The organism is Ginsengibacter hankyongi (genome assembly GCF_008710285.1).
Classification (GTDB): Bacteria; Bacteroidota; Bacteroidia; order Chitinophagales; family Chitinophagaceae; genus Ginsengibacter; species Ginsengibacter hankyongi.
In genome coordinates, this window is record NZ_VYQF01000004.1 from 230,686 (window position 1) to 288,356 (window position 57,671).

General features: G+C 38.4%; 49 protein-coding genes (2 of these 49 only partly in view). 32 read left to right on the forward strand and 17 right to left on the reverse strand.

Features of this window, described 5'->3' with window-relative positions:
* The 4 genes in view from nosD to FW778_RS15460 are tightly spaced (at most 59 nt apart) and all read right to left on the reverse strand, a layout consistent with a single transcriptional unit that may run on beyond the window.
* Positions 1-1,044, reverse strand: partial view of a nitrous oxide reductase family maturation protein NosD gene (gene nosD / locus FW778_RS15445; RefSeq protein WP_150415702.1) — the 5' portion only. Its footprint begins 192 nt before the window's first position; the window shows 1,044 of its 1,236 coding nt (coding positions 1-1,044); it begins with the start codon at positions 1,042-1,044; its stop codon lies off the left edge, out of view.
* Positions 1,041-2,069: a nitrous oxide reductase accessory protein NosL gene (locus FW778_RS15450; protein ID WP_150415703.1), complete on the reverse strand. Its 1,029-nt coding sequence runs from the start codon at positions 2,067-2,069 to the stop codon at positions 1,041-1,043. The genes nosD and FW778_RS15450 overlap by 4 nt, the downstream gene beginning before the upstream one ends.
* 59 nt (positions 2,070-2,128) lie before the next feature.
* On the reverse strand, positions 2,129-4,132 hold the full coding sequence (nosZ, locus tag FW778_RS15455; protein WP_150415704.1) for a Sec-dependent nitrous-oxide reductase: 2,004 nt from the start codon (positions 4,130-4,132) through the stop codon (positions 2,129-2,131).
* Between the two features lie 33 nt (positions 4,133-4,165).
* On the reverse strand, positions 4,166-4,645 hold the full coding sequence (locus FW778_RS15460) for a c-type cytochrome (RefSeq protein ID WP_150415705.1): 480 nt from the start codon (positions 4,643-4,645) through the stop codon (positions 4,166-4,168).
* Between the two features lie 253 nt (positions 4,646-4,898).
* On the opposite strand from FW778_RS15460, the gene FW778_RS15465 reads away from it, so the two are divergent.
* The 3 genes from FW778_RS15465 to ric all read left to right on the forward strand — a co-directional run bounded on the left by FW778_RS15465 (position 4,899) and on the right by ric (position 7,510).
* The gene (locus FW778_RS15465) at positions 4,899-5,492 is read left to right on the forward strand and encodes a Crp/Fnr family transcriptional regulator (protein WP_150415706.1); all 594 of its coding nucleotides are present in this window, start codon (positions 4,899-4,901) and stop codon (positions 5,490-5,492) included.
* Positions 5,493-5,556: 64 nt separating this feature from the next.
* Entirely contained in the window at positions 5,557-6,807 is a 1,251-nt protein-coding gene (locus FW778_RS15470) for a hypothetical protein (RefSeq protein ID WP_150415707.1), read from the forward strand.
* Between the two features lie 13 nt (positions 6,808-6,820).
* The gene (ric, locus tag FW778_RS15475) at positions 6,821-7,510 is read left to right on the forward strand and encodes an iron-sulfur cluster repair di-iron protein (protein WP_150415708.1); all 690 of its coding nucleotides are present in this window, start codon (positions 6,821-6,823) and stop codon (positions 7,508-7,510) included.
* 18 nt (positions 7,511-7,528) lie between these two features.
* Here ric and FW778_RS15480 read toward each other — a convergent pair whose 3' ends face one another.
* The gene (locus FW778_RS15480; RefSeq protein ID WP_150415709.1) at positions 7,529-9,427 is read right to left on the reverse strand and encodes a chloride channel protein; all 1,899 of its coding nucleotides are present in this window, start codon (positions 9,425-9,427) and stop codon (positions 7,529-7,531) included.
* Between the two features lie 169 nt (positions 9,428-9,596).
* Here FW778_RS15480 and FW778_RS23185 point away from each other — a divergent pair, with 169 nt between their 5' ends.
* Positions 9,597-9,755: a hypothetical protein gene (locus FW778_RS23185; RefSeq protein ID WP_202552279.1), complete on the forward strand. Its 159-nt coding sequence runs from the start codon at positions 9,597-9,599 to the stop codon at positions 9,753-9,755.
* A 112-nt stretch (positions 9,756-9,867) separates the two neighbouring features.
* Here FW778_RS23185 and FW778_RS15485 read toward each other — a convergent pair whose 3' ends face one another.
* Complete coding sequence (locus FW778_RS15485; RefSeq protein WP_150415710.1) at positions 9,868-11,694, reverse strand: sensor histidine kinase; 1,827 nt, start codon at positions 11,692-11,694, stop codon at positions 9,868-9,870.
* Positions 11,695-11,907: 213 nt separating this feature from the next.
* Between FW778_RS15485 and FW778_RS15490 the strand changes: the two genes are divergently transcribed.
* A complete protein-coding gene (locus tag FW778_RS15490; RefSeq protein WP_150415711.1) occupies positions 11,908-13,908 on the forward strand; it encodes a hypothetical protein in 2,001 nt (666 codons plus the stop codon).
* A 230-nt stretch (positions 13,909-14,138) separates the two neighbouring features.
* Here FW778_RS15490 and FW778_RS15495 read toward each other — a convergent pair whose 3' ends face one another.
* Both FW778_RS15495 and FW778_RS15500 read right to left on the reverse strand, forming a co-directional pair.
* Positions 14,139-14,666 carry a 5' nucleotidase, NT5C type gene (locus FW778_RS15495; RefSeq protein WP_150415712.1) on the reverse strand — a complete coding sequence of 176 codons (528 nt, stop codon included), beginning with the start codon at positions 14,664-14,666 and terminating at the stop codon, positions 14,139-14,141.
* A gap of 145 nt (positions 14,667-14,811) precedes the next feature.
* Complete coding sequence (locus FW778_RS15500) at positions 14,812-15,636, reverse strand: alpha/beta fold hydrolase (protein ID WP_150415713.1); 825 nt, start codon at positions 15,634-15,636, stop codon at positions 14,812-14,814.
* Positions 15,637-15,744: 108 nt separating this feature from the next.
* On the opposite strand from FW778_RS15500, the gene FW778_RS15505 reads away from it, so the two are divergent.
* Positions 15,745-16,095 carry a hypothetical protein gene (locus tag FW778_RS15505; RefSeq protein WP_150415714.1) on the forward strand — a complete coding sequence of 117 codons (351 nt, stop codon included), beginning with the start codon at positions 15,745-15,747 and terminating at the stop codon, positions 16,093-16,095.
* Between the two features lie 83 nt (positions 16,096-16,178).
* Positions 16,179-16,712, forward strand: coding sequence for a TlpA family protein disulfide reductase (locus FW778_RS15510; protein WP_202552281.1), 534 nt, complete (start codon positions 16,179-16,181; stop codon positions 16,710-16,712).
* A gap of 105 nt (positions 16,713-16,817) precedes the next feature.
* Here the strand turns inward: FW778_RS15510 and FW778_RS15515 are convergent, their stop codons facing one another.
* A complete protein-coding gene (locus tag FW778_RS15515; protein ID WP_150415716.1) occupies positions 16,818-17,801 on the reverse strand; it encodes a GlxA family transcriptional regulator in 984 nt (327 codons plus the stop codon).
* 142 nt (positions 17,802-17,943) lie between these two features.
* On the opposite strand from FW778_RS15515, the gene FW778_RS15520 reads away from it, so the two are divergent.
* From FW778_RS15520 to FW778_RS15545, 6 genes are all read left to right on the forward strand, one after another.
* The gene (locus tag FW778_RS15520) at positions 17,944-18,261 is read left to right on the forward strand and encodes a hypothetical protein (protein WP_150415717.1); all 318 of its coding nucleotides are present in this window, start codon (positions 17,944-17,946) and stop codon (positions 18,259-18,261) included.
* Between the two features lie 139 nt (positions 18,262-18,400).
* Complete coding sequence (locus FW778_RS15525; protein WP_150415718.1) at positions 18,401-18,775, forward strand: VOC family protein; 375 nt, start codon at positions 18,401-18,403, stop codon at positions 18,773-18,775.
* Between the two features lie 19 nt (positions 18,776-18,794).
* Positions 18,795-19,319 carry a DinB family protein gene (locus FW778_RS15530; RefSeq protein ID WP_202552282.1) on the forward strand — a complete coding sequence of 175 codons (525 nt, stop codon included), beginning with the start codon at positions 18,795-18,797 and terminating at the stop codon, positions 19,317-19,319.
* A 60-nt stretch (positions 19,320-19,379) separates the two neighbouring features.
* Positions 19,380-19,799: a VOC family protein gene (locus tag FW778_RS15535; protein ID WP_150415720.1), complete on the forward strand. Its 420-nt coding sequence runs from the start codon at positions 19,380-19,382 to the stop codon at positions 19,797-19,799.
* A 6-nt stretch (positions 19,800-19,805) separates the two neighbouring features.
* Positions 19,806-20,195: a DoxX family protein gene (locus tag FW778_RS15540; RefSeq protein ID WP_150415721.1), complete on the forward strand. Its 390-nt coding sequence runs from the start codon at positions 19,806-19,808 to the stop codon at positions 20,193-20,195.
* 181 nt (positions 20,196-20,376) lie between these two features.
* Complete coding sequence (locus FW778_RS15545; RefSeq protein WP_150415722.1) at positions 20,377-20,634, forward strand: hypothetical protein; 258 nt, start codon at positions 20,377-20,379, stop codon at positions 20,632-20,634.
* Between the two features lie 9 nt (positions 20,635-20,643).
* On the opposite strand, the gene FW778_RS15550 is transcribed toward FW778_RS15545, so the two are convergent.
* The 6 genes from FW778_RS15550 to FW778_RS15575 form a co-directional block, all read right to left on the reverse strand.
* Positions 20,644-20,979 (reverse strand): hypothetical protein, encoded by a 336-nt coding sequence (locus FW778_RS15550; protein WP_150415723.1) that lies wholly within the window; start codon positions 20,977-20,979, stop codon positions 20,644-20,646.
* A gap of 265 nt (positions 20,980-21,244) precedes the next feature.
* Positions 21,245-21,805, reverse strand: coding sequence for a gluconate 2-dehydrogenase subunit 3 family protein (locus FW778_RS15555; protein ID WP_150415724.1), 561 nt, complete (start codon positions 21,803-21,805; stop codon positions 21,245-21,247).
* 17 nt (positions 21,806-21,822) lie between these two features.
* Positions 21,823-23,292 (reverse strand): Gfo/Idh/MocA family protein, encoded by a 1,470-nt coding sequence (locus FW778_RS15560; protein ID WP_150415725.1) that lies wholly within the window; start codon positions 23,290-23,292, stop codon positions 21,823-21,825.
* A 36-nt stretch (positions 23,293-23,328) separates the two neighbouring features.
* A complete protein-coding gene (locus tag FW778_RS15565; RefSeq protein ID WP_150415726.1) occupies positions 23,329-25,005 on the reverse strand; it encodes a GMC oxidoreductase in 1,677 nt (558 codons plus the stop codon).
* 93 nt (positions 25,006-25,098) lie between these two features.
* On the reverse strand, positions 25,099-25,986 hold the full coding sequence (locus tag FW778_RS15570; protein WP_150415727.1) for a hydroxypyruvate isomerase family protein: 888 nt from the start codon (positions 25,984-25,986) through the stop codon (positions 25,099-25,101).
* A gap of 3 nt (positions 25,987-25,989) precedes the next feature.
* Entirely contained in the window at positions 25,990-27,252 is a 1,263-nt protein-coding gene (locus FW778_RS15575; RefSeq protein WP_150415728.1) for a nucleoside permease, read from the reverse strand.
* A 153-nt stretch (positions 27,253-27,405) separates the two neighbouring features.
* Between FW778_RS15575 and FW778_RS15580 the strand changes: the two genes are divergently transcribed.
* The 4 genes from FW778_RS15580 (at position 27,406) to FW778_RS15595 (ending at position 31,713) form a co-directional block, all read left to right on the forward strand.
* Positions 27,406-28,569 carry a Gfo/Idh/MocA family protein gene (locus tag FW778_RS15580; RefSeq protein ID WP_235906283.1) on the forward strand — a complete coding sequence of 388 codons (1,164 nt, stop codon included), beginning with the start codon at positions 27,406-27,408 and terminating at the stop codon, positions 28,567-28,569.
* 62 nt (positions 28,570-28,631) lie between these two features.
* Positions 28,632-29,687 (forward strand): sugar phosphate isomerase/epimerase family protein, encoded by a 1,056-nt coding sequence (locus tag FW778_RS15585; RefSeq protein ID WP_150415729.1) that lies wholly within the window; start codon positions 28,632-28,634, stop codon positions 29,685-29,687.
* A gap of 156 nt (positions 29,688-29,843) precedes the next feature.
* Complete coding sequence (locus FW778_RS15590; protein WP_150415730.1) at positions 29,844-30,599, forward strand: 3-keto-disaccharide hydrolase; 756 nt, start codon at positions 29,844-29,846, stop codon at positions 30,597-30,599.
* Positions 30,600-30,774: 175 nt separating this feature from the next.
* Entirely contained in the window at positions 30,775-31,713 is a 939-nt protein-coding gene (locus FW778_RS15595; protein WP_150415731.1) for a serine hydrolase, read from the forward strand.
* Positions 31,714-31,887: 174 nt separating this feature from the next.
* Here FW778_RS15595 and FW778_RS15600 read toward each other — a convergent pair whose 3' ends face one another.
* Entirely contained in the window at positions 31,888-32,529 is a 642-nt protein-coding gene (locus tag FW778_RS15600) for a DUF6266 family protein (RefSeq protein WP_150415732.1), read from the reverse strand.
* A 457-nt stretch (positions 32,530-32,986) separates the two neighbouring features.
* On the opposite strand from FW778_RS15600, the gene FW778_RS15605 reads away from it, so the two are divergent.
* The 5 genes from FW778_RS15605 to FW778_RS15625 all read left to right on the forward strand — a co-directional run bounded on the left by FW778_RS15605 (position 32,987) and on the right by FW778_RS15625 (position 45,463).
* Positions 32,987-33,376 (forward strand): hypothetical protein, encoded by a 390-nt coding sequence (locus FW778_RS15605; protein ID WP_150415733.1) that lies wholly within the window; start codon positions 32,987-32,989, stop codon positions 33,374-33,376.
* A gap of 402 nt (positions 33,377-33,778) precedes the next feature.
* A complete protein-coding gene (locus FW778_RS15610; protein ID WP_150415734.1) occupies positions 33,779-36,748 on the forward strand; it encodes a SusC/RagA family TonB-linked outer membrane protein in 2,970 nt (989 codons plus the stop codon).
* Positions 36,749-36,774: 26 nt separating this feature from the next.
* Positions 36,775-38,472: a RagB/SusD family nutrient uptake outer membrane protein gene (locus tag FW778_RS15615; RefSeq protein WP_202552283.1), complete on the forward strand. Its 1,698-nt coding sequence runs from the start codon at positions 36,775-36,777 to the stop codon at positions 38,470-38,472.
* A gap of 209 nt (positions 38,473-38,681) precedes the next feature.
* On the forward strand, positions 38,682-42,023 hold the full coding sequence (locus tag FW778_RS15620) for a VCBS repeat-containing protein (RefSeq protein WP_235906285.1): 3,342 nt from the start codon (positions 38,682-38,684) through the stop codon (positions 42,021-42,023).
* Between the two features lie 44 nt (positions 42,024-42,067).
* Entirely contained in the window at positions 42,068-45,463 is a 3,396-nt protein-coding gene (locus FW778_RS15625; protein WP_150415735.1) for a VCBS repeat-containing protein, read from the forward strand.
* On the opposite strand, the gene FW778_RS15630 is transcribed toward FW778_RS15625, so the two are convergent.
* Positions 45,438-46,379 carry a hypothetical protein gene (locus tag FW778_RS15630; protein ID WP_150415736.1) on the reverse strand — a complete coding sequence of 314 codons (942 nt, stop codon included), beginning with the start codon at positions 46,377-46,379 and terminating at the stop codon, positions 45,438-45,440. The two genes, FW778_RS15625 and FW778_RS15630, sit on opposite strands and share 26 nt — an antisense overlap.
* Before the next feature lie 168 nt (positions 46,380-46,547).
* Here FW778_RS15630 and FW778_RS15635 point away from each other — a divergent pair, with 168 nt between their 5' ends.
* The 10 genes from FW778_RS15635 to FW778_RS15680 form a co-directional block, all read left to right on the forward strand.
* The gene (locus FW778_RS15635; protein WP_150415737.1) at positions 46,548-48,578 is read left to right on the forward strand and encodes a glycoside hydrolase family 65 protein; all 2,031 of its coding nucleotides are present in this window, start codon (positions 46,548-46,550) and stop codon (positions 48,576-48,578) included.
* The gene (locus FW778_RS15640; protein ID WP_150415738.1) at positions 48,575-49,150 is read left to right on the forward strand and encodes a hypothetical protein; all 576 of its coding nucleotides are present in this window, start codon (positions 48,575-48,577) and stop codon (positions 49,148-49,150) included. The genes FW778_RS15635 and FW778_RS15640 overlap by 4 nt, the downstream gene beginning before the upstream one ends.
* Before the next feature lie 95 nt (positions 49,151-49,245).
* Positions 49,246-50,574 (forward strand): vanadium-dependent haloperoxidase, encoded by a 1,329-nt coding sequence (locus FW778_RS15645; RefSeq protein WP_150415739.1) that lies wholly within the window; start codon positions 49,246-49,248, stop codon positions 50,572-50,574.
* Positions 50,575-50,604: 30 nt separating this feature from the next.
* Positions 50,605-51,471: a hypothetical protein gene (locus tag FW778_RS15650; protein WP_150415740.1), complete on the forward strand. Its 867-nt coding sequence runs from the start codon at positions 50,605-50,607 to the stop codon at positions 51,469-51,471.
* Positions 51,468-51,893: a hypothetical protein gene (locus FW778_RS15655; protein WP_150415741.1), complete on the forward strand. Its 426-nt coding sequence runs from the start codon at positions 51,468-51,470 to the stop codon at positions 51,891-51,893. The genes FW778_RS15650 and FW778_RS15655 overlap by 4 nt, the downstream gene beginning before the upstream one ends.
* A 58-nt stretch (positions 51,894-51,951) precedes the next feature.
* A complete protein-coding gene (locus FW778_RS15660; RefSeq protein WP_235906287.1) occupies positions 51,952-53,304 on the forward strand; it encodes a vanadium-dependent haloperoxidase in 1,353 nt (450 codons plus the stop codon).
* Positions 53,305-53,370: 66 nt separating this feature from the next.
* Complete coding sequence (locus FW778_RS15665; RefSeq protein ID WP_150415742.1) at positions 53,371-54,456, forward strand: hypothetical protein; 1,086 nt, start codon at positions 53,371-53,373, stop codon at positions 54,454-54,456.
* A 55-nt stretch (positions 54,457-54,511) separates the two neighbouring features.
* Entirely contained in the window at positions 54,512-55,453 is a 942-nt protein-coding gene (locus FW778_RS15670) for a transporter (protein WP_202552284.1), read from the forward strand.
* A gap of 18 nt (positions 55,454-55,471) precedes the next feature.
* Positions 55,472-57,019 (forward strand): phosphatase PAP2 family protein, encoded by a 1,548-nt coding sequence (locus FW778_RS15675; protein ID WP_150415743.1) that lies wholly within the window; start codon positions 55,472-55,474, stop codon positions 57,017-57,019.
* 376 nt (positions 57,020-57,395) lie between these two features.
* Positions 57,396-57,671: the beginning of a DoxX family membrane protein gene (locus FW778_RS15680; RefSeq protein WP_150415744.1), read on the forward strand. 279 nt of this gene lie beyond the right edge of the window; the window shows 276 of its 555 coding nt (coding positions 1-276); the start codon lies at positions 57,396-57,398; the stop codon falls past the right edge of the window.

Below are 57,671 nucleotides of genomic sequence, written 5' to 3' on the forward strand. Positions count from 1 at the left end.
TTTATTCAAATCATATCCTTCATATTTATCCCAGTAGTTATAGCTGAAGCTACTTACCAGGGTACCGTTAGTCGCCACATCAAAAGAATTGCCTAAAAAATTATTGATTCTAATAGTATCGTCCAAACAACTGGCGTCAATTTTAACGGCCCAGCCATTTTTACTGAATTCATTTTTTTCAACCAAAACCCTCGTGGCGCCTTCCATAAAAATACCGGTGGTGTTGCGCAGAAATTTATTGCCTGAAATATAACTGTCAGTTATTTCTTTTAAAAAAATACCATAACACCCATCGCCCCAGTTATCTTCAAAAATATTATTAAACATTTTTACACCATGTGAGAACATTACCGATACGCCGGCGTTATTATTTTTAAAAATGTTGCCAATATAAGTGTTTTCATGTGAAAACATAAAGTGCAGGCCGTAACGCATATTGGCATGGGAAACATTTCGCCAGATAGCAGAGTTGGTAACAAATTCAAAATAAATGCCATCGCGGTGGCCGGCTATCGTATTACCAATAATGCGAAGGCTATCGCATTGCCAGCAATGAATTCCATTGCCGCTTTGCTGGTCGGTGGTGGCAACGCCTTTGAGTTTATTATTTTCTATCAGGCAATTAACTGCTTTCTGTAAATAAATTCCAAAGAAGGTGTCATCTAAAATATTATTTTTTATTACCACGTTTTTGCGGGCATAAATTTTTATGCCTGCAATATCAATTAAGCTTGAAATACCGGAGTGTATTAATTTAAAACCTTCAAGAATTACGTTATCTGCTTTGATAGAAATTATTTCATAGGAATGCTGACCGTCTAATACCGGGAAACTTTTACCGATCAGGACCAGTGATTTATTTACCTGGATATTTTTTTCAGCATAAACACCAGGCATCACCATTATTGTATCGCCGTTAGTAGCAATGTTAATAGCCTGTTGTATAGAACTTAGGGCAGAGTTTTTTTGAACGGTATAAATCCGTGCAAAAACTTTCGGCGAAAGAAGTAAAAATGAAATTATAATGACGATAAACTTTTTCATTGCTTATTCAATTCAGACCAGCTAAGTTTGGTTCCCGGATATTTATTGAATGTTTGTTCCATGCTGTCCGGGTTGCTAAAGGCAGCTACATTCCCATTCATAGGGCTTCTTAAAGCTTCGCTTTTTAAAAATGATGACGCTGTTGCCGGAATTAAAGAGTGGTTCCCGGAAAAATCAACAAAATAAATTTTAAATTTTTCTTCTTTTTTAAGCTCCGCTGAATGAAGAAAAGAGAGCACACAATGGGCATCATCGAACTTATAAATTTTACCCGTATTGGTTACTATTTCTGCACCGAAGCGATTATCGCTTACAGGCATTTTACAATAACTGCAAATATCTTTGCCCACAATAATAGGAGCAGGACCGCTATTACAGGATGAAATAAAAAATAACATGGGCAACAGAACAATAAGCGCAGGCTGACGATAGATTGACTTTAATTTCTTTCCAACTTTATATTCAATAATATTCATTACTACCAACAGTAATCCAACACCTACAAACAGAAATCCTCCTATTGCTGGAATTGAATATGCTCCGAAATTTAATAACTGTTTAAACCCAATTAATGGGGGCTGATAAGCCATTCCGGGCACAATGATAGGTGCATCAGGATTAAGGTTATGACCGTAATTATATTCCCAACGCCAAAAATCGATCATGGCCACCACGCCGAACACTACGAATAAAATAAGCACTGTGGTAAGCATCCAGCGCTTTTTAAAAAAAGCGGTAATTAATATTATTATTGCAAAAGCAATGATAATAACCGGGAGTATTTTAAACTCGATAAAATCTTCTGTATGGAGGGGCTTCATTCCAATGTAATGGTTTAATCCATTTACAATGTCGATATTACCTCCGAGGTGGTTGGGATAAATGAATAAGCTCAATCCCTCGGGGTATTGTGGCGCATTTAAATCAATGCGCCACATAGGAACTTTTACAACAATAAATAAAATCACTGCACATAGTAATAGAAGGACCCGGTTTATTTTTTGAATTGAATAATTTTTTTTCATTGCTTTAAAATCTTGTGATGAATCAAAAAAAAACCGGATCCATCTTATTTAAGAAATCATTATTTGCCAAGTAACGGTGGTGCAGTTGTGGTATCTGGTAAATTTGCTCCTGTACTGAAACTAATTGCCACATTACTATTTGCCGGTGAAACCCTCACATATCCCTGCATTTCCTGGTGTAATGCACTGCAAAAATCGGTACAATAAAATGGATACATACCAGGTTTTTCTGGATTCCATTCAAAGGACTGTGTTTCTCCCGGCATAACGAGCAACTCAGCGTTATTAGCGCCTTTTATTGCAAATCCATGAGGTACGTCCCAATCTTGTTCTAAATTGGTTACATGCCAGTATACCTGGTCTCCCATTTTTATTCCCTCAATATTATCCGGTACAAAATGGGAACGTATTTGTGTTATGTACACATCAACTTTTTTACCATTACGTATTACTTTGGCTTCCTTTTCTCCTTTAGTAACATAAGGATTTTGGTTTTGATTGATATCAAAAAACTTCACAGATTTGTCTTTGATCAAAGATGCTGCTACAGCCTGCCCATAATGTGGTTCACCTACTGTTGGGAAATCGAGCAACAATTTCATCTTATCTCCGCTAATATCAAAAAGCTGCGCTGCCTGTGCTAGTTCAGGGCCTGTAGGAAGGTACCTGTCTTTAGTTATTTTATTATAAACGATAACATATTTGCCATTTGGTTTCCGTGTATCCCCGCCCGGTATACATAAATGCCCGGGAGAATAATAAGTAGGTTCCCGGTCAATTACTTTTAAATCTTTAATATTCCATTTTACTATTTCTGACGAAACAAACATAGTAGTAACAGCATTGCCTCTGCCATCAAACTCTGTATGCAAGGGCCCTAAGCCAGGTTTTTTAACTTCACCATATAAAGCCGCTTCATACTCTATAACAGGTATGCCATCATAATTACCAATAAATTTTTTATCAGCAATAGCCTTTTGAATTTTATCAAAACTAAACACAGGAATTAAAGCTGCTAACTTACCGCTGCCTACAATGTATTCACCGGTAGGGTCTACATCACATCCGTGAGGGGATTTAGGACAGGGAATGAAATAACAGACATCTTTCAAATCTTTTGCATCTAAAACTGTTACTTCTTTTTCAATGGTAGAAGTAGCGGAATGTGTTTTTTCATCATACACGTTATGTGCATATTGTACCGCTTCTTTTTTCCCGTTTCCATGGTTGGCATATTCCTCTAATTTTTTCCAGTTAACGGCAAGTATAAAATCTTTATCCCGTTGTGAAGCGTTTACTTCTAATAAAGTACTGGCCTGTTCTGTATTGTAGCACGAAAAGAAAAACCAATCGTGCGATTTTCCTTTACCCGAATGGCTCAAATCAAAATCTACCGGTGGTACCCTTAATTGAAAAGCCACTTTCATGTTGCCGGAGTTTTTATCAACACTGATAAAGCTAATGGAGGCCTTAAAATTCTTGCGATAAGTATTGATGGGAACATCTCCATTATCATTATCCATCGGTACGGCAAAGCGGGTTCCGGCCACTACATATTCTGTATTTTCTGTAATGAAAGGAGAGGAGTGATTACCGGCGCTATTAGGTAATTCTAATATCTCGGCCGTTTTAAAAGTAGTTAAATCAACTCTTGCAACACGAGGTGTATTATTTGCGTTGGCAAAAATCCAGCGGCCATCTATTTCGCCGTTAGTCTGGGATAATTCAAGGTGATGTTGATCATCCCATGGAACAAAACCGTGTGAGGTATTGAGCATGGGCTTGGTTTCTTCACTATAACCATAACCGTTTTCAGGAAAAACAGAAAATATGGGAATAATTTTGAGAAGCCTTCCTGACGGTAACCCATAGACGCTCATCTGTCCGTTAAATCCACCGGAAACAAAGTTGTAAAATTCATCGTATTTGCCCGGGGCAACATACACTTTTTGAGCAGCATCGCCGCTAATGGCGTCCGATGTGTTTTTTGGCTTGCAGGAATAAAATCCTGTTAACAGAAAGGCGGCTCCTAATGCATAAAGCCAATTTGTATTCTTTTTCATTTTGATTAATTATTATTTTAAAAGAGTTAGTTTTTATTTTACGCCATCATTTTTACGCATGAACTCATACACATTACGTGCATCATCATCACTTATATTTTGATTAGGCATACGCACCAAACAAATTTCAAGCATAGCCTGGGCTTTAGGATCCTTATTAATCATATCATCGGTGTTGGTAGCAAAGTTCATAATCCACTCTGCAGTGTGGCGATGAGTAACTCCTTTCCATCCGGGGCCAACCAATTTTTCATCTGTTAACTTATGGCAGGCGCCACATTTCACATTATAGATTTTGCTGCCCGCCTCGGCTTTGGCAGCATCAAGGGTTGAACTAACATCTACTTTAGTAAATTTTCCTTCGCCGCGATTGGGATCATAAGAAGGATTTCCATTATCAGCAGCTACCGTACTACTTGTATCAGTCGTAGCTTCGGATTTATTATTGCCGCCACTGCAGGCATACAAAATAGTTACTACCGAAATGGACATAAAAACGATTATTTTTTTCATATTGATTGTTTTAATTACACTGCAATTTTACACCAGGCAAGAACCTTCTTTTATGAGTTCAATCATAAAACAGAAATAAGGAAAAAAGGAAAATATTTGTAAGACTCTTTTTCGCTGATTATCAATAGAAATAGATAGATTAGTTAGCTCATTATATCTCTCAATATGATTTATGTCATATCAAAATATGCTAAAGATCATAACGACATTATGATCATGCTTTTAGTTTTGGCGGTATAAAAATCTAGTTATAATGATCAATACTGATTTACTAATTGCCTGGGGTGCGGCATTTAAAAAAGTACAGGCGGGAGAAGTTATTTTCAAGGAAGGCAATGAAGCCCACTTTTATCATCAATTAGAAACCGGTAGTATTAAATGGGTAAATATTAATAATGAGGGTGTAGAATTTATCCATAATATAATTGCACCGGGAGAATCTTTTGGTGAAATTCCTTTATTTGATAATGCACCCTATGCAGCTACTGCAATAGCTGAAAAAGATTCGGTTATTTTACGCCTGCATGAATCTTCTTTTCAACAATTGTTAAAAGAAAATCCTGAAATACTATTCTCGTTTACAAAACTCATGGCTCAAAGATTGCGCTATAAATTTCTTATAACAAAAGAAATGACGTCGCAAAATCCTGAACGCAGGATAACCACATTGATAAATCAATTTAAAAAAGATAATCAACATTTCTGCAACGATTGTAACCAGCTAAAACTCACCAGGCAACAACTTGCAAGTATGACCGGGATGCGGGTAGAAACTGTTATAAGAACCATGCGCTCCATGCATGACAAAGGAAAACTAAAAATTGAAAAGGGAAGAGTTTTCTGCTGATTATGACTGAACGCATAAATAATGCGCAAATTTAATTCTTACTTTGCTGCAAATCTTCTTTATAATGCAGCGGTTTATTCAACAGTGGATAAGAATTAGTTTAATTAGTTTGGCAACAGTCGCTTTACTGGGTTGTATTCTGCGATATAAAATAGCTTTCTCACTTCCCTTTGTAGATCAAAAATATTTACTACATGCTCATTCGCATTTTGCATTTTCCGGGTGGATAACACAAGCGTTGATGACATGCTTAACGGGATATCTTGCAAAATCTCCACAAGCAAAAATTCAAAAGAAATATAATGTTCTTTTGCTGGCTAATTTGATCACCGCATGTGGAATGTTATTTAGTTTTCCCTGGGAAGGCTATGGCATTGTGTCCATAATATTTTCAACATTATCCATTTTTGTTTCCTATTTCTTTGCCGTTATATACTGGCACGACCTGAACAAGTTGCCGCAAAAATGCATAGAACATACCTGGTTTAAGTTTGCAATAGTATTTAACGCTGTTTCTTCCATCGGGGCCTTTAGCCTCGCATTTATGATGGCAACAAAAATTATGCATCCGGAATTGTATACCGCTGCCATTTATTTCTTTCTTCATTTTCAATATAACGGTTGGTTCTTTTTTGCGTGTATGGGTTTGTTTACGGCTTATCTCTCTACTCAAAATATCAATCTTAAATACATGCCTTTCGTATTGCAGTTGTTCGCTGCGGCCATAGTGCCCGTTTATTTTTTATCTATACTTTGGGTCGAACCTTCTTTGTGGATCTACATAATAATTGTGTTATCTGTAACCGCACAGTTTGTTGCCTTTTTATTAATGGTTTTTATGCTGAGGCCTTATTTAAAAAAAATTATTTCTCAATCTCCATCTATTGCGGTTTGGCTCACAGCGTTTGCTACTATTTCTTTATTTATAAAACTTCTATTGCAAATGCTTTCAGTAATACCTTCTTTAAACCAGATGGTGTATGGCTTCAGGCCAATAGTAATTGGCTATTTGCATCTTGTTTTTCTTGGCATTATTACTTTATTCCTACTTGGCTACTGCATTCTTCATAATTATATTATTACAAGTAAAGCAGCAATTAAAGGTATTTACATTTTTACAGCGGGTATTATTATTAATGAAGTACTGCTTATGCTTCAGGGCGTATACGATTTGTTTTATATAAACATTCCTTATATGAGCGAGATGCTGCTTGCGGCAGCAATAATAATGTTTACAGGTGTAACATTTACCGTTATATCTCAATATAAAAGAATTGAATATTTAGATACTTCTTCCGCATTATTCACGTATTAAAAATTATATAATCATGAACAATTATTCAGAACAAACACTTGGCCAAATTGTAACCCAGCAGCATAAGGCAGCATTTATATTTGAAAAATATAATCTTGATTTTTGTTGCAAAGGGAAAAGAAGCCTTGTGGCAGCATGTAGTGAAAAAGGAATTCCGGTAGAAAATATTATAGATGAATTGAATACGCAGGCTGTGGGCAATACAGAAAATATGCCCTTTCAAAAAATGAGCGCAACTGAATTAATAGCTTATATTTTGGAATACCATCATTTTTATGTTAAAGAGTATGGACCAACTATTAAACAACATTTGGATAAAGTGGCTTTTAAACACGGCGAAAGATTTCCGTGGATGACAGAGGTAGCTACTGATTATACAGCATTGCTGAATGAGCTTTTACTACATATGCAGAAAGAAGAGATCATGCTGTTCCCAAGAATAGAAAGAATGGAAAAAAATGAGAAGGGAACTTATCCTCCTAATTTCATTGCAGCACCCATTGGAGTAATGGAGGCAGACCATGAAGTGGCCGGGCAGTACATGGAACATATAAAGGAGTTAACCAACAACTATACATCGCCCGAAACTGCATGTAATACATTCCGGGTAAGCATGCTTGAATTAAAGGAATTTGAGGAAAACCTTCATCAGCATGTTCATCTTGAAAATAATATTTTGTTTCCTAAAGCTCTTGCTTTTTAAATGAGATTAATCTGTGCCTCAATCCTTATGCAGGAATTTTCTTTTCCCGGTGGTTATTAATTTTTGGCCACGGATTAATATTTTTAAACTGTTTCTTTTTATAGATATGCCCGGGTTTTTTTTCTCATTGTCGTCCATTCCGTGTTTATAAGCTGAAATTATTTCCTTGTAGGATAACACACCGGTTACGGTTTTTTTATCCGATACAACTGGTAAAATATCAACATTTTCTCTTGCCATCATTTCCACTGCTGTTCGTAGGGGAGTGTCCATCGTCACGGAAAAATTATTTCTCTTAATCAGTTTTCCAACAGGATTATCCTGGTTTTGATGATTGCTAAACAAGCTGGATGAACTTATAATTCCCATGAACTCATTATCCTTGCTTACAATAATGAAATAATTGCTGATATACTCTTTTTCCTTTTCAAGCCACTGCCTCACATCCCTTATGCTGTTTTCTTCATTTATCACTAATTCATTTTCTTTAATCACTTCCTTCACTAATATTTTTTCCAATATATCCGGTTCATAAGAGTCCGGTGTTTTTACACCACGCCTCGTAATTTTTTCCGTCATTATGGTACTTTCCATCAGGAAAAAAGAAATTAGATAAGAAGCAGTGCATGATGCAAGCAATGGTAATAATGCATTGGACTGGCCGGTAACTTCCAAAGCAAAAATTATAGAAGTAAGCAAAGCCCTCGAGGCTCCCGCAAACATAGCGGACATACCTACTAATGCTGCAAGAGTTATCGTTATACCAGATGCAGGAAAGAAATAAATGATCACACTCCCCAATAACGCGCCGGCGGCTCCGCCAATAGTAAGTAAAGGCGCAAGCGTACCTCCCGATGTTCCGCTTCCCAGAGCAATTGCCCATGAAAGAAATTTAAACAGGCATAACGACAGCACAACATTTAGTGCCATATCGCCGGAAAGTATATTAGTGATATTTTCGTAGCCTACGCCTAACGTATGAGGCGCAAAATATCCTATAATGCCCACTGCGAGGCCACCTATCGCAGGCCACCACATCCAGTGAATGGGCAACTTTTCAAAGCCGTCTTCTATTAAATAAACAATTTTTGTTACAAGCACTGATAATAATCCAATTGAAATTCCAATAATGCTATAAGTTAATAAAGCGGTATTGGACGGCGCTTCAATAAATTTTTTAATGGCAAAAACAGGCCCGGCGCCAAAAAGAAAATGATGGCCTGCCGCACCCGTAATACAAGCTAAAGCAACAGGTATAATAGAACGTGGTGAAAACTCAAATAACAAAAGTTCTATAGCTAGAAAGATCCCTGCAATAGGGCTTCCGAAAATCGCTGCCATCCCCGCCGTAGCACCAGAGGCTAATAAAATTTTTCTTTCGTTGTGAGTGATTTTTAATAGCTGCCCCAGTGTTGAACCCAAAGCGCCTCCGGTTGCAATGATCGGGCCTTCAGCACCAAACGGGCCGCCGGTTCCAATCGCAATGGCAGATGAGATAGGCTTTAGATAAGTAATAGTTGGTTTTATTTTGCTTTGGTTAGTAAGTATTTGCTCCATTGCTTCCGGAATACCATGTCCGCGAATAGCTTTGGAACCATAAAGCGCCATAAGGCCAACAATAATGCCTCCAACAACAGGTACGATAATAACCAACCACCCTAACGAATTATCTGCAGGACTACCATGTGCGAATGAGAAAATGCCATGAAAAGAGATATTGGTGATCAGATTGATGAGGTATATAAGAAACTTAGCGATAAAACTTATGCAAATTGCGATTAGAATCGCTAAGGAGGCAATAGTAACAAGTCGTTTTTTGTTTTGTGAAACCTGCGGTTTTATATTCTCAGCCTCTAATGTGGGGGTTAACGAAATTGATATTGGGATCCCGTTATTTAAAATGTTTTTTCTGTCCATTCAAATATTTATTACTCTTCTATAATACGTGCGCGGCAAATTTAAGACCATATCCTTAAAATTTCAACAATATAAATTGGCAGGTTAATTAAACTATCATTTTTTATAATTGACTTCGGTTGCTGATACTTTTTAATTATTAACTTTAATAACACGAAAAAAGTTTGAAATGAATCGCCATCTTGTGCTAAAAGAAATGGGTGTTATTGCGCTCTACAGCAGTTTCCCATCAGTGCCCGGAGAGTTTTTTTCATCCCGTAAAATGAAAGAAAAGAAATTACGTGCAGGCTTTTTTTCTGATGCATTAACAGCAAGAACTTGTGATTAAGTGGTGACACAATCAAAGAAAGGTGAGATTAAATAATTTAAATGATCCATCAAATTAAAATGATAAAAAGATCTTTAAATGAGTTAAGATGGAATAGAATTCAATTAAATTTTTATAAAGCTTTGTCAAACGGCGACAACATAAATTCAATTTTTATTTTGCATCCATGTCCTTCACCGGTTTTAATGTATGCCTTACCGTTATATGCTTCTGCACGATAAATAATATTGGTAAGACCAATCCCTTTGCTCTTTTCTTCGAGGTTGAATCCCTTTCCATTATCGCTTATGTCCAATGTTAAAGAGTTACCAGATTGGATAAGTGCAATTTTTACTTTCGTAGCTTCAGCATATTTTATAATATTATTAAACTGTTCCTGGATAATTCGGTAAATATTTATCTTAAGTCCTTCTGGCATGGTCTCTTCGTTGATCTTTATATTTAAACTATAAGTTATGCCTGTTTCCTTAAAACTGTGGGTAAAATTTTCAATTGATTCCGCCAGGCTTTGATTGTACAAAGACGGAGGAACCAGTGATGCAGATAATCTCCTGATCTCTTCATTGGCCATAGCGATGATATTTATACCAGTGTCTATAAGTTTCTTATCTCTCTCAGATGCAGCATGTACATTTTTAAGGTAAATGCCCGAAGCTGCGAGGAGCTGGTTGATATTATCATGCAGTTCCATTCCAACCTCCGATCTGCTTTTTTCCTGCGCTTCCACTATTTCTTTTTGCCTGTTTCTTTTTGCAAGGTTTATTTCGTCCTGCAATTTTATTTTTTCAGTTACATCTTTTATAGTGATAAGGTATGCGATTTTGCCCTTGTAATTAATTTCGGAAATAGAAGGCTCAACTTTAAAAATCTCCCCGTTCTTTTTTATATGGGTACTTATGGACTTATCCCGGGCATAATTTTCACCCGATAATTGAGTTTTCAATTTTGAATGTTCCTCTTCTACTCGTATATCGTATGCCGTTAGTTTAAGAAATTCTTCCCTGGAATAGCCGTATAATTCTGTTGCGGTATCATTCACTTCCAAAAGCCTTGACGTTTTCTTTTCAAATATTCCAATGGCGAAAGGACTGTAATTAAAAATATTTTTATAAAGACTTTCTGATTCCCTGATGGAAACCTCTATCTTCTTTCTTTCTGTAATATCCTGCACGGTTCCTATTGCTGCTTCCGCAATCTTTGACTTATTAAACTCAAACCTGGCTTTTTCACTTACCCATTTTTCTCCGCTTGGGGTAATAATTCGGTGTTCAATTTCGTATACGCCATTTTTAAGCGCGCTTCTCCATTCCTTGTCTACTTTATTTCTGTCCGCAGGATGAACTCTCTGAAGAAATAATTCATAATTTATATTAGTACCGACCGGTATTTCAAATATGTGATATGTTTCCGCGGACCATTCCAAAATATTATCCTGTGTGTTAAAGTACCAACTGCCCGTTTTGGCAACTTCCTGCGCATCCTTCAATTGCTGCTCTCTCTTTGTTATCTCATTTTGGATACTAATTAATTTTTCTTCATTTTCTTTTTGAGCAGTAATAAGGTTTCGGACAGAAAGATATTGGAAAATTCTCCCTTTTTGATCCAATAATGGTGTAATTACAGTATCCACCCAATAGTAAGTGCCATCCTTTGCTTTGTTTTTGATTTCGCCCCGCCAATGTTTTCCCTTTTTAATTGTTTGCCACATTTGCCTGAAAAATTTCTCAGAATGATAGCTGCTATTTATAATACGATGCGTGTTTCCAATAAGTTCTTCTGCTGTATATTTTGATACCTCAGTGAACTTTTCATTTACGTATATAATTACTCCCTTTAAATCGGTAATGGATACAATAGCTGCTTCATTAACTGCGGCCTGGTATGCCTGCAGTGTTTGTAAAGTCTCATTATATCGGCTTCGTAACGCGGGAACATACATACTTTGCTCTTTTTGAAGACCTGCAAATTGAAACTTGCTCTTGCTAAAATAGTCTTATTGGAGCGTAATACATATGATTATTGTCAGATAAAAATGTGACTATAATGATTAAATGTTGGTTCGCAACCTAACTTCGCGTACTCGATTTTGCTGCATACTTCGTTTCGTATAATCGATAACTTTATGTAAGGCATTGTCATTTAATATTATAGCATGAAATCTTTTGAAAATAAAACCGGGGTACGTGACTGGGGGGCTACATTTTTCAAACAGTTAAGTTTATGTCTTTTAATCTGTCAATTCCTGGTAATACCCGGCAATGCGGCTTTTTCGCAGGCGCAAGTAGAACCGTGGGGTAATATAATGGGTATGCGTGTAAACGGGCAATTGATCCCTTTTGAATCGAGCCTGGCGGTTGTTGAGGATAAATGGCGCCAAATAAATGCAACTGCACAGGAACATCAACGGCCAAAATACATTCGTGTTGGCAATAAACAAATTGTTACAACAAAAATTGATAGTATCAATTTTGTAGAAACTATTGAAGATAGTAAAGAAGGAACAGCAGATGTAAACGTGGCAGTTTCATCAAACGGTGTTGTAAAAAAAGATGCAGTTTTCTTCGTATTGTCTTTACCGTTAGATGCATATATAAGTGCAGGCGGAAGTTTAAATACGGTAACGCCGCGAAAGTATTTTGATATAAAACTAAAAGCTTTTAACCAGGATTCAACAGTTATAGCCCGAGCTATAAATTTCGTTGCTGCGAAGCAAAAACTCACGTTGCTTTTTAATAAGCCCACTGAAATTATTTTTAAGAAAAGTGATAACAAGACGAATAAAATAATAAGAGTATATTTTTCTTTGATGGATCCTGGTTCCCAAAAAGATTCTGTTGTTCAGAAAACCTTTACCATTAAAGCAAGTGGAACTATTGATAATGCACCTATAACTTTTAAACTGAATACGTCAAAAGAGGGAAGAGCATTCGATGGATTTGGGGGTAATTTTCGTTTGCAAAATCCTAAGGCAGATCCGCAGGTGATAGATTATTGCCTGCAAAATATAAGAGTGGCCTGGGGCAGGGTAGAGTTTCCATGGAGCTTCTGGCAGTCGGAAGAAAACATGGATCCTGTTGCCGCAGCCAAAGAGGGAAAGTTGAATCTCCATGTGCAGCAATCGCTGGAAATGGCCGCCAGGTTGGGTAAAATGAGGATACCCATTATTCTTTCCGGATGGTTTCCGCCGCAATGGGCTGTTGTTGGTAAGCTCAATATGAATCCGGTAAACGGCGTTTGGGGGAACCCGTTAGATTCAACAAAAATGGATGAAATATATAAATCCATAACGGATTATATTTTGTATTTGAAAAATAACTATAACACTGATGTTGCATTATTTTCCTTTAATGAATCTGATCTCGGTATTAATGTAAGAGTGACGCCTTTGCAACATGATGCATTAATTAAAGGATTGGGCGCATATTTCAAATTGCACGGACTTGCAACTAAAATGTTGTTGAGCGATAATTCGGATGCGACAACTTATCAGTTTATTTATCCAGCTTTGCATGATGCAGAAGCCAAACCTTACATAGGTGCGATATCATTTCATTCATGGCGCGGATGTGATAACGAAACATTAAAAAAATGGAAGGCCGCAGCTGATGAACTGAAAGTGCCGCTAATAGTTGGGGAAGGAAGTATTGATGCGGCAGCGTGGAACTATCCTGCAATCTTTGAAGAGCAGATTTACATAATGCAGGAAATTGAATTATATGTTCGGCTGCTGGCAGTTTGCCAGCCATTAACCATATTGCAATGGCAGTTTACTTCAGATTATTCTCCAATGGCTGGCGGAGGCATTTTTGGAAACGATGAGCCGTTGAGGCCCACGCAGCGGCTCTGGAATTTTAAACAATTAGCGTCTACGCCTAAGGGTTTGTTTTCAATGCCCGTTAGTTGTAACAGGCCAGGCATAACGGTTGCAGCAGTTGGTGATAATAAGAAAAAAGTTTACACCATACATATAGTTAATAAGGGAGCTGCAAGAAATGCAACGCTAACGGGCCTTCCTGCGTCCGTAAAAAATATAAACATATATACAACAGATAAAAATAATTCAGTTAAAAAAGGCACCTCATTAAAAGTGATTAACGGTACCGTAAAGTTTTATGTAAATAGTGAAAGTTTTACGACACTAATAAAAGAATAGATATTTAAGAAAGGTATAAATTTGACAGGCAAGCTCTACAGGCCATTCATCCAGGCTTAAGCAACACTTTTTATCTTGAACACTTTAAACAAATAAACAAACCCCGGTATCACCAATACCAATCTTACTAATAATGCAATCAGCGATTGTTCTAAGGCTGCATAAGACGCTTGTGTAGTCTGCTTTATTCTTCAGCTTCTATCTATACATTATAAAACTATAAGGCAAATTTATTTCAGATCAAATAACTTCTCTGCATCAAGCCAGCTATCGAGTCTTTCATATTTTGTATCATTCAGATTATGAGGAGAAGAAAACATAATTGCCCTGCCATCAAAAACAGATAAATTAAAATCATGATCATCAATTAGTATATCACCCTTCAATACACTTTTATCGCCGCAAAAAATCCTTCGCTTCCAGTGAATGAACGGAAAATGTTTATCAAGCCATTTCGTTTTATGCGGCAAAGAATACGGAAATTCCATAGCAGCCGAAGCAATATACACTTCAAACCGGTTATTAAGTTCTTCCACTACTTCAATGCTTTTCTCAATTACCGGCAGGTCTTTGAAGAAATCTTCGCAATGGGGATATTCTTTTACGATCTTACGATGCTCTTCAGGCACAATCATATGCAACTTGGTTCCTCTTAAATCTTCTTTGGTATAACGCACTCCAAAATCCCTTTCATACCATTCCAGGAAACGCTCAACTGCATTTGCAATTACATCATCCATATCAATAAGTATTCTCATAGATTTTTATTTGATTAAAAAATTAAAAGTAAAATAAATCAACCTTATGTTATTTAGAAATGTGCTTCTGTTAAGAATCTTTCACTAAGACACTGTGTTCATTAAGAAAATGTGCTGCGCACCTTGTGCATCTGTAGCAGTATCATCAATAAGTATTTTTTTCCAGGAAATGAATAACGGCATCAGCAAATTCTTTGGTCGCTGATGCATGATTATGGTCGCCGGGAACAGTGGCTATGGTGCTTTTTGGTAAAAGCCCGGCCAGTTCGCCGGAAGATCCATTATCGGAATCTTCGCTGCCGCTTATAACTAATACAGGTTGTGTTACTTTGCTTAGTTCTTCTTTGCTGGTTGATGGCTGCGATCGTTGTAAATAAGCCAAAGCAAGCTGGTCGAGCTTTTTCTGTTGCACATATTCAACCAGGCCCTTCAATTCCGGGACAGAGTCTCCTCTCAATGCATGGTAAAACATAATTCTTCTTGGCCAAACCGGATTGGTGAAATCTGCGCCCATGCCACCTAACACCGCATCCTTTATTCTTTTATCAAGCACTAATAATCTTGCTGTAATAATAGAACCTCTTGAATAGCCAACTACGCTGTAATGTTTTATTTTAAGTGAATTCATTAATAGGATAATGTCTTTTGCTTCTGCATCATTATCGTATGCAGTGGAATCATGCGGTTTGCCCGATTTTCCATTTCCACGCATATCTAACGTAATTACTTTATAATTTTTTTCAAGAAGGGCGCTATATAATGTTGCGTGTTTCCAGGAATTGCCATCAACTATAAAACCATGAACGAGGAAAACAGGTTTACCTTTACCACGAACTTCATAATAAATTTTAGTGCCATCAAAAGAAGAAAAATAATTGGAATGTATTGGAAACTTTGAAGAGAGTGAATCGGTCTGCGCCTTTGAAAAGGTTGTAATAAAAATGCATGCAATTAAAAATAAAATTCGCATCGTATTATTATTTGTATGAAGATATTTTTAATTTTCGTAGTAATTATATTTTGTGATGATTGGTGTAATTGATTAGTTTTAGAATTGAGCGAATAAAACTGTTTAAAAATGCCGGATACTTTAACAGCCCAGCAAAATAATTTGAAACAACATGGAGAGAAAATAACTCTTGAGTTAGATAATTGCGATATAAAAGAAAATAATTATTATGAAGATGTTACAGCCAAAGGGTTGGCGCTAATAGAGGCTGATAATTATAAAGAAAAATACATTGTACAAACGGTGATAGTTTACTATCTCAAAAGGAATAATTTAACTGAAAAATTTGTGAGCCAGACATTTCCACTTGATACAATAACTCTCGAAAGCCATATTTTAAATAACGATATCATTCTTTATGTTGATAGTTTTGACAGAAGTAAATACTTTTTTGATTTCATCCCCGGTATAAAACCATAAAGCCTTTCGTCATTTGAAAAGAAATTGCAGATGCCTTTAAGACCACCATCCTCATGAAACAGGTTTTATTCGTTTATTGTTTTATGTTATCAACTTTATCTTATAGCCAGGTTGATTCAGGAAAATACACGATTACCGCGGATTCATTTTTGGTGATGATGGATAAAAGAAACAGCGAATTTATCAATAAGCCGTTTGCTCAATTTTCAATTAAAACCAATAATAAAAAATGTTCTAACAGAACTTTAAAGGGTAAAGTAGTTTTCATAAATTTTTGGTTTGCAGCATGCGCTCCCTGCATGGCTGAGATGGATCAATTAAACAGATTATTTGAACATTTTAAGCAATATAAAAACTTTGAATTTGTGTCATTTACTTTTGAAAGCCCAAATGAAATTGCATTAATAAAAAAGAAATATAATATTCACTATAATATTTTTTCTATCAGCCGGGATGAATGTTACAGGCTTAATAATAACAATGGATTTCCTACCAGTATAATTCTTAATGCTGCAGGCTACGTGAAATGGATTCATTCCACAGACGCTGTTAATGAAGAAGAAATCAAAAAATATTTTGCAGGTGAAGTTTATCCGCTAATAGTAAAAGAATTGTAATTATTGCATATTAGTGGATTATTTGCATTATTATTTGTACAAAAAGATCATTGCATAAAAGTAAATCAGTTGTATTTTATTTTTTTTTGAAAATAGATTACACTGTTAGGCAATTGCTGATTCCCTGTTATACTTGGTTCTGTATTCAACCGGCGATAAGCCTGTTATTCTTTTAAATACAGTTCTGAATGCCTTTGTATCTGAGTAACCCACTTCATACATCACTTCATTTACATTCTTCCTGCTCTTTTCTAAATTTTTCTTAGCCACTTCAATTTTTACGCGTTGAATATATTCGGTAACAGTATTAGCCGTTGCCTTCTTAAACCGGCGCTCCATATTTCTTCTTCCCAATGCAAACATTGATGCCAACTGATCCACCGTTATTTTTTCTTCAAAATTATTTTCAATGTATTCCTGCGCTTGTTTTATGGGTTCATCATCATGTGTTTTTTGCCCCTGGAAAATTATAAAGGGAGATTGACTGATGCGGTCTATATCAATCATAAACATTTTTGCAATCATCACGGCAACATCACGGCCAGCATATTTTTCAATAATATACACCAGTAAATTGGTAAATGAATAAGCACCGCCGCTTGTATAAATTCCATCTTCCTCGGTCATAATTTTATCATCAACGAGGGTTACTTCAGGAAACGTATTTCTGAAATCATTTGCCGCCGCCCAGTGTGTTGCGCATTGTTTGCCATTTAATAACCCTGTTGCCGCCAGGAAGAATGAAGCAATGCAAAGGCTCGCTACTTCGGCACCCGCATTATATTGTTTTACGATCCATGGAATAAATGCCGCGTTATTTTCCATCATGGTTTTCGGATCGCCATGGATAGCGGGAATAATGATGAGGTCTGTTTTTTTTACATCACCAATTAATACATCGGCATCAATTTTAAACAAGCCATTTCGCTGGCTCGTTTCTTTTGAAATGCCCACCAACTGTACCTTAAATAATGGAGGCCGTTCCATATTTTTTAATATAGAATTTACATCATTAAATATCTGGTGCGTTCCTTCAATATTTACAACGCTGGTATGTCCTTTAGGAATAAGTATTGAAACGTGTTTCATAACCGGTATTTTTTACGCAGACTTTTTTATTAAACAAAAATAGAAAATGTTTTTGTCGCAATCAACCCATTATATTGGCGCATTTGCACCCTGCAATTCCCCGTTAATGAATGTAGGTTTGTGCTGTAGATAAATGGAAGATATGGAAGAATTTAATCTTACTACCGATGTAATTGTTTTTGGATTACAGGTAAAAAATTTCCCTTCTGGTATTGACGAAGCTTTTAATGAGTTAATTAAAAAGACCGGGAATCGTGCCGGTGAACGTGCCTATTATGGCATCAGCGAATATAAGGATGGTAACATGATTTACTATGCCACTGCTGAAGAAAAGACCATCGACGAAGCTGGAAAATATAATTACATCAGACTAAAAATTGATAAAGGATCATATTTAACGTGTAATATTTTTGATTGGCGCAAAAAAACAGAATGTATTAAAGACGCTTTTATGAAATAATACAGGATCCGCGTGTGAATAAAGCAGCGCCCGCAATTGAATGGTACAAGAGCGATAATGAAATGATGTGCCTCGTTAAAATGAATGATTAAAACAACACATTCAATAATTATTTTTTTTAACAACTAAAACGATAACCATGCTCAAACGCGCTAAAGCCTTCAGCGGATTTTCTGTTAATGATCTGCAAAAAGCAAAAAAATTTTATAGTGAAATACTAGGGCTTGAAGTAGTGGACAATCCAATGGGATTGATAGAATTGCAGATCGAAGGAAGTAACAAGATATTGATATATCCCAAACCCAATCATGCGCCCGCAACTTTTACTATCCTCAATTTCCCTGTGGATAGTATTGAGCAGGCAGTGGCTGAACTAACGGCAAGAGGCGTGGTTTTTGAACAATACAAAGAGTTAAAGACCGATGAGAAAGGCATCAGCAGAAATCCACCTGGCCCTAAGATTGCGTGGTTTAAAGACCCTGCAGGAAATATTTTATCTGTTATTGAAGAATAAATATTTTAAACCACATTTTATGACAACTGATACCATTAATACAACAGAACTCTTTTTATCTCTTGACAAAACATGGACTGAATTAGTTCAAATGATTTCCTCAACTAGCGATGAAGTCATAAACGCAGTTCCTTTTGAGGGTAGCTGGACGGCAGCGCAATTAGTTACCCACGTTACAAAATCAAACAATGCAATTATACAGGGATTGGATATGGAGGGTAAACTTGCAGAAAGAAATCCTGAAGACGGTGTTCCTAATCTTAAAAAGATATTCCTGGATTTCGACACAAAATTTCAATCACCGCAATTTATTGTACCTGAAAATAGAAATTATGATAAGCATGAGGTTATAACGGTTCTTCGCGGTTCAATCGACAGGCTAAAGGATGCCCGTAAAAAAACAAACCTTATTGAAATTATTAACCTTCCTGTTTTTGGTGAAATCACAAAACTGGAATTATTGCATTTTGTATTGTATCATACGCAAAGACACAATCACCAGTTGGAAGGAATTATTAATGCTTTAAAAAGAAACAGGCATTGAATACAAATGAAACTTTTTTCAGCGCGGGCATTTTTTCAATAATTAATTTAAAAACAAAACATGAATCAAATTAATGTGTATTTAGGCTTTAATGGCAAATGCCGTGAAGCAATGACATTCTATAAAGAATGCCTGGGAGGTGGTGAACTTAACATGCAAACAGTTGGTGAATCGCCGGTAGCTGACCAAATGCCTCCCGGTTTCGGCAAAGACCAGATCCTTCATTCAACACTGGTAAAAGACGGTATTACGATAATGGGCTCCGACATGTCAAGAGGCCAATCCATTGATGGCAATACCGTGCAGATATGTGTTCAGTGCAGCAGCGCAGACGAGATTCAATCTATGTTTTCGAAACTATCCGAAGGTGGAAGAATAGATGATCCTTTGAGTGAAAAATTTTGGGGCGATACCTTCGGCGGACTTACCGATAAATATGGTAAACCATGGATGTTTAATTACAGTAAGAATAAAAACTAATTATTTATGGAAATGATTTTAAAAAACAAAAGCCTTAAACGCACCAAAATTATTTATTGGATAACTACGGGCCTGCTCGCATTGTTTCTTTTGTCCGGTGCCTTCTTTATTAATAGCCAAATGGCAATTGATGGCATGCATCATCTTGGGTTGCCCGAATGGTTCCGGTGGGAAGTAAGTATAGGTCATATTATCGCGGGCTTGTTCCTTATTATTCCAGTAGGATGGCGGTTAAAGGAGTGGACTTATGTAGCACTTGGTATCGATTATATTTCTGCTACTATTGCCTACGTATCGATAGACGGGCTGGTACCCAATTCTTTTCAGCCGTTAGTTTCGTTGTTCCTGCTAATCGTTTCCTATGTATGTTATCACAAAATAAAAAAAGGCAGTTAGGGTTTTATTTTTAATTTAATTAGTTTACTAAATAAAACTGGACACCTTGCCCCAGGATGGACATTTAAAAATTGACATTTAAAACATAATTAAATCCTGATCGTCTTATTCTTTATAATGAAATGAATGTATTCATCGATTTGTAAATTATTACCCCAGTGGAAACTAATTATCGAAAATTATGGTAGAAGTTTTTAAAACGAATGTTGAGGATTGCGAACACGCGTCCTGGATCATTGACCGCATCCATAAAAAATTTGCTAATTATAAGGCAAACTTCGACCTCGAAGATTGTGATCATATTCTCCGGGTAAAATGCCCCGAAACACAAATAGAATCTCAAAGTATTATTAACCTGGTACGGGACCTGGGGTTTTATGCTGAAGTTCTGCAGGATAACATCAGTCCCGTAAAACGATGGAATATTTATTCTAATTAATTACCTGGCCTATTTAAAATCCGGGTTATTATACATTGATTTATTAAAAAGATAATATTTGCCATCTTTATTATTGCGCCAGTATCTATGGCCCATCACATCATAATAGAGCCGGCCGTCAACGCTCTTATGCGCTACGCTGTCGTTAACTACAATAACTTTAGGAAGCGTTGTTTTAGCCTTTGGTTTGGTAATTGTTTTTGTTGCTGCAGGCAATTCACTATTTTCCGTTCCTGCTTTCGTGGAAGTTTCTGTAGATGTTTTTGAAGGATGCGTTTTTCTGCTGCAACTGTATATTAAAAACGACAGTAAAAAAATGAAAATATAAATAAGTCTTTTGGCCATCAACAAAATTTTTATATCCTCGTTCCAATAACTTTACCAAAAATTGTTAAAATAAGCCGTTCGCCTCGTATTATTATTTTACTCTGCTAAAACAAAGAACATCGTAAAAACCTACAACCAGGTAGGCGTGCCTAATGTAAATGGGAATATTCCTGATACCACTAATGGTATTAAACTTACGCACAAACTTGATACGACCGGTAACAGCAAAGACACAGCAAAATAATTTGCTTTAAAATAAGTAACAGGTGTTGCGATTTAAATTTTAAGCCCAGGCTTTATCTCCTTTTTTATAATCCACACAACCATCGAATCTCCCGGGAGTTTCAACGTAGCGCCTGGCTTGGGTGCAACCAATCTCAGAAGTGAAATATCCCAATAAAGTAAGTTCCTTCATCATGCGGAAATAATGCGTAGGGTCTTCTTTTTTCTTTTTGGCCATATAATCTTTTTGCTCACCATCCAGCTTCACCAACAAATCATGTCGTTGCTGCGGATTTAATTTCATAAAAGAGTCATTGTAAGTTTTATTGGCAAAGTCATCTAATTTGCCCATGCCCTCATGAAATATTTTTTGATCATCCGCATCATAGCAATCATTAACCATCACCGTCATAAACTGGCCAACTTTTGCTGCCTTCGCTCCCGGTGTTTTTGTCGGGGGCAGAATGGTGTCAGCAATCTCATCCAGGTAAGAAACATCATCTGGAGTAAAAGCCATCGATACACCGGTTTTACTTTTGCATCCTTCTAAAAAATAACTGGTGCCTATGATAGTACCACCCAAAAGGAGTGAGATATATTGTACTGCTTCTCTTCTTTTCATAAAAATTAATTTAATAATTATACATTATATGTAACGCCAAATCCTTCGCGATAATTACGTTTAATAAATTGATTGGCATCATCAAAATTGGTAATTTTCATATTATCATTATCCCATAAAAGTTCAAGATAACGGCCGGGGTAATCGAAACCATTTCCGGTAGCTCTTGGTTTTCTTATATCAAATCCGCGGATAGCAAGATTCGACATAAGCAATGCTTCAGTTAATGGACCTGCAACAGCAAAATCTGAATCCATTTTAGCATTGCCATACCCTGCAATACACCCTTCAACCCATTGTGCATAGTGGCCTTCGGCGCTGCCGGGTATGCGTGGATATTTTTGTGGAACTTTTACTTCATTGGTTCTTGATATAGGAAGTAATTGTGGATTGGCGCCATAAGTGCCGCACATCATTTTGCCTTTAGTCCCAATAAAATAAGTACCATTTCCGCCATCCCCAAATGTTTCGTTGGGTCCTAATTCTTCAGGTCTTTCGGGCTGAATCCCTCCGTCCATCCAATGTACTTCAACGGGTCCCTGTGTTTTACTGGTTTTTGGAAATTTCATAATTACATGGCTCGATGGAGGACAACTTTCAGGGAAATAACCTCTTTGAAATTCACCTACATAAACACTTCCCACACTTGCCTGTACTGAATTTATATATTGCAGATCGAGTACGCCAAAAGCCGGTTGCACAATATGGCATCCCATATCACCTAATGCACCGGTTCCGTAATCCCACCACCCGCGCCAGTTAAATGGAACGAGGTTGTCAAAATAGTTTTTTTCAGGCGCTGTTCCCAGCCATAGATTCCAATCTAATTCTTTTGGTATGGGAGTCCCTCCGGTAGGCCTTGGAATCCCCTGGGGCCATACCGGCCTGTCTGTCCAGCAATAAACCGTATGCACGTCGCCAATGATACCGGCATCATACCATTCCATCAGTTGCCTTATACCGTCGCCGGAAGCTCCCTGGTTGCCCATTTGGGTTACCACCTTATAGCGCTTAGCCGCCTTCGTTAGCATGCGTGCTTCATACACATCGTGCGTTAATGGTTTTTGAACATATACATGTTTTCCCAACTGCATGGCAGAATATGCAGCCACCGCATGCGTATGGTCGGGAGTAGATACCGAAACCGCATCAAAGCTTTTATGTTCTTTGTCAAGCATCTCCCTGTAATCTTTATAAAATTTCGCTTTTGGAAAATTCTTCACCGTGGTTGCAGCCCTGCGATCATCAACGTCGCATAAAAATGCAATATCGGCTTTACCGCTTTTATAAAAATTAGCAATATCACTTTCCCCTTTTCCGCCCACACCAATACTCGCAATCGTTAAACGGTCGCTGGGAGCTATAAATCCTTTGCCACCTAGTACATGGCGGGGAATAATCATAATCCCTGTAGCTGCGAGGCCTGTATTTCTTAAAAATTTTCTTCTTGAATAATTAGACTTTGAAATTTCTTTTTCTTCGCTCATTAGTAATTTTTTTAGAGGTAATAAGATGAAACTATTTTAGAGGTTATGTTTTTTTAATTCGCTTACAGCATGGTCTACTGCTCTTGCCGTCATAGCCATGTAGGTTAATGAAGGGTTTACGCAATTGGCTGAAACCATGAAAGACCCATCTGTTACAAAAACATTGGGTGCATCCCATACCTGGTTCCATTTATTTAACACAGATGTTTTAGGATCGCTACCCATGCGGGCTGTTCCCATTTCGTGTATGCCCCTGCCGATAGTTCCATCTCCCTCATGGCCTTTCACATTTTTAACTCCTGCCGCCTGCAACATTTCAACCGCGTCATTTTGCATATCAACCCTCATTTTCTTTTCATTGTCTTTCCACTCCGCATCGAAGGCAAGCACGTTTAATCCCCATGCATCCTTTTTATTTTTATCCAGCGTAATTTTATTTTCATGGTAGGGAAGTATTTCTCCAAAGCCTCCCATTCCCATTGTCCATTGGCCCGGCTCGGCCAAGGCATCTTTAAAATCGCCGCCGATATTCATTTCAGCCACATTCCGGCTCCAGCCTTCCCGGCTTGCCCCGCCCTGGTAACCAAAGCCTCTTAAATAATCTCTTTTATCACCCAAAATATTCCTGTACTGTGGAACATAAATTCCATTGGCACGCCTTCCATAATAATATTTATCATCATAACCATCAACCGTACCCGAAGCGCCAACTCCAAGGTGGTGATCCATTATATTATGACCTAATTCGCCACTGCTGCTGCCTAAACCATCAGGCCATATATCAGTCGCGGAGTTCATTAATATCCAGGTGCTGTTGAAGGTAGATGCATTCAGGAAAATTATTTTTGCAAAGTATTGGTAGGTTTTATTGGTTTCTGCGTCGAGCACTTCAACACCCGTTGCCTTTTTGGTATCCTTATCGTATAAAATTTTTGTAACGATCGACCATGGACGAAGCGTTAAATTTTTTGTGGCCATTGCCGCCGGTAAAGTTGAAGATTGTGTGCTGAAGTATGCGCCAAACGGGCATCCGAGCCAGCATTTATTCCTGTACTGGCAATTGGTTCTTCCGGGTAAAGGCTCGGTAATATTTGCAGTACGGCCTATGATCATGCGCTTTGCCTTATAATGGTCATTAATTCTTGCTGATACATCTTTCTCCACGCAATTCATTTCCATTGCAGGTAAAAAATGACTATCAGGTAACTGCTGTAAACCTTCTTTGGAACCGCTGATGCCCGCAAACTTTTCCACGTAAGTGTACCAGGGCTCAATATCTTTATAACGGATAGGCCAGTCAATAGCAATTCCATCTCTTGCATTGGCTTCAAAAGCAAGATCGCTCCAGCGATAACTCTGCCGTCCCCATAAAAGTGAACGCCCGCCAACATGATAACCCCTGAACCAGTCAAATCTTTTTATTTCAGTGTAGGGAGATTTTTGTTCATCTACCCACCAATTAAGATTCATTTCATTTAGCGGGTAATCTCTTTTTAAAACCGGGTGGGTTTTTATCATTTCCTGTGTACGCCCGCCACGGTGTGGAAACTCCCAGGGACCTTTTGTAGCGTTTACATAATCTTTTACGTGTTCGATATTTTCGCCTCTTTCAAGCATTATTGTTTTCAGGCCTTTCTCGGTAAGCTCTTTTGCGGCCCAGCCTCCGGAGATACCCGAACCAATAACTATTGCATCGTATGTATTGTCTGCCATAGGATTTTATTATTTTGAAGTTTTAAAGTTTAAATGTTGTTGTATCGAATTGCTGAATGTAAATCAATTTAAATTGCATGCCTCATGCTGTCATTACACATCACAAATTTTTATAGCTTCTCTTAACGAATCTAATTTATCAGGATAGGTTGGCATAAACTCCTGCGCCACGTAACCTTTGTAACCGGTTTTCACAATTGCTTTCATTACTGCCGGGTAATGCAACTCCTGCGAATCATTTATTTCATGCCTGCCCGGGATACCCCCCGTATGGTAATGCGCAATGTATTGATGATAGTCCTGTATATTTCTTATAATATCTCCTTCCTGTATTTGCATGTGATATATATCAAAAAGCAATTTGAAATTTTCTGAGCCGATCCGCTTACAAAGTTCTGCTCCCCATTCAACATGGTTACACATATAATCTTTATGATCAATTTTGCTGTTGAGTAATTCCATTACCATTGTAACGCCATTCTTTTCCGCAAATGGTAATATTTTTTCTAACGCATCCTTACAGTTTTTCATTCCCGTTTCATCATCCATCCCTTCGCGCTTGCCGCTAAAACAAATTAGATTTTTATAGCCCGCTTTGGCCATTATTGGAATAACATCTAAATACTCCTGAATAAGCTTTTCATGATAGATTGGATTGTCTAATCCTTTGTATAAATTATTATCTCCGGCTGTATAACACATAGAACTGTACACACCGTGTTTTTGCAGTGTTGGCCAGTCCTTTGGCCCAACCAGATCAATTGCATTAAACCCGATTTCTTTTACCGCTTTACACAAATCATCTAATGACAGATAACCGAAAGTCCATCTTGAAACGGAATGATTGATATTGCCTTTCAATTTATAGGATTGTTTTTCTTCAAAATTTTTTGCAAAGGAAATAGCCGGAGCAGCTATTACGGCTGAGGTGCCAAGAGCGATATTTTTAAGTAAAGTTCTCCTGTTTTGTTTTGAACTCATTATTTAAATTTTCAAGCTTTGATCAATAATTGGTTTCTCTTTTTTTTCATTGAATGAAATTGCAAATAAAAGAAATACCACCAGCGCTATACCTGAAGGAATTATCCAAATCATTTTCCAGTCAAATATAGTTTGTGAAGTGGTATAGGCATCGGTAATCAAGCCCGCTGTTTTAAACCCGATAAGCATCCCTATGCCATAAGTTGCCAGCGTTATAAGCCCTTGTGCAGCGCTTTTATATTTTTCTCCCGCTTTTGCATTGGTGTAAATTTGCCCCGATACAAAAAAGAAGTCATAACATACGCCATGTAAGGCGATACCCATGATGAGCATGAAGCTTAACTCACCTGCATTTCCATAAGCAAATAATGCATAGCGCAGTGCCCACGCCAGCATGCCAAGTAATATGGTTTTTTTAAATCCAAATTTTTTGAAGAAGTAAGGAAGCATTAATAAAAAAAGCACTTCTGATATTTGGCCGATAGTCATTTTTCCGGTGGGGTTAGTAACCCCGATATTGGATAAAAATGGATTTGCATTTTGATAATAAAAAGCTAACGGGATGCAAATAAGTATTGACGCTATAAAGAATACCAGGAAGTTTTTATCCTTTAATAATTTTAATGCATCCAACCCCAGGATATCAGATACTTTTACTTTTGTCCCGGGAGCAACTTTAGGCGGTGTTTTTGGTAGTGTAAAACTAAACAGTCCCAAAACCAATGATGCAACGGAGGCCATTAAGAAAGTATTTTTCATTAAACCCGCCTTTACACTTTCTTCTGAATCCCATAAAAAGGCATAGCTGATTAATAACCCCGCAACAATCCATCCAATAGTGCCCCACACTCTAATAGTTGAAAATTCTTTTTCGGGATCTTTCATTTGATTAAATGAAATTGAATTTACCAATGCAAGGGTGGGCATGTATAAAATCATGTATGCTAACAAATAAAAGAAAAATGATTCGGGATAAATGGCCGTTATGTCGCCGACACTATACATATAATACATTAATCCCGCACCTATGAGATGCAACACCCCCAGGATTTTTTCTGCATTAAAATACCTGTCTGCTATTAACCCAATTATAAACGGAGCAATAATAGCTCCCCATGATTGGGTTGAAAAAACGGAGCCTGTTTGAGCTCCCGTGGCATGAAGATTAGTTATCAAAAAAGTACCAAGTGTTACAAACCAGGAACCCCAGATAAAAAATTCAATAAACATCATCAGGGAAAGCTGCAATCGTGTGGTTAATTTCATTTACTATTTTTGAGCGATTAGTAAAGCAAGGCTTAAATGTACTATTTTTAAGAGAACAAAAATTTTTAAGCAAATTTTTTTTCAATTATTTGTAGAAAAAATAATTCATGCCTGTATATTTATTAAAAATTCAATCATAAAAATTGTATTAATATGAGAAAATTAAGAATGGGAATGGTAGGCGGTGGTAAAGATGCTTTCATTGGCGCTATACATCGTATTGCTGCAAACATGGATGGACTAATTGAATTGTGTTGCGGCGCATTAAGTATTAATCCTGAAATAGCGAAAGCATCAGGTAAAGAATTATTTCTCCCCGAAGACAGAACATATCTTACGTATGATGAAATGATTACTAAGGAAAGTAAAATGCCTGCTGATAAGCGGATTGATTTTATCACCATTGTTACTCCCAACTTTGCACACTTTGGCCCCGCAATGATGGCGCTTGAAAATGGTTTCAATGTGGTTGTTGAAAAGCCAATGACCTTTACTTTAGATGAAGCAAAGCAATTAAAAAAGAAAGTGGAAGAGACCGGGCTGCAATTATGCCTTACGCATACTTACTCGGGTTACCCGATGGTAAAGCAGGCAAGGGCAATGATAAAGGAAGGCGCTTTGGGAAAGGTCAGGAAAATTTATGTTGAATATAAACAGGGATGGTTAAGTAAATTATCAGAGCGTGAAGGCAATGCCCAGGCTGCATGGAGAACCGATCCTAAAAAATCAGGAAAGGCGGGTGCAATGGGAGATATAGGAACACATGCTGCGCATCTCGCAGAATATATTTCAGGATTAAAGATTACAAAGCTTTGTGCGGATTTAAATATTGTTGTGGAAGGTAGACACCTGGATGACGACGGAAGTGTTTTATTAAAGTTTGAAAATAATGTATCAGGTGTGTTAAGTGCCACTCAAATTGCCGCAGGTGAAGAAAATAATTTAAAGATTAAAATTTATGGAGAAAAAGGTGGCATTGAATGGATGCAGCAGGAACCGAATACATTAATAGTAAAATGGCTTGAGAAGCCAACAGAAATATTACGTGCCGGTGGAAACTATGCAAACGTATTGAGCAGTTTTGCGCTAAAAAATTGCAGGACACCCGGAGGGCATCCTGAAGGATACCTTGAAGCATTTGGAAATATATATCACAATTTTGCGCAAACATTATTAGCCAAACTAGAAGGGAAAGAACCAACAAAAGAAATGCTCGATTTTCCCGGAGCCGAAGACGGGGTGCGTGGAATGGCATTTATAGAAAATGTAGTAGCATCTGGTCAGTCCAAAGAAAAGTGGACGGAGTTTATAATATAATTTTTTAATAATCCTTATCCCTCTACTTTGGAGAAGGGTCGGGGTGAGACTAAATAAGTATAATGAAAACAATTAAAGGTCCCGGAATTTTTTTAGCCCAGTTTCTTGGTGATAAGCCCCCATTTAATAACCTGAAATCTATCTGCCTTTGGGCTAAGGATCTTGGTTATACAGGTATTCAAATACCAACATGGGATGCCCGCTGCATTGATTTAAAAAAGGCTGCTGAAAGTAAAACCTACGCTGACGAATTAAATGGATTAGTGAATGAGTGTGGCTTGCACATTACAGAACTTTCTACGCATTTGCAGGGGCAGTTGGTAGCTGTAAATCCTGCATACAACGAATTGTTTGATGGCTTTGCGCCTAAAGAAGTTCATGGTAATTCCAAGGCCAGGACAGAGTGGGCAGTTGAGCAATTAAAATTTGCAGCCAAGGCTTCCAAAAACCTGGGATTGAATGCTCATGCAACATTCAGTGGTTCACTGTTATGGCCCATGGTGTATCCATGGCCCCAGCGCCCGGCCGGGCTGGTTGAAACTGGCTTCAAAGAATTAGCTGATCGTTGGTTACCTATATTAAATGAATTTGATGAATGTGGTGTAGATGTCTGTTATGAAATTCACCCCGGCGAAGATTTGCATGATGGTATTAGTTATGAAATGTTTTTAGAAGAAGTAAATTTTCATTCAAGGGCTTGTTTGTTATATGATCCTTCGCACTTTGTATTGCAATGCCTGGATTATCTCGCTTATATCGATAACTATCACTCACGCATACGTGCTTTTCACGTGAAGGATGCTGAATTTAACCCAACCGGTAAGCAGGGCGTGTATGGTGGCTATCAAAGCTGGATCAACAGGGCCGGCCGTTTTCGATCATTGGGAGACGGGCAGGTAGATTTTAAAGCAATATTTAGTAAACTGGCCGCTTATGATTATCCGGGGTGGGCTGTGCTGGAATGGGAATGTTGTTTGAAAGATTCAGAGACAGGCGCCAGGGAAGGAGCGGAGTTTATAAAGAAAAATATTATTCCTGTTACGGATAAGGCATTTGACGATTTTGCAGGAACTGCTAAAGATGAAAAGCTGATCAGTTCTGTTCTGGGGCTTGATTAATTTGTCCGACAAACCTGCCTGACAGCAGATAGGGTTACAAAGGCTACAAAATAATTTCCTGCTGTTCCGGAGCCCTTAGTATGAAAACTTGTTATCGAAAATAAAACTTAATTTGACGGTAATTTAGTTTCTTTTTCTAATCTTTAAAATATAATAATGAATAAAATATCTATTCTCCTGATTGCGTCTATCCTATGCGTTAGTAACAGCTTTCCACAGGCAAAAAAAGTCCACGACGCCGATAATATGCTTACGCAAAAAGAAAAGAGCGAAGGCTGGAAATTATTATTTGATGGCAAAACTGCCAATGGATGGCATAGCTACGGAAAGCAAACTGCCGGCAAAGCCTGGAGCATAAAAGACGGGGCCTTTTACCTGGATGCCGAAGCGCAGAAAAACCTTGATAAAAGCGAAGCCGGCGATTTGGTTACTAATGAAGAGTATGACAATTTTGATTTGAAATTAGATTGGAAAATCGGGGTTAAAGGAAACAGTGGTATCATCTTTTATATACATGAAGATCCCGCAAAATACTCCGAGACTTATGAAACGGGGATGGAAATGCAGGTGCTGGATAACGGCAGCCCTATACGCCAGGGCCACCCCGATGGAAGACTCTACACTCACCGTGCGGGCGACCTCTACGATCTGTTGGCATCAAAAGAAGTTGATCATCCGCAGGGAGAATGGAATCATGTTGAAATTATTTCAAAAAATGGCAAGCTTGATTTTTATATGAATGGAACACATACACTTTCAACCACCCTGTGGAATGACTACTGGAAAAAAATGATTGCAATCAGCAAGTTTAAAGACATGCCTGGTTTCGGTACTTTCAAAAAAGGAAGAATTTCCTTACAGGATCATAATGAGGATGTATGGTTTAAAAACATTAGGATTAAAAGACTTTAACCGGCTTATACTGTATCACCCAGTCGCTCTTCAACAATGCAATGCTTGTCGGCTATTATCGTCGAAGCTGAAATTTAAATCGTTAGCCAAATCATTTAAGTAAATAAATAAGGCTTAGATATTGTTCCTTTTTTCAACAGGTTGTGATTAATATAACATGCATTCGTTTTAAGTAATGAAATATTTACTATCCCCTATATTAAGTTTTTATTTCTTCTCATCCGGTTATGGGCAGCCGGAGATTCCTCGCTATTTTACACAGAAGAAAAATTTTAATGAAGCCCTGCATAAAATCGTACATGAGGTTGGGTTAGACAGCACCTGGAATGCCGGCGAGGATGGAATGGAAACAATTTCATTTGCGGTAATTGATCTTAATAGTAAACATCCTGTTTTGGGTTGCGTTAACTGTGGCAATTTTATTTATCCGGCATCGGTGTATAAAATGTATGTAGCTATGGAGATTCTAAGGCAGGTAAGTAACGGAGACTTTTCCTTATCAAGGCAATACATTGTAAAGTCTCCTAACGATGTCGACAGGTCTAAAGAAATAAGTTACGATCCGAGGCCGCTATTGCGTGCAGGCGACACCGTTACCATCAATTACCTGCTGGATTTAATGATTACACGTAGTGACAATGCGGCTGCCAATTGCTTAATTGATGTTGCCACGAGAGATAGTATTAATAGAACTATTCACGAAATGGGTTGGTATGGAAGCGAGGTTACCCGTAAGTTTTTAAGCAGGAAGCTGGAAGACCCTGGTTATGATACTATAAAAAGTACGGAGACATGTGCTTTGCATGCAGCGGATTTTATGTATAAAGTTTATAAGAATGAATTAATAAACCCATGGGTGAGCAGGCAAATGAAAGCTTTGCTCGGCCGGCAATTGGATACTACCAAACTATCTTTAGGGTTACCGCATAATACGATGTATTACCATAAAACCGGCTGGTGGAGTATTTATACAAACGATGTGGGAATTGTTGAGGATGGAAACATCAAATATATTATCGCATTATTTACCCCGGTAACCGAAGAAAAAGTATCGTTGCAAATGAAGGAACTTTCAGACAGGGTTTACAATTTTATCAGTCTCCTGCATCATTGAGAGCCGGTATGGAACCTGGCCGTGCCAAAAAACCTAATAATAGAGTGTATGTCAACAAAAAAGGAAAAGTCGGTTTTGGATAGTTCCGGTTCTCTCAGAGAATTGTTCTTATTGATGAAAAAATTGTAGCGCTTCGAATGCGGTAGTAAACTATGTAGTCTGCACAACCTTAAATTACAACACCACGCTCCCCGTATACACACTGCAGGCTGCATCGTCTTCGTCATTGCTTAAGTAGCCCATCCATGTTTCAGCAAGCTGCCCTTGCCTGTTGGGAGTTTCAAGAATCGCATTGCCGGATTGTCTTGTTCCTGCGTCAAAGCTGTATACTGCTTCGTTTGTTGCGGGGAAGTAAGCAACCAGTATGGCCTTGTCTGTCTTTTTGGAAGTACCGGTGCCTGTATTATCCGTCCAGGTGAATTGTATATTACCCGAATCCGTTGCTGAAGCTGCGGCGTTCCGCGCAGGCGGCAGCATACCTTTGGATATCAATACCAGCGGGTAGCTGATGGTTACGCCATTATCCGAAGATACCAGCGCCAGGCTCATGAGCGCACTTACCGCACGGTTATAGCCGGAGCCGGTATGGCCAAAGGCCGGGAATGTTTTGGTAAAAAACCCTTTGCCCGCAAAGGCTTTTGCAAATGCATTACATACGGTAATCTTGCTGCGCTGGGCCAGCCTTTTTGCCGTAGGTTTTACGGTGCCCCTGTTTTTTGCAGAGCGAATTACGTCTATGCCATACCTGTTATAGCCGGTTACAGTACCCACCCGGCCTTGTATACCGCCCAGGATGCCGTTAGGAATTGTTGCCATAATTTTTTATTTTTAAATTATATAAAATCAATTTTTATTCTTCAGTAATATCCCTGTTGTTATTGCACCTTATACCTTTAGTACCTGTCTGTGCCCTGCCTTTTACAGAAGACAGGCGGAAGAAAGATATTAGTTGTTCGGTTACTCCGACCGAACAACTACCGAAGAAGTACCGAAAAACTATCAAACACCTTTCAAACAACTATGCCCGCAGGCCATACTGAGAAATAACGAAGGGGTGGGAAAGTTTATTGCGAAGGGTGTATAAATATAACGACGGGAGTGCTTCGCTAGTATATCATCGGAGTTTTTGCAGCTGAATTTATTATTTCATTTTTAAGTGATAATGTGTAGATATATACTTCTAATTGTAATTCCTTCCCTTGCTCTTTTTAAATGATACCCCCGGTTACCGAGGGGTGGACTTTGTTACATAAAAAATGATAATAATGAAAAATTGGATACTATTGGGGAAAGTACAGGCTGTTCAGGAAAACATATTACCTGCGGTAAGCTCACTGGCACACCTGCTCGAAAAACATTATTACAAAATAAGCCGCTATCCGGTTGCAGTAAGTTTACCATTTCCATCCCGGATATTGCACATTATATCCCGGAGGCTTTCCATAAAGAGCCGGGACCTATAGCCGGCTCTCTGAATTACCAGCGATGTTTTGATACAGGAACTATAACCGGCTTCACCAGGGAAGGAACTACCACTACTTTTATAACTGTGATTACCGAACGGGGGGAACCATCATTACTGCCTCCCCGGGGCACTATTAGCCATAACACTGAGCTCGCCTTTACTGATTTTATTTCGTCAGCTACTTTCCAAACATTTTGATGAACACCCGATATCTGCCGGGCTTTCGAAAGTGACAAAAGCTTCGAAAGTAAACGATCAAGTGGGGGTATGGTATAAAAGTATAGTATGGAGATCCTCAGAAATTATCACGATGGTTGCATCCGTTATCTGATATCCATTCGAGATAAACATGATATAGCTCATTTCTGAAAGGAATCCTCATTAGGTTTGGGATGCAACACAGAAATTTAAATAGATTATTAAAAATAGAGGCAACCTGCAAAGGACGGGCCTCGTTATAACCTAATAATTATGTTTGGGAGCGTAGAAAAATAAAATGAAAAAAAGTTGACATTTTTTTTTCTTAAAATGATAATTATTTCACAATTGTGTGTAAATTACACGTTAAATAAACATTAACACTTATTTAATTACTTGATTATGAGAAAAAAACTTCTGCTTAGCGGCCTGTTTATGCTATTTTGTGTCTTTGCAATGGCGCAACAACGAACAGTAACCGGAACAGTAACTTCAACAGACGGTACTCCGTTAGCTGATGCATCTGTAATAGTTGTTGGACAAAAAACAGGTGTAAGAACCGATGCCGATGGTTCCTTTACCATTAATCTCCCGGCAAAATCACACATTCTTCAAATTAGTTATGTTGGCTCTGAAACTCAAAGAGTAGATGTTGCCGATCTTTCCAGTGTGAAAGTGGTTATGAAATCCTCTACAACCGCTTTGACTGATGTTGTTATCATTGGCTATGGATCAGCGCGCAAAAAAGATTATACTGGTGCTGTTTCATCTATAAAAGCCAAAGATTTCAACCAGGGGGTAATTAATTCGCCCGATCAATTGCTTCAAAATAAAGTCCCCGGTTTGGAAGTTACTAACACAAGTGGCCAACCCGGCGCCGCAACTACTATCCAGATAAGAGGTACTTCTTCCATTCGGGCTGGTAACAATCCATTATATGTGGTAGACGGGGTTCCTCTCGATGGTGGAACTGCCAGGCCGAATATAGGGAACGCTTTTGGTAGCACACCCAACTCGGATCCGTTATTATTTATTGATCCTAATACTATCGCACAAATAGACGTTTTGAAAGATGCGTCAGGAACAGCAATTTACGGTTCAAGAGGTGCTAACGGAGTTGTTATGATAACGACAAAGAAAGGAGGTTCCGGGCCGATGAGAATTGATGCAGGCGTAAGTTTCAGCGCTTTTGCCGGATATATGAAACGCTTTGAAGTATTAAGTACGAGTCAATATCGGTCAGCCTTAAAAAAGTATAATGAACCGGCAACTTTAGATGGGGGCACCACTACCGATGCTCTTAAAGCTATTACGCAAGATGCTATTTCCCAAAACTATTCTTTAGCCTTAAGCGGAGGAAATGAAACCGGGAAGTACAGGGCAACATTTCTTGCTGCTGATAATAACGGATTTCTTAAGAAATCTGATCTGAAGAAATACCTGGCAACTTTTAACGGACAATATAATTTCATTGATAATAAATTATCAATTGATTTTGGATTAATTGCCGGAAATTTTGGTGAGAGCCTTACTCCGGTGGCTAACACATCGGGGTCAACGGGAAATGTTATTTCGTCTGCCTTGAGCTGGAACCCAACGGCCCCGTTACGTACCAGTGGTAAATATAATTTCCCAAGCACCGGATCAGGTAACCCGCTGGCTATCATTGATGCTTATGATGATAAAACCAATGTATCTGCATTTTTAGGCAATATTTCAGCTGCCTATAAAATACTCCCCAATTTATCTTACAAGTTTTTATTTGGGATCAATTATGAAACCGGTAGCCGCAAATTAAATGAAGAAGGCTGGCTTCCCGGCTTCCCCGGACTCTCTGGCCTTGGAAACGCTGCAATAGCCACCGATGTTCTGAGGTCCTATACAATTGATCATACTTTGAACTACACCGGGAACATTTCAACCAAGTTTTCTGTGGATGCTTTGGCGGGTTATGAATATTTTAAAACTGATTTCTCCGGAGGCGGTGTAACTGCAGCCGGATTCAATACCAATTTGGATTATGCGAATAGAATTAGCGTTCCTTATACCAATATCATGACGGATGCCCAGACACAAAATCCCTATTATAGTTTTGCGAACCCATCATCGGAGTTGCAATCTTATTTTGGAAGGGCGACCTTTAATTATGACGACAGGTATTTATTAACCGGAACTTTCCGGGCTGATGGATCCAGCAAATTTGGTACGAATAACAAATATGGCTATTTTCCTTCTGTTGCAGCCAAGTGGCAGATAAACAATGAAAGTTTCATGAAGACAAGCACAATTTTCTCCAATCTTGGTCTTCGTGCATCTTATGGAATTACAGGTAACCAGGAATTTCCTGCCGGTTCTGGTATAGAGCAGGTGGCAATTGGGCCCTTTAATACGGTTGGCCAGATCAATGTTAAAAACCCTGATTTGAAATGGGAAGAGACCAAACAATTTAATGTTGGTTTGGACTTCGGAGTTGCAAAAGGGAAAATTTATGGATCTATAGATTACTATAATAAGAAGACATCTGACATTCTATTTTCAACGGTTGCTATCCAGCCTGCACCATCAGCAACTGCCTGGACAAATCTAAAAAATGCAACATTAACTAACGATGGAATTGAAGTTGCCTTAGGAGCTACAATCGTAGATACTAAAGATTTTACATGGGATGTTGCTGGTAACTTTGCTCACAATCACAATGTTATTAATAATTTTAATAATTCAGTGGGTGGCGCACCCCTACAAATCATTACCGGGGAAATTGACGGACAGGGTGTATCAGGTACATTGTCGCAGATTATCACAAATGGCTATCCTGTTAATGAATGGTATTTAAAGCCATTCCAGGGGTTTGATCAAAATGGTAATCAGACGTACGGTGGATCACCGGTATATTCCGGGAATCCCAATCCTACAGTGTTGGCGGGATTTAGCACTACTTTAAGATGGACTAAATTTACCCTTGGAGTTAATATGGGAGGTTCATTTGGTTACCTCATATATAATAATACAGCAACGGCTGTGACAAATATTGCCGGTATTGCACAAGGAAGAAACATCGATCTTAAGGCATATAATTCTCAAGAAAAGCCAGGAAGTCCGGTAGCTGCTAACAGCAGATTTTTGGAAAAAGGAGACTATTGGAAACTTAGGAACGCTACGCTTCGCTATAATTTCGGGAATGCAGGTAAATACTTTAAAAACATTAGCGCATACATAAGCGGTAGCAATTTATTTGTTATTACTAAATTCAGCGGATTTGATCCTGAAGTAAATATTGATAAAACTTCCGGCGGTTATCCTTCCAGGTCTGTAGAGTACATTCCTTATCCAACTCCAAGAACACTTACGCTTGGGTTAAATTTTTCTTTATAATTAATAAAATAATAAATCTTTTGAATATGATACATTATAAAAAAATAACAAAAATGGCGCTGCTGTTTTTAGCGGTAGGTGTGATGGCTGGTTGTACGAAACTTAACGGGAAACTAAATGGTACACTTTCCACCTCCCAGGCTGCTGCAGCTTTAGGCCCAGCAGGCACCGGGTATCTACTTGCCGGGGCATATGCCGATCTTACTTTTTTAGCAGGACAAGACCAGCTATTTTCACTTGAAGAAAATACGGCCGATGAGTCGTTGGTTCCTACAAGGGGTGGTGACTGGGATGATAACGGTGTATGGCGTGTGTTACATAATCATACCTGGGATGCAAATCACGGACAGTTGCTGAGTGTATTTAATAACCTTAATAAATTAAATTTTGATGCAACCAATGTGTTGGGTTATAATCCTACGCCAGCCCAGGCGGCGCAGGCAAAAGTTTTAAGGGCGTATGCGTTGTTTTACCTGCTTGATCTATATGGACAATTCCCAATCAGAAATCCGGGCGATAATTTATTGTTAGCACCGGATGTTAAAGCCGGGGCGGAAGCTGCCGATTTTATTATAAGTGAATTAACTGCCGCAGTTGCTGACTTGCCGGCTGCTACAGGTAGTAATGCCAATATTGCCAACAAAGATGTTGCAAATACTTTATTGATGAAATGTTACCTTCAAAAAGGCACCTTTGCGAACAGGGCTGCGCCAACGTTTGACCCAGCTGATCTTGCAAAGGTAGTTTCAATAGGCACCGCAATAATAGCAAGCAACACGTACAGCTATTCTCCCAATTATTTTGATAATTTCTCCCCCAATAATCATGGTACCAAGGAAGCGATTTTTATGTATCCTAATACTGGTGGGGTAAGCACTAATCATGCGGGAACAGAAGCACGATGGAACATGACCTTGCACTATAATAGCTGGGATAAGCAGGCGCCCAATGCAGGCTGGAATGGATTCTCCACAATTAGTGATTTTTATAATAGTTTTGGAGCAACTACTGCTACGTTAGCAAGTAATAGAGTTGGCGGGTTTTTCACAGGTGTAGGCGCTAAGAACAACGCGGACACTCTTCTTGATCAAAGGTTGGGCGGAAGGACTACGAGCAACCTGACCGACTATCAAACCTCTGGTATCAGGTCCGGATTTCTAATTGGTCAGCAATACGATGAAACCGGCGCCGCGGAAAAAGATAGAAAGGGAAATCCATTGGCTTTTGATCCGGCTATTGCAGCAGATATGAAGGAAACAGGAACCAATCTTGAGATTACAGGGATCAGGGTTATAAAATATCCTCCTGATTATAATCATTATGGTGGTCCGGCCAATAATAACCTGATGATCTTCAGGTATCCTGATGTAGTATTGATGGTGGCCGAAGCTAAATTAAGGATCGACGCATCTGAGGGAACTAATAACGCTCCCGGACACGCATTAGGTATGGTAAATGATTTGCGGGCTGCAAGAAGTGCCGCTCCACTTCCCTCTATAACCTTGGTGAATACCTCAAATATTTACGCTGTTAATACCTTGTTAGCTGAAAGGGGAAGAGAGTTTTATTGGGAGAGTTTAAGAAGAACAGATTTAGAACGGTTTGGAGTTTATAATACCATCTGGCAATATAAACCGACAGACGATCCGAAGAATCTCCTGTTCCCTGTGCCCAGCCAGGCACTGGCAGCAAATCCTAATTTGAAACAGAATCCTGGTTACTAATGGTATTTCGAACATAATTTAATAAAATTAAAAGGCCTTACACGGCCTTTTAATTTTTAGTGCAACTGTGTATTCGATGACATAAATAAAATGCAAATTTTACCCTGGAATGTAAAACCGGTAAGTTGAATAAATACAGTTGTGTATTCATTTCTTTACCTTTATCAAAAAAAATTCGCTAAGCAATAGTTCAATAATTATTCTAAATAATGAAGTATTTACCAAAGCTTTCTTTAAGTTTTCTTCTTGTAATATTTTTTTCCTGCACCCGAAAACCCAAGGAATCTTTATTTCAATTGATGGACAATACAGGAATTGACTTTGTAAATAAAGTTGAAGATTCTAAGCTTGAGAACAGTTTCCTGTTTCGCAATTTTTATAATGGCGGCGGCGTGGCAATAGGAGATATTAATAATGATGGCCTGCCGGATGTTTTTCTAACATCAAATATGGGCGAAAACAAATTATACCTCAATAAAGGTAATCTAAAATTTGAAGATATATCACAGAAAGCGGGGCTGAAGCAGGATAGTATGTGGAGCACCGGCGTAACCTTTGTAGATATCAACGGAGATGGCTGGCTGGATATTTATGTGTGCAATTCGGGGCACATGAAATCCGGTAACAGGCGAAATAAATTGTATATCAATAACCATGATAATACATTTACTGAAGAAGCGCATAAATATGGATTAGATATTTCTGCTTACACCACACAGGTTTCTTTTTTCGATTATGATATGGATGGTGACCTGGATTGCTTTATGATCAATAACAGCCCGATGCCCATTAATACATTAAACAATGCCAACAGGCGCGATCTTCCTGATTCGCTTTGGCCGGTAGCTCCTTTTTTAAAGGGTGGCGGCGATCATCTTTACCGGAATGATAACGGGCATTTTACTGAAGTCACCCAATCTGCAGGCATACATGGTAGTTTAATAAGTTTTGGTTTGGGCGTAAGCATCGGCGATCTTAATAATGATGGTTATCCTGATATTTATGTGGGCAATGATTCTTATGAAAAAGATTACCTGTACATTAACCAGAAAAATGGAACTTTTAAAGATGAAATGGAGCAAAGTCTTCAGAGCATTAGTATGTCTTCTATGGGTACCGACGTTGGTGATCTAAACAACGACGGCTACCCGGAGATATTTACGACAGATATGCTGCCGGCCGATGATTACCGGCTTAAGACGTTGGGCTCTTTTGACAATATTGATTTTTATAACAGCAAGATTAAATCCGGGTTTTACCACCAGTTTATGAAAAATTGTCTCCAGTTAAATAATAAGAATGGAACTTTTTCTGAAATCGGAAATTATAGTGGCGTTGCTGCAAGCGACTGGACGTGGGGTGAATTAATTTTTGATGCCGATAATGATGGATTAGGTGATATATATGTGTGCAACGGCGTCAATAAAGACGTTACCAACCTGGACTTTATGGACTTTTTTGCAAACGATGTTATTCAAAAAATGGTGCTCACCGGTGAAAAGGAAAGTGTAGATAAAGTATTAGAACATATACCCGTAAATCCGTTGCCTAATAAAGCCTTCAGAAACATGGGAAATTTAAAGTTCCAGGATGTTAGCACGGCCTGGGGCTTTACCCAGCCATCGTTTTCAAATGGTGCTGCTTATGCGGATTTGGACAATGATGGAGACCTCGATCTTATCGTAAATAATGTAAATGAGAAATCATTTGTCTATAAAAACAATAGCCGGCAAATCAATAAAAATAATTATATCGGCATTTTATTAAAAGGGAAAGGAAAAAATACGTTTGCTATAGGAAGTAAAATTAAATTATATGTCGGCAACCAGGTATTAAGCAGGGAAGTTGTACCTGCCAGGGGATTTCAATCATCAGTAGATTACAAGCAAATTATAGGATTAGGCACTGCCACAAAAATAGATTCAATGTATATTAGCTGGCCCGACAGGTCGTATTCGAAGTATACTAGTCTTTCAGCAGATACGGTGCTTGTAATACACGAAGCTGACCAGGATAAACTTTCACCAGACACCATTGCTCCTGTATTGCCTCCGCCATTACTTTCTCCTGCGAAGAATATTTTTGATAAACATAAGGAAGACGATTATAATGATTTCTACTATGAACGTAACTTGCCGGAAATACTTTCAAAAGAAGGCCCTAAAGCCGCTGTTGGTGACGTGAATGGCGACGGTTTTCCGGATGTTTACATTGGTGGTGCGGCAGGGCAGCCGGGTCAATTGTATCTACAAACCAAGACCGGCGCCTTCATTAAAAAACCCGAAAAGATTTTTGATGATTTTGCCGATTTTGAAGACGTGGCTGTTGTGTTTTTTGATTGCGATAATGATGGTGATCTTGACTTATTGATAGGACCCGGGGGAAACAGTTTTCCTCCCGTTAGCAAGCAGATGCAATTGCGGCTTTATAAAAATGATGGTAAAGGAAATTTCACTATCGATGCTTCAGCATTTCCAAATAATACTTCAAATATATCAGTGGTTATACCGTATGACTTTGATGATGATGGCGACCTGGATTTATTTGTTGGTGGCAGAAGTGTTCCTCAAAACTACGGCATTAATCCGTCCAGCTATGTATTTGTGAATGATGGCAAAGGTCATTTTACAGATATGGCAAAAACGAAAAATCCGGATATTTCGTCTATAGGGATGGTAACGGCAGCAGCGTGGGCGGATGTAACCGGCGATAAAAAGAAAGAATTAATTATAGCCGGTGAATGGATGACTCCAAGAATTTTTTCATATAGCGGCGATCATTTTAATGAGGTAAAAACGAATCTCGACAGTTTGTACGGTTGGTGGCAGTCTATATCAGTTGGAGATTTTGATGGTGATGGCCGCCAGGATATTGTATTGGGAAACATTGGTGAAAATTTTTACCTGAGGCCCGACCTGCAGGATCCTGTTAAATTATGGATAAACGATTTCAATAACAATGGCAATCTTGATAAAATACTCACGCGTACAGTAGACGGACAGGATAAGACCGTATTTTTAAAACATGAGCTCCAGGACCAGATACCTGCCATTAAAAAGAAAAATTTGAAACATGCAGAGTATGCTAAAAAAACAATGGCAGAATTGTTCCCCAAGGATATACTAAGTAAGAGCATTGTGAAGGAATTCAACTACGGTTCTTCAATCATTGCACTCAACAAAGGGGATGGCCATTTTGTAATTGAAAAATTACCGCCCTTAACACAAATTTCTTCTATAAATGCCATACATCAAATGGATATAAATAATGATGGATTTATGGATTTAATTTTAGGTGGAAATAAGTATGGATTTCCACCACAGTTTGGAAGACTGGATGCCAGCTATGGTGACATTCTCATTAACGATCACAAAGGCGGATTTACAAGATTGGATTATAATCAATCCGGGCTGGAAATAAAAGGTGAAGTAAAAGATATAGTAGAAATTCCTTCGGGCGAAAAAGATTACCTATTGTTTCTTATCAATGATGAATACCCGGCATTGTACGAAGTGAAAGAGAAGACAAAAAAGGTTATGGACTTACAGTAATTAAATAAAGGAGGGTTGCCTTGCCGGAACCAGATTTAATAATTATGACTTATAAAATAAAGAGGTATTTGAAGCTTGTAGTAATAACGTTCCTGCTATATTTATTTTCATCTTGTAATCACAAAAAAAATGCACCAGTTCTCTTCCAGGTGCTGGATCATAATACAACGGGGCTTGATTTTAGTAATGTACTGAAACCTACCAAAGAGTTTAATGTTTTCAAGTACATGTATTTTTATAACGGTTCAGGCGTAGGCGCAGGCGATTTCAATAACGATGGATTGATTGATCTATTTTTTTCTGCTAACCAGGGGAATAATAAAATTTATCTTAACCAGGGAAAATTAAAATTTAAAGATGTTACTGCTGAAGCAAAAATCCCTGAAGATGGTGCCTGGTCCACGGGAGTTTCAGTGGTTGATATAAACAATGACGGACTATTGGATATCTACATTTGCCGTGTTGGTGATTATGAAACTTTGCATAGTAAGAATCAATTACTCATTTGCCAGGGGATTGATAAAAATGGCGTTCCCTTTTATAAAGACGAAGCACACGAATACGGCCTGGATTTCTCAGGCTTCAGTACCCAGGCAGTATTTTTTGACTACGATGGCGATGGTGATCTTGATATGTTTTTATTAAATCATTCTGTTCATCAAAACGGAACATTTGCTCCACGCAATAATTTTCTCGGCACGTACAATGTGCTCTCAGGCGACAGGTTGTATCGCAATGATGGTAATAATAAGTTTACAGATGTTACCAAAGAATCTGCCATCAACAGTTCGGCAATAAGCTACGGACTTGGTATCGGCGTATCGGATATCGATTTGGATGGATGGCCGGACTTATATGTCGGAAATGATTTTCATGAAAATGATTATCTCTATATCAACCAGCATAACGGAACTTTTAAAGAAGACCTTACCAACAGGATAATGCATACCAGCCAGTTCTCCATGGGAGTTGATATTGCTGATATAAATAATGATGCTTATCCGGATATTATTTCAATGGATATGCTTCCCTCCGATCGTACCATTCTAAAAAGCTCTTTGGGGGAAGATGAGTACAACACTTTCTACATGAAAATTGGCTATGGTTACAACTATCAATATACCAGGAACAATCTCCAGCTAAACAGGCGAAACGGTATGTTTAGTGAAACCGGGCTTTACTCAGGTGTGGCTGCTTCCGACTGGTCGTGGTCGCCACTTTGGATGGATTTTGATAATGACGGATTGAAGGATTTATTTATTTCGAATGGAATTCCCAAGAGGTTGAACGACATGGATTATGTCAATTATATCTCTGATGATGAAATACAGCAGAAATTGAGAGAGAATGTTACAGATGAAAAAGATCTGGGATTAATAAAAAAATTTCCGGAAATAAAATTGCCGAATAAATTTTTTAAAAACGAAGGCGATGTAAAGTTTGCGGATATCGGGGACGAGATAGGAGACAACAGGCCAACCTTTTCAAATGGCGCCATCTATGCCGACCTCGACAACGATGGCGACCTTGATGTGGTGGTAAACAATTTGGAAGATCCGGCATTGATCTATGAAAATAAAAGTAATGATGCAAAGAATAAACCTTACATCGATATTAAGCTGACAGGCTCAGCAAAAAATATAAATGCGTTAGGTGCTAAAGTAATTGTGTACGACAGTAATGAAATAAGGACGTATGAAAAGTATCCTGTGAGAGGGTTCCAGTCAAGTATGGAAATTCCAATTCATATCGGCTTGTATAAGACGAAAGTAGATTCTATTTTACTGATATGGCCTGATAATACCTATCAAACCATTGATTGGCAAAATAATATTTCCAGGCAAATTAAATTTCAATACCACGCCGGGCTTCCAAAATACGATTATTCGCGGCTAACGAATCATTGGAAAAATCCCGGGCGTGAAATGGTTGATATAACAAAAAACGTGAATCTTAATTTTAAACCGGAAGAAAATCCCTTTAATGAATTTGACAGGGAACCTTTAATTCCTTTCATGGTTTCCCGGGAGGGACCTGCACTTGCCGTTGGTGATGCTAGCGGTGACGGGCTAGACGATGTTTTTATCGGTTCCTCAAAAGGAAATAAAAGCGCTATATTTTTTCAAAGGCCCGGGGGTAAATTTGAGAAATCCGATCAGCCCGGTCTAGATAGCGACAGCACTTATGAAGATGTGGATGCTGCCTGGGTTGATGTTAATAATGACGGTACAACCGATCTTGTAATTGCATCCGGAGGCAATGAATATTATGGCAATGATAAATACCAGCAACCACGTTTGTATTTAAATGATGGACATGAGCATTTTACATTGCTCGATCATGCGTTTGATAATATTTATCTTACAGCATCCTGTGTAGTTCCTTACGATTTTAACGGTGATGGATATGCAGACTTATTTATTGGCGGCAGGGCGGTGCCATGGGAATATGGGCAGGTTCCCCAATCTTACTTATTGGAAAATGATAAACAAGGGCATTTTAAAGATGTTACAGCGCAATACAGCAGTGAGCTTTCAAAAGTTGGTTTTGTAAGAAGTGCTTTATGGTTCGATATTAATAAAGATGGTCGGAAAGATTTGATCATATCGCCTGAATGGGGAGAGGTATGTGCTTTCATAAATGAAAATGGCAGTTTCAAAAAACAATTGCTTACCGATAAAAAAGGCTGGTGGAATTTTACCTTGCCCGTGGATGTGAACGGAGATGGAAATATAGATCTTATAGCAGGAAATGAAGGATTAAATAACCGCTTAACCGCTTCGTCTACAGAGCCAGTTAGATTGTACTTTAACGATTTTGATGATAACGGCAAAAAGGAGCAGGTACTTACCTATTACCTCGACGGGCACGAAATTCCTTTTGCCAATAAAGATGAATTGCAGAAACAAATACCTGTAATAAAGAAAAGATTTTTATACGCATCTGATTTTGCCAAAGCCAGTTTAGACGAAATATTCTCCGCCGATAAATTGAAGAATGCATCGGTTTTAACTGCCGATTATTTTTCCAATTCTATTTTAATGAATAAAGGAAACCTGGCCGGTGGCAAAGCAGGTTTAAATTTTGCAACGATGCCCTTGCCCTGGCTGGCGCAGTTAAGTCCATATAAAGATGCAGTAGTAGTAAATGCTAATAATGATAGTCTGCCCGATATATTAATGGTTGGAAATTTTTATGATAACAATATCCAGATGGGAAGAAACGATGCTGACTTTGGAACGATCTTAATAAATAAAGGTAATGGGCAATTTGATTGTGAAAGTATTAATGGTTTGCAGATTAAAGGGGAAGTTCGCCACATCAAAAAAATAAATATTGGCAGGGAGGAAGCTTATATTCTTGCAAGGAACAATGACAGCGTTATGGTTATAAAATTTAAAGACGATAGCCCTTTTAAAAAACGGGATAATAAATTTTAGTGATCCATTTTGAAGTGTCGGGCTCTTCCATCCTGTTGGTTACTAAAGATTCGAAAGGTATAGCCGGAGACGACAAAGCATGGTCAGTCATAAATATTCCCATCTGCCTGATGGCCTCATTAGCTGTATATGCTCCGCCGGTAACCTGCCCTACCAAAATTTTTCCAGGGACCATTCTTTTAATAAGGTACATATGGTTTTGAGGTATTACCACATTTACCGGGATCGCCACCTGGGATTTATATATTCCGCTATCCTGCCATATATGCAACATAGGGAAATTGGTTTCCTTAGCATGATTCAATGCGATGTAGGTTTTAATTCCATTTATCAAATCATAAATTTTTTGTGTAGTGGGATATTGAGGCGATGAAAAATTGGTTGTTACCAATAGGGTATCTTTAACTAAAATTTGATCTATGTGCATGCCATAAACATTTTCGGGCTTATCAAGGAATGCTTTCATGCTCTTCATGATATTCAATAGGTTGTTATTTATCTTTTTCGATTCCCAATAAAGATGCAGCCTGTTTATCGGGTTCGCAGTTGTTTCGAGTCCATATTTCCATTCTACCTGGATGCTATCGGGATTGAGCGGTAAGAATATCATAGTTCCGCTTATGCTAAATCCATTAGCCTGCGTTTCAATTAAAATCGCGTTATATTTAATTTCAGTTATTAAATATCGGCATCCTTCATAGTTAAATATATCTTTATTAGATACACTATCATGTATTATCGTTCCCGGCCACCACTTTGGCCATTTAGTCTCATTCATCACATACCGGGACGCACTGTTCATAACACAATGGATTTTTACAACAATAGAGCTATTTACATTTTTTGGTAAAAACACATATGCATACGTTACCAACAAACCAATTAAGACTACAACTATTATTAGCCACTTTTTCATTCATCAATACATTAAGGTGGCTGCAAAGTAACTAATCGCCGTTTAAAACATTTCAAAATAATGTCAAAAGCGTTTCTGGAAAATTTTTTGTCACGGTAGCCGCTTTGTAATTTTATTAAACCAAATAACATTAATTTACACGTCTTATATTTTTATAAACTGCCTGGTATGAAAAAATTGGTTGTCCTGTTTCTGTTGCATTTCGTCTATCTTTTTTGTTTCTCCCAAAAAATTGATTCCTGGAAAATAGCTGCTGATAAAATAGATCCCAACAATTATTATGGAGAAACGGTGGCTAACGGGGTGATAGGAATTGTGTCGTCTCCCATTCCATTGCAATGTAAAGATGTGGTACTTAACGGCGCCTACGACCAATATGGCCGTGGACGAGTGAGTAATTTTTTGAAGAGTTTTAACCTGGTGAATATGTACCTCGATATTGACGGGCATCGGATTGGCGCGGGTGATGCCGCAAATATGCAACAGGTATTGGATATGAAGCATGCAAATCTTACAACAACTTTCGATTACGCCGATAAGGCAAAAGTTTCTTATACTTATTATGCATTACGAAATCTTCCTTACACAGTATTGGTTGATGTAACTATCACTGCAAAAAAAGATATCGAAATAATTCCTGCAAGTGTAATGGAAGCGCCGGATGAATTAAAAGATGTGCAGAATTATTACAACCAGATAGACAGGCCGCACGTAACACTAAGCCTGCTTTCTTCAATTGCAAAAAGCCCGACGGGCAAATTAACCCTCGCATCTTCAACTACATTTTTGTTTGATGAACCGCATGGTTCTGAGCCGCAATTAATTCACGAGATGTGGGATAATAATATGCATTTATCAAAATTTAAAAAGAATTTAAAAGCGGGAACAGTTTACCATTTTGCCATCGCCGGTGCATCTATAACCACGGCCCAGCATGACGATCCATTGAATGAAGCGGAGCGGTATGTTATTTATGCAAAGCTGCAGGGCACGCAAAAATTAATTCAATTTCATAATGCCGCATGGGATAGTTTATGGAAGAGCGATATAATTATTAATGGTGATGATGCAAGCCAGCGGGATGTGCATGCTGCTATGTATCATCTGTATTCATTTGTAAGAGAAGGAACATCTTATAGCCCGTCACCCATGGGTTTAAGCGGATTGGGTTATAACGGCCACGTATTTTGGGATGCTGAATTATGGATGTTTCCTGCAATATTGGTGCTTCATCCTGAAATGGCAAAAAGTATGGTTGAATATCGTTTTCAAAGACTGGCTGAAGCAAAGCACAATGCATTTGCCCACGGTTATAAAGGCGCCATGTATCCATGGGAAAGCGCAGCTACCGGCAACGAAGAAACGCCGGTGTGGGCATTGAGTGGCCCCTTCGAACATCATATTACCGCCGACGTTGCTATCGCCGCGTGGAATTATTTTGCCGTAACACAGGATACTTCTTGGTTAAGAGAAAAAGGCTTCCCCATAATTAAAGCATGCGCTGATTTTTGGGCAAGCCGTGTCGAAAAAAATGGTCCGGGTAAATATGATATAAAAAATGTAGTTGCCGCCGATGAATGGGCCGAGAATGTTGACAATAATGCCTTTACTAACGCTGCCGCAAAAGCGAATTTAAACTATGCAGTTATGGCTGCAAATATTTTGCATGAGCCGGTAGATAATGAATGGATAGATGTAGAAAAGAATATCCCGATTTTAAAATTGAACGACGGGGTAACGGCTGAATTTGAAGGATACCATGGGCAAAAAATTAAACAAGTGGATGTAAACCTGCTGGCCTATCCATTAAAAGAGATAACAGATCCACAACAGATAAGAAAAGATCTGACCTATTATGAAGACCGGGTAGGAGAAGGCTCTCCCGCAATGACTCATGCAATTTTTGCTTTATTATATGCAAAGTTAAACGAACCGGACAAAGCTTGGAATGCATTTAAAGAATCATTTATTCCTAATAAAAAAGAACCCTTTGGCGTTTTGGCAGAAACTGCGGGAGGTACCAATCCATATTTTGCAACAGGTGCCGGGGGATTTTTGCAAAGTGTGCTTATGGGCTTCGGCGGACTTGATATAACTCCCCGGGGAATAACTCAAATAAAAACTTCTTTGCCAAAACAATGGAAATCCTTAATTTTAACCGGTATCGGGAAAGATAAAAAAACATTTACGATAAATTGATACTGAAAAAGACAACTGCTTTATTTTTCATCACTCTGTTTTTATTCAATCTTTTTGGATACAGGTTTGTTTTTACCTATATGCAGCAGAAAGTATCAGATCAGCTGGAAGTGAAGCTGGATAAGAGTTTATACAGTGATGCGGACCTGATTGAATTAAAAGTTCCGATGAATCTTCCTTATCAAACTAACTGGTCGGCCTATCAAAGATATAACGGTGAAATTGAGATGGATGGCATCATGTACAAATATGTAAAAAGAAAAGTATCTAATGATACGCTTTACTTAATGTGCATACCGAACACTAAAAAAATGACACTTGAAACAGCCAAGAATGATTTTTTCAAGATGTCTAATGATTTAACCCAAAATAACAATTCAAAGAAGTCTGATAATTCCAAAACGATATCGTTTAAAATTCTCCAGGGCGAATATGATCAGTATTCATTCGCTTTGCATACCGTAAACCCTTATGAAAATAATATGAATTCATGGCCTGCTGTGGATTCAGAATCATTAATTTCTTCTCCACACGTTTCTCCTGAACAGCCTCCTGATCAGTTGGGAGCATAATTTCTTATTAGTTAATTAAAGTCTTCGCTTTGATAGTTACCATGGTAATGTATCAATTGTATTTATTGATTGGTCGTTCAAATTTTTTTTCTTGTATGAGGAAATTCCTTTTATTTTCTTGCAGTGTTATTATACTGTGGGGATGTAATTCAAAAAAAGACTACGTAGCTGTTTTTAATAACCCCATCCTGTTTTGCAAAACTGTTTACCAGTTAAACGGGGTGGTAATGGGAAATAATTTCAGCCCCATTGTTGCATCGAGAAATTATTTGTATGCAAGCATCGCTGCCTACGAGGTAATAGCTGCGGGCTATCCGGAAAAATATCAATCACTCGCAGGCCAGCTTAATGGGCTTAAATCAATGCCTCGCCCCGGAGAAGGCAAAAAAATAAATTTCGAATTTGCTTCCTTACTGGCCTATTGCAATTTAGGCAGCTCAGTTACTTTTCCTGAAGGAAGCATGGACGAATATGTAGATAGTCTTAAAAAGCTCGCAACCGACCATGGAATGCCTACAGATGTTTTTAATAATTCTGTTGCATTTTCTGATACCATTTCGCATGCAATTTTAAACTGGAGTAAAAAGGATAATTATGCTCAAACAAGAAGTGCAGAAAAATATTCGGTAACTGATGAGCCTGGCAGGTGGGTGCCCACACCTCCTGCTTATGCTTCAGCAATGGAGCCACACTGGAACCAGATAAGGACGCTGGTAATGGATAGTGCTACTGAGTTTGTTCCCCCGCCACCATACCCGTTTAACGTAAAGGATAGCAACAGCGACTATTACAAGCAGGTAATGCTTATAAAAAATGCGATAGAAAACCTGACGCCGGAACAAAAGCATATAGCAGATTTTTGGGACGATAATCCTTTTAAATTAAACGTGTCCGGACATGTTATGTTTGGAAGCAAAAAGTTTTCCCCTCCCGGCCACTGGATGAGCATTGTAGGGATCGCGGCTGAAAAATCCAAAGCCGACTTCCCGACTACCGTTTATGCCTATGCGAAAACCAGCATTGCTTTATTCGACGCTTTTATTCAATGTTGGGACGAAAAATATCGCCACAATACCGTGCGGCCTGAAACAGTGATTAATAAGTATTTTGATGCCGGCTGGCAACCCTATTTGCAAACTCCTCCATTTCCTGAATATACATGTGGCCACTCCACTTGCTCCTCGGCAGCAGCCGAAGTCTTAACGAGTGTTTTTGGCGACAACTTTTCTTATACCGATTCTACTGAGCTTGAATTTGGAATTAAAAACCGTAGTTATAAATCCTTCAGGGATGCTGCTGAAGAAAATAACTGGGCAAGATTTTACGGCGGAATTCATTTTCACCATTCCTGTATTGTCAGCACAGAATATGGAAAGAAAGTAGGTGAGCTGGTGGTGAATCGTTTGAAAATGAAAAAGGGATAAATAATTTATTAAACTAAAAATATTTGAAAGTTGAAGTTTTTAGCTGAAAAGAAAATTTACTACACATTGCGAATTGCTTCTGCCATGTGCTTCATAGGTCATGGTTCATTTGGAATTATTACCAAATCTATCTGGAGTAATTATTTTGGTGTATTTGGAATTTCACCTGGTACGTCCTATCACTTAATGCCAATTGTAGGGAGCATCGATGTATTAATGGGTATTATCATTCTGGTATACCCAATGCGTGCGATTATAACATGGCTGGTTATATGGGGTGCAGTCACCGCTTTGCTAAGGCCATTATCTGGTGAGCCATTTGCCGAATTTATTGAACGTTCCGGAAATTTTGGAGCTCCGCTGGCACTCATTATTCTTTCTGGTTACGCTGGCGACACGTTAAAAAAAATGCTGTCCCCGGTAAAACCGGCTGCTCTTGTTGATACGAAATTATTAAGGGCGGTAACCACTTGCCTACGGTTTGTGGTGTGTTTTCTTTTTGTTGGGCACGGATGGCTTAATATAATAGACAAAAAAGATTTGGTTGACCTGTACATGAGGTTGGGCTTTGTTAATCCTGTTAAAACAGCGGGGTTTATTGGCATATTCGAAATTGTTGCCGGGCTTTGGGTTTTGATCCGTCCGATCCGCTCATTTGTATTGTTACTGTTTGTATGGAAAATAATAAGCGAGCTTTTTTATCCGCACTATGAAATATTTGAATGGATAGAGCGTGGAGGAAGCTATGGCGCAATCCTGGCACTTTGGTTCGCTTTAGGCATTCCATCATCCGTTGCAAAAAAGGATTTAGTGGGCAAATCAGGTTCCCGTTGGCTCAATTATAACCGGGCAAGAATAAATTTTTCATTACCTGTTTATAAAATGCTATTTAAATGAAAAAACTACTGTTTATATGTATTATTATTTCTTCCTGTAACAATAGCAGCAGTAATAAAATTGATCCCAAGCATATTGAAAGTTTAGCATTAGATTTTATGAAAGCAAGTGTTATTCCTCAAATGAAAGACCCGAAACCTTATGAAATAGTGGGAGCAAAAGTGGTGACGAAAACTGTGGCGGATAACATCAACGACTACAGGTTTACGTATGAGCATTTATCACTGAGCCATGAAGATTCGGTTTTTAACAAGAAATGCCTCGACTCAGTAATTGAAATTTCGAAGCATCCGGATTCAATTGTAAGCATTACCGTAGACATTGGATACAAAACCAGGTACAAACGCGGGGATATTGTAACAGATAGTATCAAATTAGGGTACAATTCCGAAAAGGATAAGGTAACCTTTTGGCCTTTTTAAAATATTATTTCACCAATGTAAAACGCAAAAAAGCAAAATCAATTCTTAAAAATAAAGTATGAAAAGAAACCCGGTTTTTAGTTCAATGTTGTTGTTTACAGTAGTCTTTGTAATACTGTTCTCCTCCTGTACCCAGAAAAAAAATGACTACGTAAAGATTATGCATAATCCTTTTTTATATAACGATGTGGTGCATAAGCTGAATTATGTGATCATATACGATATTTTTTCTCCCCCTGTCGCAGCCAGAGTTTTTGCGTATTCCAATCTTGCGGCGTATGAAGTACTAGCAAATAATAAAGACCATCTTTCTTCTTTAGAAGGAAAAGTAAAAGGATTGAATAATGTCCCGCGTCCTGCCGCAAATGCCAAAATTGATTATCCTTTTGCTTCTATAGTTGCTTTAATTAAAGTAGGAAATGCTCTTACCTTTTCAAGCGATACCATGAAGCTTCTTGCTGATTCAGTAAAATCGCTTGCTAAAGATGCCGGCATGCCCGATGACTTATTTGACGGTTCAGTGCAATTCGGTAACCAGGTTGCAGATTCAATTCTTTCCTGGAGCAAAAAAGATAACTATGCTCAAACTCGTGGATCACGTTTTACGATATCCAACCTGGAGGGCCACTGGACTCCAACACCTCCCGGATATTTCAGCGCCGTTGAACCTAAATGGCCCACGCTTAGATGTATGGTTATGGATTCGGCAAATATGTTTCCACCGCCACCGCCAGTTCCTTTTAGTAAAGATTCTGCCAGTGAATTTTATAAAATGGCTAAAGAGGTGATGGTAACTGGCAATACGCTTGATTCAACCAAAAAATGGATTGCCAATTTTTGGGATTGCAACAGTTTTAAATTACATGTGGAAGGCCATGCAATGTTTGCAACAAAAGCAATGACGCCTGGCGGGCATTGGATGGAAGTGGTTGGTACTATTTGCAGAAATAATAACGCAGACTTTTATAAAACTGCAGCTGCTTATACCGGCGCAAGTATTGGTATTTACGATGCATTTATTTGTTGTTGGTTTACAAAATATAAATTTGATGTTCTTCGTCCGGAAACGTATATAAATAAATATATTAACCAGGACTGGATGCCCTATCTGCAAACCCCCCCATTTCCTGAGTATAACAGTGCCCACTCTACCATTTCAGCGGCAGCAGCTACAGTACTGGGGTCTATGTTTAAAAATACTGCTTTCAGAGATTCTTCGGAACGGGAATGGGGATGGCCAGATCGTAGTTTTAAAACATCAGATGAGGCAGCAGTTGAAGTTTCTTACAGCAGGTTTTACGGAGGTATACATTACAAACCATCTGTGTTGACAGCTTATGTGCAAGGCAAACAAATTGGCAATCTGGTGATGAGCAAATTAAACGCTAAGGAAGCAAAGAGTTTAAAATAAAATCGTAGATCCAAATTGATTGAAACCAAATTTTAAAAATAATTATCAATCCAAAAAAAACTTTTTATGAAACAATTATCAATTTTATTAAGCGTTTTTTTTATCTTATGTATTTCAAATAATGTTAGGGCGCAAGGCTGCGTTGCCATACGCAGTACAGGAGGTATATGTACTATGGATCATGGTTCGGAAACTGATACTCTTTCCAAATGGGAATTCAATGCCAACAACCGTTATTTCAAATCGTTTCGGCACTTTGTAGGCACGAAAGAACAAAAGCAAAGAGTAGCGCTGGGTACCGAAGTTATTAATCACGCTTATACCCTGGATCTTACACCAACCTATCACCTCAATAAATGGTGGTCTTTCTCAATAGATGTGCCTGTTATAGCCAACTCACGGTCATCCTTATACGAACATGATGGAAAGCACCGGTTTACTACCCATGCATTTGGCCTGGGGGATGTTCGTCTTACTGCATACAGGTGGGTTCTTGATCCTGCAAAAATGCCCAAAGGAAATATCCAATTTGGATTGGGCATTAAATTGCCAACAGGTGATTATAAATACCAGGACATTTTCCATAAAAATGATTCAACCCTTGTGCTTGGACCGGTAGATCAATCCATTCAGTTAGGTGATGGTGGCACCGGATTTAGTACCGAGTTGAATGCCTATTATAATTTCTCTAAAAGCTTTAGCGTGTACAGTAATTTATATTACCTCGTGAGCCCGCGTGAGCAAAATGGTACACTTACTTCAAGAGGAGGCACTCCTTCCGCTGCAAGCATTAAAAACGGAAGTTTTGTTATGAGTGTTCCGGATCAGTATATGATAAGAGCCGGAGCCAATTTTACAGCGAAGGATTTTATTTTCTCTCTGGGCTTTCGAGACGAATGCCTGCCTGTTCATGATTTAATAGGAGGCAGTAAAGGTTTCAGAAGGCCGGGATATATACTTTCTGCAGAACCTGGAGTAACCTACACTTTCAAAAAGATAAGTGTTTATGCATTTGTGCCCGTTGCTTTCGAGCGCAATCGTACTCAAAGTGTAGCCGATAAAATTCAAACTCAGCTAACCGGCACTTACACCCAGGGAGATGCAGCATTTGCAGATTATACAATTAATGTTGGCTTTACAACAAGATTTTAATTAAGAAATTAAGATGTAAAACCTATTAATTATAAAATTTATCAAAACAAATGCAATGAATCAAAATATTATTTATAAAATAAAACAAATCGGCTTACTTGCTTTTTCAGTTTTTATTTTTAGTCAGATGCAGGCTCAAACAGATGCTGATGCTATTATGATGAATAAAAATCAATTATGCAGCGGGCCTGCGTATGGTTATTCTACATGGGATCATTACTGGGAGGGAACATTACACCGAATAAATCGAAACATAGGCACTGTAACTACGCAATCGGTCATGTATATGGCTGTTTATGGCATCACAGGAAAACTAAACGTAATGGCCAGCGCGCCTTATGTTTGGACCCATGCATCTGCAGGAACATTACATAGCTCCAGGGGGCTACAGGATATAGCTGTTTTTGTAAAATGGAAACCTGTTGCTTATTCATTCGCAAAAAATAAATTATCTGTTTTTGCATTAGGTGGTTTTTCCACACCGCTTACCAATTACGAAATTGATTACCTGCCTTTAACCATTGGCCTTGGTTCTACAAATCTTACAGGAAAGGCAATGGTAGATTTTCAGCATAAAAGATTTACAATTACTGCATCCGGGGCGTATGTATGGAGAAGTAATGTAAAAATTGACAGAACAACTTATTACGATACCCGGCAACATCTTACCAATGAGGTGGAAATGCCCAATGCAGCTCAATTTCAGTTTAGGAGCGGGTATCGGGGTAGATACTTAATAGCAGAAGGGGTTGTAACCAACTGGACAACCCTGAGTGGCTTTGATATAACCCGTAATAATATGCCTTTTCCAAGTAACCGGATGAATATGACCACAGTCGGCGCAGCTATTAAATATACTTTGAAACAAGATACGCACTTATCAGTAATGGCAGGAGGCAACTATACCGTTACAGGAAGGAATGTAGGGCAGGCCGGCGCTTTTAACATCGGGGCTTTTTATGCTTTTTATGTAAAAAACAACGGAAACAAAAAATAATATCAAAAACGAATTAATATGAAAAGGCAATTTTTCTTTTACTTAATGCTTATATGTTCAGCAGCAATGTTAGGCTCCTGTTCAAAAAATATAATTGAAAGAACAGATAATTTACCTGCACTCACGCCATCTGATATCGATATTAATGCAGGTACCTGGAAAACTATTTTACTAAAAAGGCCAGATACTTTTGCAGTGAATGCTCCGGCGCTAACAAATTCCCCGGCCTACCTTGCTGAGTTAAATGAGATAAAAGGGTTGCAGCAAAATATAAACAGCGCTCAAAAAAGTATCATTAAATACTGGAGCGCAGGTTCAGTATTAAGATGGAATGAAATTATGCGGGAACTGGTTGAAAAATATAATCTCCCGCCCTATCAAAATCCTGATGGCACGTACCCTGCTCCCAATGCAAACAATCCGTTTGCTTACCCGCAGTTTCCATTTTCAAATCCTCCATATGCGGCAAGAGCTTTTGCTTATATAAGTGCTGCACAATATGATGCATTGGTGGCTGCATGGTATTATAAAAAAATGTATAATCGTTCTGCCCCTTATACAGTAGATTCATCGATAAAAGCATTGGTTCCTAAAACTGTTTTACCGGCTTACCCTTCAGAAGATGCTGTAGTGGCAGGTGTTACAGTCGAAATGATGAAATTGCTTTTTCCTACTGAGATAGCCTTCATTCAGCAAAAGCTGGAAGAGGAAGAAGAATATCGTCTGATAAGCGGAGCTAATGTACGCAGCGATATTGTTGCCGGTGAGGCGCTGGGCAGGCAGGTTGCCGCTGTATTTGTTGCACGTGCCAAATCGGATCATGCAGGCGCAGCTGGCGGATCTCCTCAGTTATGGAGTAGTTTAGCTTCTAATATTTCTGCCCAGGGCCAAACTCCCTGGATTAGCCTGGAATTTCCCAAACGCCCTCCCATGCTGCCATTGTTTGGAAACGTTAAACCATTTCTGTTTGATTCATTAACGGTGATTGCATTGCGCCCGGGACCCCCACCTTCAACATCAAGTGACGACTTCCACCAGGAAAATGCCGCTGCCTGTGCTCAAATCAAAAATCCAACAAGAGAGCAGAACCGGATTGTTCAATTTTGGGCTGATGGGGTTGGTACTTTTACCCCTTCCGGCCATTGGAATGCTATTGCTGCGGATGATTTTATAAAACAAAATTATAGCGAGGTAAGATGGGCGAGAAATATGGCTTTATTGAATATGGGACAGATGGATGCAGCGATTGTTTGCTGGAATACCAAATTTTATTACTTCAATCCAAGACCAAGTCAAATGATTGCTGATATAAAGACACTAACGGGTGTTCCTAATTTCCCATCTTATATTTCCGGTCATTCAACTTTTAGTGAGTCTGCATCTACTATATTAGGCCATATTATTCCTGCCAATGCTTCTAAATATGAAGCCATGTCTGCAGAAGCTGCCAAATCAAGATTTATTGCCGGGATACATACCAAACTGGATTGCGATGCAGGTTTGAAGGTCGGTAAAAGCATTGGAGATTTTGCTGTATACAGGGCAATGACGGATGGGGCTGAATAAAATATAGGGTAAACGTGTTCCTGTTTAAAACAGGATTCTAATAAAGATTTTTTCGTAATCAGTGTTAATACGGTCCTACAGTTCTCTGCGGGACCCTTTTTAAGATTTTAAAATTAATTAAAAATAAATATATAAAACAACTATTTAAATACCACGCAGAACAAAGTAAAATGCGAAATGATAAGACAATCAATTAAAATAGTGGGTGCAATGCCAGTGACATATTAAAGATTTTTTTCGTAATCAGTGTTAATACGGTCCTGTAGTTCTCTACGGGGCCCTTTTTTAATACTTTTTATTATTAATGATCATAAGCAGTTTTGCCATAAGAGGATATGTTTTCGTTCGTGTGTTTTAAAAAGTAAAAAGAATTATCATGCAATCAAAAGTACCATCCCGTAAAACACCAGCTGTATTTTCAGCATTTTCCATCTTGCGTATAAGCGTCGGGGTAGTATATTTTTGGTTTGGCGCATTGAAATTTTTCCAGGGATTGAGCCCTGCAGAACAGCTTGCCATGCAAACGATACATAAAATTACTTTTGGGTTTATCAATGATCGTCTCAACATCATTATGTTGGCGTCATGGGAATGCCTTATTGGCGTTTTCCTTATTATAGGCAAATGGATAAAGCCAGCTCTAATGTTGTTA

Bases quoted from the DNA above. Each gene is read 5' to 3' on its own strand.
- FW778_RS15450 (WP_150415703.1), bottom strand. From the start codon at position 2,069: ATGAAAAAAAATTATTCAATTCAAAAAATAAACCGGGTCCTTCTATTA.
- nosZ (WP_150415704.1), bottom strand. From the start codon at position 4,132: ATGAAAAAGAATACAAATTGGCTTTATGCATTAGGAGCCGCCTTTCTG.
- FW778_RS15460 (WP_150415705.1), bottom strand. From the start codon at position 4,645: ATGAAAAAAATAATCGTTTTTATGTCCATTTCGGTAGTAACTATTTTG.
- FW778_RS15465 (WP_150415706.1), top strand. From the start codon at position 4,899: ATGATCAATACTGATTTACTAATTGCCTGGGGTGCGGCATTTAAAAAA.
- FW778_RS15470 (WP_150415707.1), top strand. From the start codon at position 5,557: ATGCAGCGGTTTATTCAACAGTGGATAAGAATTAGTTTAATTAGTTTG.
- ric (WP_150415708.1), top strand. From the start codon at position 6,821: ATGAACAATTATTCAGAACAAACACTTGGCCAAATTGTAACCCAGCAG.
- FW778_RS15480 (WP_150415709.1), bottom strand. From the start codon at position 9,427: ATGGACAGAAAAAACATTTTAAATAACGGGATCCCAATATCAATTTCG.
- FW778_RS23185 (WP_202552279.1), top strand. From the start codon at position 9,597: ATGAATCGCCATCTTGTGCTAAAAGAAATGGGTGTTATTGCGCTCTAC.
- FW778_RS15485 (WP_150415710.1), bottom strand. From the start codon at position 11,694: ATGTATGTTCCCGCGTTACGAAGCCGATATAATGAGACTTTACAAACA.
- FW778_RS15490 (WP_150415711.1), top strand. From the start codon at position 11,908: ATGAAATCTTTTGAAAATAAAACCGGGGTACGTGACTGGGGGGCTACA.
- FW778_RS15495 (WP_150415712.1), bottom strand. From the start codon at position 14,666: ATGAGAATACTTATTGATATGGATGATGTAATTGCAAATGCAGTTGAG.
- FW778_RS15500 (WP_150415713.1), bottom strand. From the start codon at position 15,636: ATGCGAATTTTATTTTTAATTGCATGCATTTTTATTACAACCTTTTCA.
- FW778_RS15505 (WP_150415714.1), top strand. From the start codon at position 15,745: ATGCCGGATACTTTAACAGCCCAGCAAAATAATTTGAAACAACATGGA.
- FW778_RS15510 (WP_202552281.1), top strand. From the start codon at position 16,179: ATGTTATCAACTTTATCTTATAGCCAGGTTGATTCAGGAAAATACACG.
- FW778_RS15515 (WP_150415716.1), bottom strand. From the start codon at position 17,801: ATGAAACACGTTTCAATACTTATTCCTAAAGGACATACCAGCGTTGTA.
- FW778_RS15520 (WP_150415717.1), top strand. From the start codon at position 17,944: ATGGAAGAATTTAATCTTACTACCGATGTAATTGTTTTTGGATTACAG.
- FW778_RS15525 (WP_150415718.1), top strand. From the start codon at position 18,401: ATGCTCAAACGCGCTAAAGCCTTCAGCGGATTTTCTGTTAATGATCTG.
- FW778_RS15530 (WP_202552282.1), top strand. From the start codon at position 18,795: ATGACAACTGATACCATTAATACAACAGAACTCTTTTTATCTCTTGAC.
- FW778_RS15535 (WP_150415720.1), top strand. From the start codon at position 19,380: ATGAATCAAATTAATGTGTATTTAGGCTTTAATGGCAAATGCCGTGAA.
- FW778_RS15540 (WP_150415721.1), top strand. From the start codon at position 19,806: ATGGAAATGATTTTAAAAAACAAAAGCCTTAAACGCACCAAAATTATT.
- FW778_RS15545 (WP_150415722.1), top strand. From the start codon at position 20,377: ATGGTAGAAGTTTTTAAAACGAATGTTGAGGATTGCGAACACGCGTCC.
- FW778_RS15550 (WP_150415723.1), bottom strand. From the start codon at position 20,979: ATGGCCAAAAGACTTATTTATATTTTCATTTTTTTACTGTCGTTTTTA.
- FW778_RS15555 (WP_150415724.1), bottom strand. From the start codon at position 21,805: ATGAAAAGAAGAGAAGCAGTACAATATATCTCACTCCTTTTGGGTGGT.
- FW778_RS15560 (WP_150415725.1), bottom strand. From the start codon at position 23,292: ATGAGCGAAGAAAAAGAAATTTCAAAGTCTAATTATTCAAGAAGAAAA.
- FW778_RS15565 (WP_150415726.1), bottom strand. From the start codon at position 25,005: ATGGCAGACAATACATACGATGCAATAGTTATTGGTTCGGGTATCTCC.
- FW778_RS15570 (WP_150415727.1), bottom strand. From the start codon at position 25,986: ATGAGTTCAAAACAAAACAGGAGAACTTTACTTAAAAATATCGCTCTT.
- FW778_RS15575 (WP_150415728.1), bottom strand. From the start codon at position 27,252: ATGAAATTAACCACACGATTGCAGCTTTCCCTGATGATGTTTATTGAA.
- FW778_RS15580 (WP_235906283.1), top strand. From the start codon at position 27,406: ATGAGAAAATTAAGAATGGGAATGGTAGGCGGTGGTAAAGATGCTTTC.
- FW778_RS15585 (WP_150415729.1), top strand. From the start codon at position 28,632: ATGAAAACAATTAAAGGTCCCGGAATTTTTTTAGCCCAGTTTCTTGGT.
- FW778_RS15590 (WP_150415730.1), top strand. From the start codon at position 29,844: ATGAATAAAATATCTATTCTCCTGATTGCGTCTATCCTATGCGTTAGT.
- FW778_RS15595 (WP_150415731.1), top strand. From the start codon at position 30,775: ATGAAATATTTACTATCCCCTATATTAAGTTTTTATTTCTTCTCATCC.
- FW778_RS15600 (WP_150415732.1), bottom strand. From the start codon at position 32,529: ATGGCAACAATTCCTAACGGCATCCTGGGCGGTATACAAGGCCGGGTG.
- FW778_RS15610 (WP_150415734.1), top strand. From the start codon at position 33,779: ATGAGAAAAAAACTTCTGCTTAGCGGCCTGTTTATGCTATTTTGTGTC.
- FW778_RS15615 (WP_202552283.1), top strand. From the start codon at position 36,775: ATGATACATTATAAAAAAATAACAAAAATGGCGCTGCTGTTTTTAGCG.
- FW778_RS15620 (WP_235906285.1), top strand. From the start codon at position 38,682: ATGAAGTATTTACCAAAGCTTTCTTTAAGTTTTCTTCTTGTAATATTT.
- FW778_RS15625 (WP_150415735.1), top strand. From the start codon at position 42,068: ATGACTTATAAAATAAAGAGGTATTTGAAGCTTGTAGTAATAACGTTC.
- FW778_RS15630 (WP_150415736.1), bottom strand. From the start codon at position 46,379: ATGAAAAAGTGGCTAATAATAGTTGTAGTCTTAATTGGTTTGTTGGTA.
- FW778_RS15635 (WP_150415737.1), top strand. From the start codon at position 46,548: ATGAAAAAATTGGTTGTCCTGTTTCTGTTGCATTTCGTCTATCTTTTT.
- FW778_RS15645 (WP_150415739.1), top strand. From the start codon at position 49,246: ATGAGGAAATTCCTTTTATTTTCTTGCAGTGTTATTATACTGTGGGGA.
- FW778_RS15655 (WP_150415741.1), top strand. From the start codon at position 51,468: ATGAAAAAACTACTGTTTATATGTATTATTATTTCTTCCTGTAACAAT.
- FW778_RS15660 (WP_235906287.1), top strand. From the start codon at position 51,952: ATGAAAAGAAACCCGGTTTTTAGTTCAATGTTGTTGTTTACAGTAGTC.
- FW778_RS15665 (WP_150415742.1), top strand. From the start codon at position 53,371: ATGAAACAATTATCAATTTTATTAAGCGTTTTTTTTATCTTATGTATT.
- FW778_RS15670 (WP_202552284.1), top strand. From the start codon at position 54,512: ATGAATCAAAATATTATTTATAAAATAAAACAAATCGGCTTACTTGCT.
- FW778_RS15675 (WP_150415743.1), top strand. From the start codon at position 55,472: ATGAAAAGGCAATTTTTCTTTTACTTAATGCTTATATGTTCAGCAGCA.